At 62.9% G+C, this 51,085-nt stretch carries 73 protein-coding genes and 1 pseudogene (1 of these 74 cut by a window edge); 19 read left to right on the plus strand and 55 right to left on the minus strand.

Features of this window, described 5'->3' with window-relative positions; all coding sequences use genetic code 11:
* Positions 1 to 161 precede the first annotated feature (161 nt).
* On the plus strand, positions 162 to 380 hold the full coding sequence (locus QX071_RS21090) for a hypothetical protein (RefSeq protein ID WP_315704601.1): 219 nt from the start codon (positions 162 to 164) through the stop codon (positions 378 to 380).
* 115 nt (positions 381 to 495) lie between these two features.
* Here the strand turns inward: QX071_RS21090 and QX071_RS21095 are convergent, their stop codons facing one another.
* The 4 genes from QX071_RS21095 to QX071_RS21110 form a co-directional block, all read right to left on the minus strand.
* On the minus strand, positions 496 to 768 hold the full coding sequence (locus QX071_RS21095; RefSeq protein WP_315704602.1) for an NAD(P)H-dependent oxidoreductase: 273 nt from the start codon (positions 766 to 768) through the stop codon (positions 496 to 498).
* Positions 769 to 1,380: 612 nt separating this feature from the next.
* Complete coding sequence (locus tag QX071_RS21100; RefSeq protein WP_315704603.1) at positions 1,381 to 1,569, minus strand: hypothetical protein; 189 nt, start codon at positions 1,567 to 1,569, stop codon at positions 1,381 to 1,383.
* Positions 1,570 to 1,710: 141 nt separating this feature from the next.
* Entirely contained in the window at positions 1,711 to 2,919 is a 1,209-nt protein-coding gene (locus tag QX071_RS21105) for a BtaA family protein (protein WP_315704604.1), read from the minus strand.
* 114 nt (positions 2,920 to 3,033) lie between these two features.
* Entirely contained in the window at positions 3,034 to 3,942 is a 909-nt protein-coding gene (locus QX071_RS21110) for a YbhN family protein (RefSeq protein ID WP_315704959.1), read from the minus strand.
* A 411-nt stretch (positions 3,943 to 4,353) separates the two neighbouring features.
* Here QX071_RS21110 and QX071_RS21115 point away from each other — a divergent pair, with 411 nt between their 5' ends.
* Complete coding sequence (locus tag QX071_RS21115; protein ID WP_315704605.1) at positions 4,354 to 4,575, plus strand: hypothetical protein; 222 nt, start codon at positions 4,354 to 4,356, stop codon at positions 4,573 to 4,575.
* 25 nt (positions 4,576 to 4,600) lie between these two features.
* Here the strand turns inward: QX071_RS21115 and QX071_RS21120 are convergent, their stop codons facing one another.
* From QX071_RS21120 to phnG, 9 genes are read right to left on the minus strand one after another with little or no spacing between them, the layout of a single operon-like run.
* Entirely contained in the window at positions 4,601 to 5,212 is a 612-nt protein-coding gene (locus tag QX071_RS21120) for a pyridoxamine 5'-phosphate oxidase family protein (protein WP_315704606.1), read from the minus strand.
* A gap of 11 nt (positions 5,213 to 5,223) precedes the next feature.
* Entirely contained in the window at positions 5,224 to 5,832 is a 609-nt protein-coding gene (gene phnN / locus QX071_RS21125) for a phosphonate metabolism protein/1,5-bisphosphokinase (PRPP-forming) PhnN (RefSeq protein ID WP_315704607.1), read from the minus strand.
* The gene (locus tag QX071_RS21130; protein WP_315704608.1) at positions 5,829 to 6,986 is read right to left on the minus strand and encodes an alpha-D-ribose 1-methylphosphonate 5-triphosphate diphosphatase; all 1,158 of its coding nucleotides are present in this window, start codon (positions 6,984 to 6,986) and stop codon (positions 5,829 to 5,831) included. Before QX071_RS21130 ends, phnN begins: the two co-directional genes overlap by 4 nt.
* Positions 6,987 to 7,002: 16 nt before the next feature.
* On the minus strand, positions 7,003 to 7,701 hold the full coding sequence (phnL, locus tag QX071_RS21135) for a phosphonate C-P lyase system protein PhnL (RefSeq protein ID WP_315704609.1): 699 nt from the start codon (positions 7,699 to 7,701) through the stop codon (positions 7,003 to 7,005).
* A gap of 10 nt (positions 7,702 to 7,711) precedes the next feature.
* Positions 7,712 to 8,506 (minus strand): phosphonate C-P lyase system protein PhnK, encoded by a 795-nt coding sequence (gene phnK, locus QX071_RS21140; RefSeq protein WP_315704610.1) that lies wholly within the window; start codon positions 8,504 to 8,506, stop codon positions 7,712 to 7,714.
* Positions 8,499 to 9,383 (minus strand): alpha-D-ribose 1-methylphosphonate 5-phosphate C-P-lyase PhnJ, encoded by an 885-nt coding sequence (locus QX071_RS21145; RefSeq protein WP_315704611.1) that lies wholly within the window; start codon positions 9,381 to 9,383, stop codon positions 8,499 to 8,501. The genes phnK and QX071_RS21145 overlap by 8 nt, the downstream gene beginning before the upstream one ends.
* The gene (locus QX071_RS21150) at positions 9,380 to 10,483 is read right to left on the minus strand and encodes a carbon-phosphorus lyase complex subunit PhnI (protein ID WP_315704612.1); all 1,104 of its coding nucleotides are present in this window, start codon (positions 10,481 to 10,483) and stop codon (positions 9,380 to 9,382) included. The genes QX071_RS21145 and QX071_RS21150 overlap by 4 nt, the downstream gene beginning before the upstream one ends.
* 3 nt (positions 10,484 to 10,486) lie before the next feature.
* Complete coding sequence (phnH, locus tag QX071_RS21155) at positions 10,487 to 11,095, minus strand: phosphonate C-P lyase system protein PhnH (RefSeq protein ID WP_315704960.1); 609 nt, start codon at positions 11,093 to 11,095, stop codon at positions 10,487 to 10,489.
* 3 nt (positions 11,096 to 11,098) lie between these two features.
* Entirely contained in the window at positions 11,099 to 11,551 is a 453-nt protein-coding gene (gene phnG / locus QX071_RS21160) for a phosphonate C-P lyase system protein PhnG (RefSeq protein WP_315704613.1), read from the minus strand.
* 133 nt (positions 11,552 to 11,684) lie between these two features.
* Between phnG and phnF the strand changes: the two genes are divergently transcribed.
* A complete protein-coding gene (gene phnF, locus QX071_RS21165; RefSeq protein WP_315704614.1) occupies positions 11,685 to 12,410 on the plus strand; it encodes a phosphonate metabolism transcriptional regulator PhnF in 726 nt (241 codons plus the stop codon).
* A 4-nt stretch (positions 12,411 to 12,414) separates the two neighbouring features.
* Here phnF and phnE (QX071_RS21170) read toward each other — a convergent pair whose 3' ends face one another.
* The 4 genes and pseudogenes from phnE (QX071_RS21170) to QX071_RS21185 form a co-directional block, all read right to left on the minus strand.
* On the minus strand, positions 12,415 to 13,263 hold the full coding sequence (gene phnE, locus QX071_RS21170) for a phosphonate ABC transporter, permease protein PhnE (RefSeq protein WP_315704615.1): 849 nt from the start codon (positions 13,261 to 13,263) through the stop codon (positions 12,415 to 12,417).
* The gene (gene phnE / locus QX071_RS21175) at positions 13,260 to 14,144 is read right to left on the minus strand and encodes a phosphonate ABC transporter, permease protein PhnE (protein ID WP_315704616.1); all 885 of its coding nucleotides are present in this window, start codon (positions 14,142 to 14,144) and stop codon (positions 13,260 to 13,262) included. The genes phnE (QX071_RS21170) and phnE (QX071_RS21175) overlap by 4 nt, the downstream gene beginning before the upstream one ends.
* Positions 14,145 to 14,221: 77 nt before the next feature.
* Positions 14,222 to 15,154, minus strand: coding sequence for a phosphonate ABC transporter substrate-binding protein (gene phnD, locus QX071_RS21180; protein ID WP_315704617.1), 933 nt, complete (start codon positions 15,152 to 15,154; stop codon positions 14,222 to 14,224).
* Between the two features lie 83 nt (positions 15,155 to 15,237).
* Positions 15,238 to 15,747 (minus strand): annotated as a pseudogene (locus QX071_RS21185) (phosphonate ABC transporter ATP-binding protein); the annotation flags it as partial.
* Positions 15,748 to 15,992: 245 nt separating this feature from the next.
* Here QX071_RS21185 and QX071_RS21190 point away from each other — a divergent pair.
* Genes QX071_RS21190 through QX071_RS21200 form a run of 3 tightly spaced genes read left to right on the plus strand, consistent with a single transcriptional unit; the run spans position 15,993 to position 18,559 of the window.
* Positions 15,993 to 16,658 carry a chloramphenicol acetyltransferase gene (locus QX071_RS21190; RefSeq protein ID WP_315704618.1) on the plus strand — a complete coding sequence of 222 codons (666 nt, stop codon included), beginning with the start codon at positions 15,993 to 15,995 and terminating at the stop codon, positions 16,656 to 16,658.
* A complete protein-coding gene (locus QX071_RS21195) occupies positions 16,651 to 17,835 on the plus strand; it encodes an alpha-D-ribose 1-methylphosphonate 5-triphosphate diphosphatase (protein WP_315704619.1) in 1,185 nt (394 codons plus the stop codon). Before QX071_RS21190 ends, QX071_RS21195 begins: the two co-directional genes overlap by 8 nt.
* A 10-nt stretch (positions 17,836 to 17,845) precedes the next feature.
* Entirely contained in the window at positions 17,846 to 18,559 is a 714-nt protein-coding gene (locus tag QX071_RS21200; RefSeq protein ID WP_315704620.1) for a DUF1045 domain-containing protein, read from the plus strand.
* 5 nt (positions 18,560 to 18,564) lie between these two features.
* Here the strand turns inward: QX071_RS21200 and QX071_RS21205 are convergent, their stop codons facing one another.
* Positions 18,565 to 19,677, minus strand: coding sequence for a mechanosensitive ion channel family protein (locus tag QX071_RS21205; protein ID WP_315704621.1), 1,113 nt, complete (start codon positions 19,675 to 19,677; stop codon positions 18,565 to 18,567).
* 280 nt (positions 19,678 to 19,957) lie between these two features.
* Here QX071_RS21205 and QX071_RS21210 point away from each other — a divergent pair, with 280 nt between their 5' ends.
* Together QX071_RS21210 and QX071_RS21215 are read left to right on the plus strand one after the other, a co-directional pair.
* Positions 19,958 to 20,512 (plus strand): peroxiredoxin, encoded by a 555-nt coding sequence (locus tag QX071_RS21210; RefSeq protein WP_315704622.1) that lies wholly within the window; start codon positions 19,958 to 19,960, stop codon positions 20,510 to 20,512.
* 2 nt (positions 20,513 to 20,514) lie between these two features.
* Positions 20,515 to 21,060 carry a carboxymuconolactone decarboxylase family protein gene (locus QX071_RS21215; protein ID WP_315704623.1) on the plus strand — a complete coding sequence of 182 codons (546 nt, stop codon included), beginning with the start codon at positions 20,515 to 20,517 and terminating at the stop codon, positions 21,058 to 21,060.
* A 107-nt stretch (positions 21,061 to 21,167) separates the two neighbouring features.
* Here the strand turns inward: QX071_RS21215 and modD are convergent, their stop codons facing one another.
* On the minus strand, positions 21,168 to 22,061 hold the full coding sequence (gene modD, locus QX071_RS21220) for a ModD protein (protein WP_315704624.1): 894 nt from the start codon (positions 22,059 to 22,061) through the stop codon (positions 21,168 to 21,170).
* 244 nt (positions 22,062 to 22,305) lie between these two features.
* Here modD and QX071_RS21225 point away from each other — a divergent pair, with 244 nt between their 5' ends.
* Complete coding sequence (locus QX071_RS21225; protein ID WP_315704625.1) at positions 22,306 to 22,848, plus strand: DUF2478 domain-containing protein; 543 nt, start codon at positions 22,306 to 22,308, stop codon at positions 22,846 to 22,848.
* Here QX071_RS21225 and QX071_RS21230 read toward each other — a convergent pair.
* The 11 genes from QX071_RS21230 to nifH form a co-directional block, all read right to left on the minus strand.
* Positions 22,839 to 23,078: a transporter gene (locus QX071_RS21230; protein ID WP_315704626.1), complete on the minus strand. Its 240-nt coding sequence runs from the start codon at positions 23,076 to 23,078 to the stop codon at positions 22,839 to 22,841. The genes QX071_RS21225 and QX071_RS21230 overlap by 10 nt on opposite strands.
* Before the next feature lie 147 nt (positions 23,079 to 23,225).
* Positions 23,226 to 23,522: a ferredoxin family protein gene (locus QX071_RS21235; RefSeq protein ID WP_315704627.1), complete on the minus strand. Its 297-nt coding sequence runs from the start codon at positions 23,520 to 23,522 to the stop codon at positions 23,226 to 23,228.
* 37 nt (positions 23,523 to 23,559) lie between these two features.
* Positions 23,560 to 24,867, minus strand: a complete 1,308-nt coding sequence (locus QX071_RS21240) for an FAD-dependent oxidoreductase (protein ID WP_315704628.1) — start codon at positions 24,865 to 24,867, stop codon at positions 23,560 to 23,562.
* A 13-nt stretch (positions 24,868 to 24,880) separates the two neighbouring features.
* On the minus strand, positions 24,881 to 25,984 hold the full coding sequence (locus QX071_RS21245; RefSeq protein WP_315704629.1) for an electron transfer flavoprotein subunit alpha/FixB family protein: 1,104 nt from the start codon (positions 25,982 to 25,984) through the stop codon (positions 24,881 to 24,883).
* A 21-nt stretch (positions 25,985 to 26,005) separates the two neighbouring features.
* Positions 26,006 to 26,851, minus strand: coding sequence for an electron transfer flavoprotein subunit beta/FixA family protein (locus QX071_RS21250; RefSeq protein ID WP_315704630.1), 846 nt, complete (start codon positions 26,849 to 26,851; stop codon positions 26,006 to 26,008).
* Positions 26,852 to 27,101: 250 nt separating this feature from the next.
* Entirely contained in the window at positions 27,102 to 27,437 is a 336-nt protein-coding gene (nifW, locus tag QX071_RS21255) for a nitrogenase stabilizing/protective protein NifW (protein WP_315704631.1), read from the minus strand.
* Entirely contained in the window at positions 27,434 to 28,225 is a 792-nt protein-coding gene (cysE, locus tag QX071_RS21260) for a serine O-acetyltransferase (RefSeq protein ID WP_315704632.1), read from the minus strand. Before cysE ends, nifW begins: the two co-directional genes overlap by 4 nt.
* Positions 28,226 to 28,227: 2 nt before the next feature.
* A complete protein-coding gene (gene nifV / locus QX071_RS21265) occupies positions 28,228 to 29,436 on the minus strand; it encodes a homocitrate synthase (protein WP_315704633.1) in 1,209 nt (402 codons plus the stop codon).
* A gap of 250 nt (positions 29,437 to 29,686) precedes the next feature.
* Positions 29,687 to 30,181 (minus strand): iron response transcriptional regulator IrrA, encoded by a 495-nt coding sequence (gene irrA, locus QX071_RS21270; protein WP_315704634.1) that lies wholly within the window; start codon positions 30,179 to 30,181, stop codon positions 29,687 to 29,689.
* An 11-nt stretch (positions 30,182 to 30,192) separates the two neighbouring features.
* A complete protein-coding gene (locus tag QX071_RS21275; RefSeq protein ID WP_409977574.1) occupies positions 30,193 to 30,933 on the minus strand; it encodes a nitrogen fixation protein NifQ in 741 nt (246 codons plus the stop codon).
* Positions 30,934 to 31,027: 94 nt separating this feature from the next.
* A complete protein-coding gene (nifH, locus tag QX071_RS21280; RefSeq protein WP_315704635.1) occupies positions 31,028 to 31,924 on the minus strand; it encodes a nitrogenase iron protein in 897 nt (298 codons plus the stop codon).
* A 407-nt stretch (positions 31,925 to 32,331) separates the two neighbouring features.
* Here nifH and QX071_RS21285 point away from each other — a divergent pair, with 407 nt between their 5' ends.
* Both QX071_RS21285 and QX071_RS21290 read left to right on the plus strand, forming a co-directional pair.
* The gene (locus QX071_RS21285; RefSeq protein ID WP_315704636.1) at positions 32,332 to 32,763 is read left to right on the plus strand and encodes a response regulator; all 432 of its coding nucleotides are present in this window, start codon (positions 32,332 to 32,334) and stop codon (positions 32,761 to 32,763) included.
* A 1-nt stretch (position 32,764) separates the two neighbouring features.
* Positions 32,765 to 33,184 (plus strand): ArsC/Spx/MgsR family protein, encoded by a 420-nt coding sequence (locus QX071_RS21290; protein ID WP_315704637.1) that lies wholly within the window; start codon positions 32,765 to 32,767, stop codon positions 33,182 to 33,184.
* 17 nt (positions 33,185 to 33,201) lie between these two features.
* Here the strand turns inward: QX071_RS21290 and QX071_RS21295 are convergent, their stop codons facing one another.
* The 3 genes from QX071_RS21295 to QX071_RS21305 are packed head-to-tail and all read right to left on the minus strand — an operon-like array spanning position 33,202 to position 34,170.
* Positions 33,202 to 33,561 (minus strand): (2Fe-2S) ferredoxin domain-containing protein, encoded by a 360-nt coding sequence (locus QX071_RS21295; RefSeq protein ID WP_315704638.1) that lies wholly within the window; start codon positions 33,559 to 33,561, stop codon positions 33,202 to 33,204.
* Entirely contained in the window at positions 33,558 to 33,887 is a 330-nt protein-coding gene (grxD, locus tag QX071_RS21300; protein ID WP_315704639.1) for a Grx4 family monothiol glutaredoxin, read from the minus strand. Before grxD ends, QX071_RS21295 begins: the two co-directional genes overlap by 4 nt.
* Before the next feature lie 49 nt (positions 33,888 to 33,936).
* Positions 33,937 to 34,170, minus strand: coding sequence for a BolA family transcriptional regulator (locus QX071_RS21305; protein ID WP_315704640.1), 234 nt, complete (start codon positions 34,168 to 34,170; stop codon positions 33,937 to 33,939).
* 269 nt (positions 34,171 to 34,439) lie between these two features.
* Here QX071_RS21305 and QX071_RS21310 point away from each other — a divergent pair, with 269 nt between their 5' ends.
* The 4 genes from QX071_RS21310 (at position 34,440) to QX071_RS21325 (ending at position 36,481) form a co-directional block, all read left to right on the plus strand.
* Positions 34,440 to 34,919, plus strand: coding sequence for a hypothetical protein (locus QX071_RS21310; RefSeq protein ID WP_315704641.1), 480 nt, complete (start codon positions 34,440 to 34,442; stop codon positions 34,917 to 34,919).
* Positions 34,920 to 35,036: 117 nt separating this feature from the next.
* Positions 35,037 to 35,402 carry an iron-sulfur cluster assembly protein gene (locus QX071_RS21315; protein ID WP_315704642.1) on the plus strand — a complete coding sequence of 122 codons (366 nt, stop codon included), beginning with the start codon at positions 35,037 to 35,039 and terminating at the stop codon, positions 35,400 to 35,402.
* A 46-nt stretch (positions 35,403 to 35,448) separates the two neighbouring features.
* The gene (locus QX071_RS21320; RefSeq protein WP_315704643.1) at positions 35,449 to 36,207 is read left to right on the plus strand and encodes a dienelactone hydrolase family protein; all 759 of its coding nucleotides are present in this window, start codon (positions 35,449 to 35,451) and stop codon (positions 36,205 to 36,207) included.
* A 13-nt stretch (positions 36,208 to 36,220) separates the two neighbouring features.
* Entirely contained in the window at positions 36,221 to 36,481 is a 261-nt protein-coding gene (locus QX071_RS21325) for a hypothetical protein (protein ID WP_315704644.1), read from the plus strand.
* A gap of 154 nt (positions 36,482 to 36,635) precedes the next feature.
* On the opposite strand, the gene QX071_RS21330 is transcribed toward QX071_RS21325, so the two are convergent.
* The 20 genes from QX071_RS21330 to QX071_RS21425 all read right to left on the minus strand — a co-directional run bounded on the left by QX071_RS21330 (position 36,636) and on the right by QX071_RS21425 (position 47,352).
* On the minus strand, positions 36,636 to 37,064 hold the full coding sequence (locus tag QX071_RS21330; protein WP_315704645.1) for a group II truncated hemoglobin: 429 nt from the start codon (positions 37,062 to 37,064) through the stop codon (positions 36,636 to 36,638).
* 20 nt (positions 37,065 to 37,084) lie between these two features.
* Positions 37,085 to 37,252 (minus strand): hypothetical protein, encoded by a 168-nt coding sequence (locus tag QX071_RS21335; protein ID WP_315704646.1) that lies wholly within the window; start codon positions 37,250 to 37,252, stop codon positions 37,085 to 37,087.
* Between the two features lie 20 nt (positions 37,253 to 37,272).
* Positions 37,273 to 37,590 carry a DUF6156 family protein gene (locus tag QX071_RS21340; RefSeq protein ID WP_315704647.1) on the minus strand — a complete coding sequence of 106 codons (318 nt, stop codon included), beginning with the start codon at positions 37,588 to 37,590 and terminating at the stop codon, positions 37,273 to 37,275.
* Positions 37,591 to 37,629: 39 nt separating this feature from the next.
* The gene (locus QX071_RS21345; RefSeq protein WP_315704648.1) at positions 37,630 to 37,848 is read right to left on the minus strand and encodes a hypothetical protein; all 219 of its coding nucleotides are present in this window, start codon (positions 37,846 to 37,848) and stop codon (positions 37,630 to 37,632) included.
* A 17-nt stretch (positions 37,849 to 37,865) separates the two neighbouring features.
* Positions 37,866 to 38,174 carry a 2Fe-2S iron-sulfur cluster-binding protein gene (locus QX071_RS21350; protein ID WP_315704649.1) on the minus strand — a complete coding sequence of 103 codons (309 nt, stop codon included), beginning with the start codon at positions 38,172 to 38,174 and terminating at the stop codon, positions 37,866 to 37,868.
* Positions 38,175 to 38,203: 29 nt separating this feature from the next.
* Positions 38,204 to 39,418: a DegT/DnrJ/EryC1/StrS family aminotransferase gene (locus QX071_RS21355; protein ID WP_315704650.1), complete on the minus strand. Its 1,215-nt coding sequence runs from the start codon at positions 39,416 to 39,418 to the stop codon at positions 38,204 to 38,206.
* Entirely contained in the window at positions 39,415 to 39,684 is a 270-nt protein-coding gene (locus QX071_RS21360; protein ID WP_315704651.1) for a hypothetical protein, read from the minus strand. Before QX071_RS21360 ends, QX071_RS21355 begins: the two co-directional genes overlap by 4 nt.
* A 16-nt stretch (positions 39,685 to 39,700) precedes the next feature.
* The gene (locus QX071_RS21365) at positions 39,701 to 40,057 is read right to left on the minus strand and encodes a DUF3024 domain-containing protein (RefSeq protein WP_315704652.1); all 357 of its coding nucleotides are present in this window, start codon (positions 40,055 to 40,057) and stop codon (positions 39,701 to 39,703) included.
* Between the two features lie 15 nt (positions 40,058 to 40,072).
* A complete protein-coding gene (locus QX071_RS21370) occupies positions 40,073 to 40,312 on the minus strand; it encodes a nitrogen fixation protein NifZ (RefSeq protein WP_315704653.1) in 240 nt (79 codons plus the stop codon).
* On the minus strand, positions 40,309 to 40,632 hold the full coding sequence (locus QX071_RS21375; RefSeq protein ID WP_315704654.1) for a nitrogen fixation protein NifZ: 324 nt from the start codon (positions 40,630 to 40,632) through the stop codon (positions 40,309 to 40,311). The genes QX071_RS21370 and QX071_RS21375 overlap by 4 nt, the downstream gene beginning before the upstream one ends.
* Positions 40,629 to 41,402, minus strand: a complete 774-nt coding sequence (locus tag QX071_RS21380) for a 4Fe4S-binding leucine-rich repeat protein (RefSeq protein WP_315704655.1) — start codon at positions 41,400 to 41,402, stop codon at positions 40,629 to 40,631. The genes QX071_RS21375 and QX071_RS21380 overlap by 4 nt, the downstream gene beginning before the upstream one ends.
* Positions 41,395 to 41,928, minus strand: coding sequence for a hypothetical protein (locus QX071_RS21385; RefSeq protein WP_315704656.1), 534 nt, complete (start codon positions 41,926 to 41,928; stop codon positions 41,395 to 41,397). Before QX071_RS21385 ends, QX071_RS21380 begins: the two co-directional genes overlap by 8 nt.
* 15 nt (positions 41,929 to 41,943) lie before the next feature.
* On the minus strand, positions 41,944 to 42,270 hold the full coding sequence (locus QX071_RS21390; protein WP_315704657.1) for an iron-sulfur cluster assembly accessory protein: 327 nt from the start codon (positions 42,268 to 42,270) through the stop codon (positions 41,944 to 41,946).
* 14 nt (positions 42,271 to 42,284) lie between these two features.
* Positions 42,285 to 42,509, minus strand: coding sequence for a 4Fe-4S binding protein (locus QX071_RS21395; RefSeq protein WP_315704658.1), 225 nt, complete (start codon positions 42,507 to 42,509; stop codon positions 42,285 to 42,287).
* 55 nt (positions 42,510 to 42,564) lie between these two features.
* Positions 42,565 to 44,127, minus strand: a complete 1,563-nt coding sequence (nifB, locus tag QX071_RS21400; protein ID WP_315704659.1) for a nitrogenase cofactor biosynthesis protein NifB — start codon at positions 44,125 to 44,127, stop codon at positions 42,565 to 42,567.
* Positions 44,128 to 44,388: 261 nt separating this feature from the next.
* Positions 44,389 to 45,255, minus strand: coding sequence for an SIR2 family protein (locus QX071_RS21405; RefSeq protein ID WP_315704660.1), 867 nt, complete (start codon positions 45,253 to 45,255; stop codon positions 44,389 to 44,391).
* Positions 45,255 to 45,476 (minus strand): putative nitrogen fixation protein NifT, encoded by a 222-nt coding sequence (nifT, locus tag QX071_RS21410; RefSeq protein ID WP_315704661.1) that lies wholly within the window; start codon positions 45,474 to 45,476, stop codon positions 45,255 to 45,257. Before nifT ends, QX071_RS21405 begins: the two co-directional genes overlap by 1 nt.
* Positions 45,473 to 46,687 carry a cysteine desulfurase NifS gene (nifS, locus tag QX071_RS21415; protein WP_315704662.1) on the minus strand — a complete coding sequence of 405 codons (1,215 nt, stop codon included), beginning with the start codon at positions 46,685 to 46,687 and terminating at the stop codon, positions 45,473 to 45,475. Before nifS ends, nifT begins: the two co-directional genes overlap by 4 nt.
* 9 nt (positions 46,688 to 46,696) lie before the next feature.
* Positions 46,697 to 46,987, minus strand: a complete 291-nt coding sequence (locus QX071_RS21420; RefSeq protein ID WP_315704663.1) for a NifU family protein — start codon at positions 46,985 to 46,987, stop codon at positions 46,697 to 46,699.
* 44 nt (positions 46,988 to 47,031) lie between these two features.
* A complete protein-coding gene (locus tag QX071_RS21425; RefSeq protein WP_315704962.1) occupies positions 47,032 to 47,352 on the minus strand; it encodes an iron-sulfur cluster assembly accessory protein in 321 nt (106 codons plus the stop codon).
* Between the two features lie 328 nt (positions 47,353 to 47,680).
* Here QX071_RS21425 and QX071_RS21430 point away from each other — a divergent pair, with 328 nt between their 5' ends.
* Positions 47,681 to 48,289 (plus strand): hypothetical protein, encoded by a 609-nt coding sequence (locus QX071_RS21430; RefSeq protein WP_315704664.1) that lies wholly within the window; start codon positions 47,681 to 47,683, stop codon positions 48,287 to 48,289.
* Between the two features lie 15 nt (positions 48,290 to 48,304).
* Here QX071_RS21430 and QX071_RS21435 read toward each other — a convergent pair whose 3' ends face one another.
* A complete protein-coding gene (locus tag QX071_RS21435; RefSeq protein WP_315704665.1) occupies positions 48,305 to 48,718 on the minus strand; it encodes a Rieske (2Fe-2S) protein in 414 nt (137 codons plus the stop codon).
* Between the two features lie 199 nt (positions 48,719 to 48,917).
* Between QX071_RS21435 and QX071_RS21440 the strand changes: the two genes are divergently transcribed.
* From QX071_RS21440 to QX071_RS21450, 3 genes are all read left to right on the plus strand, one after another.
* Complete coding sequence (locus QX071_RS21440; protein ID WP_315704666.1) at positions 48,918 to 49,376, plus strand: hypothetical protein; 459 nt, start codon at positions 48,918 to 48,920, stop codon at positions 49,374 to 49,376.
* A 63-nt stretch (positions 49,377 to 49,439) separates the two neighbouring features.
* On the plus strand, positions 49,440 to 50,294 hold the full coding sequence (locus QX071_RS21445; RefSeq protein WP_315704667.1) for a sulfurtransferase: 855 nt from the start codon (positions 49,440 to 49,442) through the stop codon (positions 50,292 to 50,294).
* 26 nt (positions 50,295 to 50,320) lie between these two features.
* Positions 50,321 to 50,638, plus strand: a complete 318-nt coding sequence (locus QX071_RS21450; protein ID WP_315704668.1) for a hypothetical protein — start codon at positions 50,321 to 50,323, stop codon at positions 50,636 to 50,638.
* A 159-nt stretch (positions 50,639 to 50,797) separates the two neighbouring features.
* On the opposite strand, the gene hspQ is transcribed toward QX071_RS21450, so the two are convergent.
* On the minus strand, positions 50,798 to 51,085 hold the 3' portion of the coding sequence (gene hspQ, locus QX071_RS21455; RefSeq protein ID WP_315704669.1) for a heat shock protein HspQ. 39 nt of this gene lie beyond the right edge of the window; only the last 288 of its 327 coding nucleotides appear in the window; its start codon lies beyond the right edge, outside the window; the stop codon is at positions 50,798 to 50,800.

Raw genomic sequence — 51,085 nt, forward strand, 5'->3', positions numbered from 1 at the left:
GCCAGTCGTGCGGATCGGTCCCGATCCGCACGTTTGAGCTTGGCTGTCGATCCGCGGCTTACCTGGAGGAACCGGCCAGAGGGCAGCGCGTTTTCCGCCCGATATTGAGAGGCGAAGCCATGCTTCCGAGGAAACGCCGAACATTGCCGAGGCCGGCCATTTTGCTCGAACTTGTCTGTCATGCCCTGATGGGAACGGCGCTCGGATTGAGCGTCGGGCTTCTGCTGACATTCGCGGACAACTTCGGCATTGCCCGCCTGATCGCGCATAGCTCTACGCCTCATCAGACCTTCGCAATCCTGATCGGCATGGTCACCCTCCCCTTTTCCGTCGGCGCAACTCTGACCGGCTTCGTGTTCACCATGATGGAGGAGCGCTGAGCTTTGCAAGACGTCTTGTGTCTCAGTAGATGCCGATCTCGATCGGCTGCTCCGACGCGATTCGCTTAAGCGCGGTCGGCGTAAGACTTCAGCAGTTCAACTCTCTCACTTTGCTCTAGCCGGACCGGAGCGTATACGATCTGCGGCGCGAGCAGGCGAAGCCATGGTTCTCGGACGCGTATAGTTCTTCCGTCTGTTGCTTGTAGTAAGCCGGATCTTTGACGGTAAGAAAGTTATGCCGGCCCGATGCGGCGTCAAACCGCATCGCATAGAGATCCGATGTTCTGACCTCATGCCCTTGGGCGCTCAGCGCCTCCATCGCCGCCCGATACATCGCACCATTGAAGCTCTGATGCTCGGGATGAGCGAGTACGATGAAAGTCTTCATTGTCTCTCCCGCACCAATGTCTGCTCCAACCGCGGCGCGCTCCCGGCGCTGATTGGAACCGGCCAACGACCCGGATGTTACCTGAAGGTCACAGCCGCGCACAATCCGCCGCCGTTCCTTATCCGTTCGGAACAGTTGATCAGGAATTTTGCACCCGCTCAGTAGAATGGGCGGGAGTTGGGGCGCGCCACTTTCGAAGGAAGCGAAAATGCCAGCCTATATCAGACATGGCGACGAGCAAGGATTGGCTCCGATTGTCTGCCCCGGTTGTCTCGGAATTTTGCCGATGCTCGTCCGTGAGATCGAGCCGCATTGGAATTCGGCCAGGATCGACCTGGTCTACGAATGCGCCGATTGCGGAGCCGAGGTCAGGCACAGCGTGCACCGGCCCGCTTTACGTCACTAACATAAAACTCAAGTCAGGAAGCGCTGCCTTCGCTGGCAGTGCGCGTGCGACAAGCGTTAGTCTTCGTCACGATGAAGTCGCGGATCTTTTTTGAGGCACGCCGTTCGACGCCCCAGTGCTCCTATTCCGAAGTCGGGGTCATGCCGCGGCGATCTCGCTTGCGGGCTTCGGAATCGACGAGCGCCAGTAAGTCAGTTGGATCTCATCTAATGCGTCAGCTCGTGCACGTCGCTCCAGTTCAGATTGCACTCACGGAAGTGAAGCGCGATCTCCTCTAACGCCCTCCTCTCCCACTCCTCCGCTTGCGCCAGCCAAAACATACGCCGCTGAACGTCCAATGCCGCACGCTCGCGGCAGAAATGCTCCTGATTGCGGATTTCCACGAGTCTGTTCATGCCTCACTCCCGAGAGGTACGAAACCAGCGCCATGCATCTTTTAGCAGACCACGCCGCTTTGGTCACGGCATCGTGCTGAGACGGAATCTTCCGGTTCCAAAGCCCATCGCAACGCACCAGAATGCATGATGGATATCCGCCTATACGCGCCTGACGTAGCAATGAAAGCCGCCATAGATCCCGGAGCGGTCCAGTTCAGCGCCAAGCGTGCTTCGCTCTTCGTCGCGATGCCATCGGTTCCTGAGTGCCGCGGCCCCAATGGCATCCAGAGGGGACACGCTGCCCGCGGTGCGAAATACGATGCGCACGCGCTCGCTCCCCGCCCGATCTATAGAGGTCCACAAGGCCTGGATCTCGTCAGCGTCCATCGAGTCCTGCGCATCCAACAGTAAGACAGCGTCGACCTCACGCGCCGGCAAGCTGTCCAGAAGCTGCGCGATATTGCCTTGAACAGGGATGATCACGCCGACACCGTTGCGCATCCGAGCGAAATGGCAACGCTGCAAATATGGCGGCAGGCAGCGGTCGTCGGCGCCAGTGTAGGCGCGGCGTAGCGCCTGCCAGGCAAAGTAGTTAGCCGTCTCTGAGCTACCCTCGAGCAAGCGCCGCAACCGCTGGTAAAGCACGCTATCGAGCGGCGCTTCCGCTTTCAGGAGCGCCCGCTGTCGCGGCGAAATACCGAGACCGAACAGAAAAATCCGGACGTCCATCATGAGCCGCAGCGGCATCGAATGAAACAGGCGATCAAGGCGCGCCATCGCTTCAAGCCGCTCCGGAGAATCCACCGCCCCCCTCAGCAGGGCATCGAGATCAATCCCAAGAACACGTGCAATCAGATGAGCCAAACCGATCGCGCGACCCAACAGTCCGTGGCGGTAGAGACCGTCGGTGAAATAGGTGTATCGCTGCCGCCCGAGAACATTGCGACCGTCCCAATAGCTCCGCGCATGCCCATCGAGGAGCGGACGTAGTTTCCGGATGTAGCGGGCTGCATTCGCGGGCGAGGCTGCGTCACCAAAGAATTCCCAGAACTCGTTGTAGCCGGCGAACGCACGCACGCCCGCAAGCCTCAATTTGAGCAGCGCGAGCTGGGCCTCATTGCGATCGACAGCATAAATCTGCGCCGGCTGCGCGGTGAGATAGGAGAGCACGTTGCAACCGCCAGAGGACATTGCCACGATCGTGGACCCCAGCGGCAATTGCAACGCCGCGAGGTCCGCTTGCGGATCGTCCCAGCTTTGGGTGTGCATCAAACGTTGTAGTGAGAACGCGAGCGCCCTGTTCCAGAGCGTCATCGCATTCTCATGCCTGCTGCCGCGTGCCGTCCCGGCGATCAGTTGCGTCGTCATCCATGCCTCGGCTCACCGATTCGGCAATGGTAGCGCGGACGCAATGCAGTTATGCGACAGACGGACTACATCCTTTCGTACGCACGTCTTGAAAAAGTCGCGCAGAAAACGCGATCAATCGTCCGATCTCAGGACAGTGCGACGACCGCGGCGCAAGGTTCGCCACCCCTCCACACTGCCGAACAATGCCAGTGCGATCACAAACGGCAATAAATGGTAAAGAATCCGGAAGATCAGCAGCACCGCAAGCACGGGATCCTTATCGTCACTTCCGAGGCCGAGCAGAATTGTCGCATCGAACATCCCGATGCCGGCCGGCGCATGACTGGCGAAGCCCAGTAACGTGGCCGCGATGAACACGGCCATCAACCGCGAGACCTCGATATCGAGCTCCGCCGGGATCAAGACGTACATGGCGAGCGCGGCGGTGCTCAAATCAAACAGGCCTATCAGGATCTGCAGCAGGACCAGGGGCCCGGACGGAAGCCTTACCGGCCAGCGCTTGCTGCGCCGTCCAGGCCAGCTCCAAACCACGAAGCCAAACACTCCGGCGAGCAATGCTGCTGCGACCAACCGATTCAACGCCGGCGGCCAATACTCAACCCAGCCGAAGGCATCGGGATCGATCATCAGGCTGAGTCCCAGGGCCGTCAGATTGCCGAGCCAGAAAGTGAGGCCGGTCAGAAAGCTGATATTCGCGATGTCGATCGCACCAAGCTTGTAGCGGGAATAGATTCGATAGCGGATGACGGGAGCGATCAAAGCGACGGCCCCAATACCATGGGCGATCGGATAGCTCGTAAAGCTTGCAAGTGCCGCCATGCGGAACGGAATATCACCTCGGCCGATCGTGCGAAGCGCGAGCAGGTCGTAAAGCGTCAGGCTCGCGTAGGACAAGATGATGAGCGCCAGGGCCAGTGCGATCAGCCGGATGTCCGTATTCTCAGCGATCGTCAGCGCGTGGGCTATATCCAGCTTCTTGACGGCGCGGGTGAGCGCATAGATCGCAGCGACGGCAACGATCACACTGACCGCGAGGCCACCAAGACCTCGGAGCCAGGCCTTGCGGCTCAACGCCGCCTCGGGTTGATCGTCGGGCAGGACGGCGAGCCTATGAGGTCCTGGCGGCGCGGATGCACCAGCCGATTCGGGTCGATTCATGGCGCCCTTTGACACGCTGATGTGACAGTTAATTTACCGTTGCAGACGTTTGTCCGCATACCCTCTTCCGTACGCGACCATCGACGCTCCGTGGCGGGACATCGTTCCTCATCCAATGCGACATTGCGGCGCGGTTGATCATTTGAATTTGAACTAAGCACTGCAGCATCAACCCATATTGAACAGACCAGTGCAAATCCCTGTGCATGATGGTCGCATCTTCGTCATGCGGGCTCGGTAAGAGGCCGCACGACAATCGCCATTCGAGGCAACATGAACGCGGAATTCGACCACGACCTGACGCAGGACCAATGGGAGACGCTCAAGACGCTGCGTCTTCCCGCGCGCGAACGCCGCAAGGTCAACAGCTTCATCGTCCATCAGCTCGAAGCTGCGGGGCTCGTCGCGAGCGTCGATGGTACGCCCTTGCTCACGCACGCCGGCCGAAAGGTGCTGATCCGAGGCTCATCGCGGCTCCTCGACGTTGCGGCCTGAGAAGGCTTCGACAACGACCAGGCCGTTACCACAAGCTATGCCGGGCGCGTTCCGGCCACTCCTGGTCATACTGCTCGGCATCGACCTCATTCGCGCTCATGGCAGCCAGAATCTGGCCGGGGGTCGGGAGCTCTCTTGGGTCGACGCGCTTGTTCGGGTTCCACAAATCGGAACGAACGATCGCACGTGCGCACTGAAAATAGACCTCCTCGACAGCCATGACGAGAACGCTGCGCGGCGTTTTGCCATCCATCTCGAAGGAGGCGAGCAGCGCCGTATCTGCCGACAATTGTGCGCGGCCGTTGACACGCAAGGTATTGCCGGATCCCGGGATCAGGAACAGCAAGGCGATCCGCGGATCACGGACGATATTGCGTAGGGAATCGATGCGATTGTTGCCGCGGCGGTCCGGCAGCATCAAAGTCTTTTCATCATGGATACGAACGAATCCCGGCAGGTCACCACGCGGTGAGCAGTCGATCCCTTCCGGACCGCAGGTCGCGAGCGCAACGAAAGGCGACCTCTCGATCAGGATGCGATAATGTGGCGTCACCCGATCGGCAACCTTCACGGTCGATGTCAGGCCGGTCTTGCCGTAGATCGCTTCCAGCTGCTCAATCGTGGTGATGATCGACATACACTTTCTCGCTAGTTTGCTTCAGATCCGCCGCCAAGCTCGCCCTGGATGATCCTCACCAGCGCTCCGGCGTGCTGTTTCGGATCTCCGACATTGATAATCGTGACATCCGCTACGAGCGCGCCTTCGGGAACGGTCCGATGCAGGCGCTCCCCAAGATCGCCGTCGCTTGCGCGATGTCGATGTGCCAATCGTTCGGCCAACACCTCCTCCGGAGCGGTCACGGCAACGACCAGCACATGCTGATAGACACGGCGAACCGCCGAAATCACCCGGCGTGAAACATTGATGACGACCGTTCGGCCGGCGCGGATATCGTCGTCGATAGCACGCCGCACACCGTACGCGTGCCCGTGCGCTTCCCAATGAATGGCGAACTGGTTCTGCACCAAGGCCCGCTGAAATGCGGCGGCGTCCAGTTCGTCATTGTCTTCGAACGCCGACGCCCGCCGCGTCACCACACGACGCGGAAACACGACCCGATCATTACCGGCACATTTCGCACGCGCCAGATTGATCAGCGTATCCTTGCCCGCGCCGCTCGGTCCGACCACCAGCACCAGTCGGCCGGGGCCCAGCCTGGCCGGAACATCGGACGAGAGGACAGGCGTCTCGCTCATGCGACGCGCGTTCCCTCTCGCCAGACGCTACGGACGACCGGAACCGCACCCCGAACATGCACGCGGATCAGATCGGCGCGCTTGCCGGGTGCGATCTCGCCGCGGTCCGCAAGGCCGACGGCCTCTGCCGGCGTTTTGGTGACCGTGCGGACTGCCGCAGCCAAGTCGATCGACGGCACACGCTCTGGCAATTGCAGCGCTCCCAACAACAGGCTCGACGGCACATAGTCGGAGGACAGAATGTCGAGCAGGCCTTCGCGGGCGAGGTCCACGGCGGCAATATTACCGGAATGCGAGCCGCCGCGCACGACGTTCGGCGCGCCCATCAGGATGCAGATGCCGGCCCGGTGCAGGCCCCGCGCAGCCTCGATCGTGGTGGGAAACTCCGCCACCGAAATGCGGTCCTTGATCGCGTCGGCGACGTTCTCTTCCGTCGTATCGTCATGGCTGGCGAGCGGAACATCATGTTTCTGCGCCAGCGCGACGATCTCCCGCAGATTGTCGGCGGCATAGGCCTTCTGATAGGCGAAGCGCCGCTCGAACAGCACATCGAGCTCTGCATCCGTCCTGCCGCCGCCTTTGCCGCGATAATAATCGCGCAGCTTGCCCTCGTCGCGAAACTGGCGCTGCCCCGGCGTGTGGTCCATCAGCGACATCAGCCGTACGTCGGCGCGTCCGGCCAATTGTTTGGCCTCTTCGACGACGGTCGGCATCGGAATTTCGCAGCGCAAGTGCAGGAAGTGATCCGCACGCAGCAGGCCATCCTCGCGGGCCGCCGCGATCGCCTCCGCGAGCACCTCCGATTTTCCATCGACTCCTCCGGCGCCCTCTTCGCTCCAGACGCGAAGGGAATCCAAGACGGTCGTGATGCCCGCGGTGGCCAGCTGGGCATCATAGGAGATCACTGCGGCGATCGGATCCCAATACACCTTCGGCCGCGGCACGAAATGCATTTCGAGATGGTCCGTATGGAGCTCGACCAGCCCGGGCATGATCAAATCGCCGCCGGCGTCCTCACTGCCGGCAGGAGCTGTGCCCTCCCCGACGGCGACAATCCGGCCTTGAGCCGCCGCCACCCAGCCTTGCTCGATGACGCGATCTGCCAGGATCACCCTGGCATTACCGATCACGATCTCGGAATTGGTTGAGGCCATGCTGTGTCTGTCCTGTTCACGCCGCGGCCGCAAATGCGGTCACGTCCACGGTGCCGTCTGCGATTTTCTCACGGATCTCGTCGTCATGAACGATCGCAAGCATCGCGACGCCGTCTTTCTTCTTGGCCGCGATCAGTTCGACCACGACAGCGCGATTTGCCGCATCGAGCGAGGCCGTCGGCTCATCGAGCAGGAGAATCGGCAGATCAGAAATGAAGCCGCGTGCGATATTGACGCGCTGCTGCTCGCCTCCTGAAAAGGTCGACGGCGGCAGGCTCCAGAGACGTTCGGGGATGTTGAGCCGCCGCAGCAACCGGCCAGCCTGTTCGCGGGCGTCGTCACGCGATGCTCCGCTCGCGATCAAGGGCTCGGCCACCACGTCGAGCGCCGGCACGCGTGGCACGGCGCGCAGGAACTGACTGACATAACCGATGGTCCGCCGGCGCGCCGTCAGGATCGCGCGCGGCTCTGCTGTCGCGAGGTCGAGCATCGCGCCCTCGTGCCGCACGGCGATACGGCCGCCATCGCAGCGGTAGTTGCAGAAGATCATCTTCAGGATCGACGACTTGCCGGCGCCGGACGGCCCGGACAGCACGACACACTCGCCCGCCTCGACCTGGAACGAGACACCGCGCACCACCGGCAGCCGCACGCCGCCCTGCAGGTGCATGGTGAAAGTCTTCTCTGCCTTCTCGATAGCAATCATCACGGTCATGGAAGCAGCCTTATGGAGGCAGGATCGAAGAGACGAGCAATTGGGTGTAAGGCTCGCGCGGATCGTCGAGCACCTGATCGGTCAACCCGGTTTCGATCACCCGCCCCTCCTTCATCACCATCACCCGATGCGACAGCAGACGCGCCACCGCGAGATCGTGGGTCACCACGATTGCCGCAAGGCCCAGCTCATTGACCAGGCTGCGCATCAGGTCAAGCAGGCGCGCCTGCACGGAGACATCGAGCCCGCCGGTCGGCTCGTCCATGAACACGAGCCGTGGCTCGGTGACGAGATTACGCGCGATCTGCAGCCGCTGGCGCATGCCACCCGAATAGGTACGCGGCGCATCGTCGATACGCGCGATATCGATCTCGACGCGCTGCAGCCAGGACGACGCTGTCTGGCGTATGCGGCCGTAATTGTTCCAGCCGACCGCCATCAGCCGTTCGCCGACATTGGCGCCGGCGGACACGGCCATGCGCAGGCCTTGCGCCGGATCCTGGTGGACATAACCCCAGTCGGTCCGGAATAGGAAACGACGTTCAGCTTCGCTCAAGGCTGCAAGGTCGCGCAGCACGCCATCGCGCATCCGGTATGAAACGCGGCCAGCACTCGGCCCAAGCTGCGCTGACAGCATCTGCAGCAGCGTCGACTTGCCGGAGCCTGATTCGCCGACGATCGCCAGCACCTCGCCCGGATACAGCGTGAAGGAGATATCGCGACAAGCGGCGAGCCGCCCATAAGTCTTGGCGAGCCCCTCCGCAACGAGGAGCGGCTGGTCCGAACTGCCGAACGCTTCAACCATGAGCGGTCTCCTTGTGGGGAGCAGCAGTCTGACTGCCGCGATGGCCCGCCGCCTGGCGATGCTCGCAATAGTCCGTATCGGAGCAGACGAACATGCGGCTGCCCTGGTCGTCGGTCACGATCTCGTCGAGATAGGAGTCCTCGGCGCCGCAGAGCGCACAAGGTGCGTCGAACTTGTAGCGCGTGAACGGATGGTCCTCGAAATCGAGCGACACGACAGACGTGTAAGGCGGGATTGCATAGATGCGCTTCTCGCGGCCGGCCCCGAACAGCTGCAGCGCCGGACAATTGTCCATCTTCGGATTGTCGAATTTCGGAGTTGGCGATGGATCCATGACGTAGCGCGCATTGACCTTGACCGGATAGGCGTAAGCCGTCGCGATATGGCCGAAGCGAGCGATATCCTCATAGAGCTTCACATGCATGAGGCCGTATTCCGCGAGCGCATGCATGCGCCTAGTCTCGGTCTCCCGCGGCTCCAGGAAGCGCAAGGGCTCGGGAATCGGCACCTGATAGACCAGCACCTGTCCGGCCCGCAGCGGCGCTTCGGGAATCCGATGCCGGGTCTGGATCACCGTCGCGGCCTCGGTCGAGGTCGTGGTGCCGACACCCGCGGTCTTGGCAAAGAATTTTCGGATCGAGATCGCATTGGTGGTGTCGTCCGATCCCTGGTCGATCACCTTGAGCACGTCATCGGGGCCGAGAATGGAGGCCGTGACCTGCACGCCGCCGGTGCCCCAACCATAGGGCATCGGCATTTCGCGGCTCGCGAACGGCACCTGATAGCCGGGAATGGCGATCGCCTTCAGGATCGCACGACGGATCATCCGCTTGGTCTGTTCGTCCAGATAGGCGAAATTATAAGTCGGCGCGTTCATTCAGCGGCCTCCTTCAAAGACGACGCGGCGTTCGCCTCCTCGAACTCCTTGCGCAGCTTGCGCAAGAGTCCGAGCTCGGACTGGAAGTCGACGTAATGCGGCAGCTTCAGATGTTCGACGAAACCGGTCGCCTGCACATTGTCAGAATGCGACATCACGAACTCCTCGTCCTGCGCCGGCGCAACGACGTCCTCACCGAGTTCGCGCGCCCTCAGAGCACGATCGACCAGTGCCATCGACATCGTCTTCCGCTCGCTCTGCCCGAAAGCAAGCCCATAGCCGCGGGTGAAGCACGGCGCCTCGGTCGCCGACCCCTTGAACTGGTTGACCATCTGACATTCGGTGAGTTCGAGCGAACCGAGCGGCACCGCGAAGCCGACCTCTTCGGCAAAGAGCTCCACCTCGACCTCGCCGAAGCGAATCTCCCCGGCGAACGGATGGTTGCGGCCATAGCCGCGCTGTGTCGAATAACCCAGTGCCAGCAAGAACCCCTCATCGCCGCGCGCGAGATTCTGCAAGCGGAGATCGCGCTCGGCCGGGAAACTGAGCGGCTCACGCGTGAGGTCACCGACCGCTGCATCGGCTTGCCCCCGGGGTGACGCCTCGATCAGTCCGTCGCGCCCGAGAATATCGGTCACGCGCGGAGTGGGCACATCGGGCGCTTCCGCCAGCGCCGGCGGATCCGGCTCGAAACCTTGCGCCAGCTGCGGATCGAGCAAACGATGCGTGTAATCGAAGGTCGGTCCAAGCACCTGCCCCCCTGGAATATCTTTGAAGGTCGAGGATACGCGCCGCTGCACCCGCATCGCGGCGGTGTCGACCGGCTCGGTCGCGCCGAATCGAGGCAAGGTTGCACGAAAGGCCCGCACCAGGAAGATCGCCTCGATCAGGTCGCCGCGCGCCTGCTTGATGGCGAGCGCTGCAAGCTCCCGGTCGTAAAGCGAGCCCTCGCCCATGACCCGGTCGACCGCCAGCCCCAGCTGTTCGGCGATCTGCGCCAACGAGATCTCCGGAACGTCGCGATCGCCACGCCGCTCATGCGCGAGCAGCCGGTGCGCGTTCTCGATGGCGCGTTCGCCGCCTTTGACCGCCACATACATGCATTAACCTCCCGCCGCGACCAGCCGCGTCGTACGTGGGATCGCCACCATGCTATCATCATGGACCAGCACGACATCGATACCGCGCGGAAACAGTGTTTCGTTGATCGCAAGCCGATCGAACAAATCCTCCGGCTCGATCTTGGCACGCAGCCTTGCCGTGCCGTCGATGCCGGGACCGCGCAACGTGTAATGACGCCCCTCGCCCAAATTCTCGGCCTGCAGGACCAGCGTCGTCGAGCGATCCGGATATTCCCCGCTACCGAGTGCAAACGACTCAAAGCCGGGTAGCGATGCGCCGTCCGTGACCAGCGCAAAAGCGGCATTCGCGACTGCGGCAACAACCGGCGCTCCGGCGTGGAATTTGAGCCAAGCCGCAATATCAGGCGCCGCCGCCAATTTCGGATCGAGCCAGACCGGCGTGTCATGATCGAACAAGGTCAGGGCGATCGCAGCAGCGGCGCGCGTCAGGCCGGTCGGCACGCCGACGTCGACGGTGACGCGCTGAATGCTGCCCGGCCGGGCCATCGCCTCCATAACGGCACGGAAGGTCGACTGCGCCGCGATGACCGGATCGGCAAAGCCCGCCGGAAGATCTGAGACCATGCCCATCATTCAACCCTCGCCGCGCACCATCGTGTAGAACTCGACCTTCGTCGCCGCCGCTTCGCGTGCGCTCTGCTGCCGCTCTGCGCGCACGCGTTCGCGCAACGGTGCGACCACCTGGGTTTCGACAGCGTCGGCATAGGCGTCCGCTTGGATCAGCGCATCGCACAGTGCGACCAGGCGCGCCTTCTTACCGTCGCGCCCGAGCACGTAGCCGAACCCGACTTCGCCGCTGGCAAGGCGTACCGCCGCGCGCGACACCGTAGCTTCGCCGAGATTGAAGGGCGCACCATCGCCGCCGGCACGGCCACGCACCATCACCAGCCCGCTCTCAGGCGTGCGCAGCTCCGCATGCGGCGGCAGTGCGATCGGCTGCAGGCGCTCGGCAATCTCAGCTGCCGGCACGTGCGCCAGTACCCGCATCGCGGCTTTGCGTCTGTCCTTCATCGCCTCTGCGCTCATCGTCTTATCAGTCTTGGTCTTCTCGGACTTGCCGGATCTAAGTTGTCTATGATATTAGACAACTTGATAGCGGCCGGCAATGACCGTTTCATGACATGCCTGTGATTTTCACGACCTCTGGCGGAACCCAGCGATGAGCATGCAGGATGCAGTTTCCGGGGTGGCCCTGTGGCGCCAGGTGGCGGACGGGATCGAACGCGATATCGCCGAAGGGCGCTTTGCCGCCGGCACGCGGCTGCCCGGCGAAACCGAGATCGCGGAGATCTATCGGGTGAACCGCCACACCGTGCGGCGAGCGCTCGCAGCCTTGGCCGAACGCGGCCTGGTGCGGGCGGCGCGTGGCAGCGGCACCTATGTCGAGGCCCCGCGCCTCGCCTACCCGCTCAGCTCGCGCACGCGCTTCTCGGAGAACGTCGGCGCCGGAGGCCGCGAGCCGCGCGGCCAGTTGATTGCAGCCTCGCAGGAGCCAGCCTCACGCGAACTCGCGCGCGAGCTCAAGCTCAGGACCGGCGCGCCCTTGGTGCGAATCGAGGCGCTGCGTTTGGCTGACAAGATCCCGATCTGCCTCAGCACCTCCTGGCTGTCGGCGGAACGCTTTCCCGATGCAGCCCGGATATTCGCCTCGACCCGCTCGATGACTGCCCTGCTCGCCCATTACGATATCCGCGACTATCGCCGCGGTTCGACGCGGATCACCGCCGCCATCGCTGAGGCCAGCGACGCGGCACGGCTTGACCTCGCGTTGGGGCGTCCTGTGTTGGTCGTCGATAGCACCGATATTGACGCGGACGGCACGCCGCTGATCACCAAGCGCTCGAGGTTTGCCGCCGAACGCGTCACCTTCGAGATCGCGAGCTGACCATCTACGCGATCGCGCGCCGTCCGATGATGGCGAAGCGCAGCTTACCTGAGATCCAGTCGATTGCGGCGACCGCCACCAGGATCATCAAGATCAGGAACGAAACCTTCTGCCATTCCAGCACGCGGATCTGCTCCGCAAGCTGCAAACCGATGCCGCCGGCGCCGACGATGCCGATGATCGTTGCCGAGCGGGTGTTGGATTCGATGAAATAGAGCACCTGCCCCGCAATCACGGGCAGCACTTGCGGTATCAGACCGAAGCGAACCTCGTGCAACGCGCTACCGCCGGCCGCGCGAATGCCCTCCACCTGTTTCCGGTCCGCCGCCTCGATCGCCTCCGAGAACAGCTTGCCGAGCGCGCCGAAGTCGGAGACTGCGATGGCAAGCACGCCGGCAAACGGCCCGAGCCCGACGACATTGATCCAGACCAGCGCCCAGATCAGTTGGTCGACGCCGCGGATCGTGTCGAACAGCCGACGGACCGGAAAGCGGAGGATCGCGGAAGGTATGACATTGCGCGCCGCGAGCAGGCTGATCGGCAACGCCACCAGCGCCGCCAGCGTCGTGCCCAACACTGCTATCGAGAGCGTCTCGCCGAGGGCCTTGAGGTAGAGAGGCAGAGACGCGCCCGGATCGGGCGGGAGCATCATCCTTGCGATCCAGCCGAGCTGGCCGAGCCCGGCCAGCATCCGGCTGGGTGAAAACTCCAGATCGACTAGGCCGAACACGAAGATGGCAAGCGTGAGCACCAACACCAGCGGTGTGGCGAGCCGCGCCGCCGCGGGCCGGTCGAAAACGTGCGGATAACGCCTGCGCAGATCTTGCGGATCCGGCCGTTCCAGAGCTGTCATGTGCGCGCCTCCGCGCCGAACAGCCTGGCACGCAGCCAGCCGGTGCCGATGTCGATCAGAAAGACGGTGAGGATGATCGTCAGCAGGATCGCGCTGACATCGGAATAGTAGAACTTGCGGATCGCGACCACGAGCTCCTGACCGATGCCGCCAGCACCGACGAAACCCATGACAGAGGCCTCGCGGACATTCATCTCGAAACGCAACAGCGTGTAGCTGACGAAGCCGGCGATGACCTGCGGCAGGACCGCGAAGCGCATGCAGGACAGCCAGCTCGCACCGGTCGAGCGAATACCTTCGACCGGCTTCATATCGGCGTTCTCCACCACTTCCGAAAACAGCTTGCCGAGCGCGCCGCTGGAATGAACGGCAATGGCGAGCACGCCGGGAATCGGCCCGAGACCAAAGGCGATGACGAAAATCAGTGCAAACACGATGGCCGGTACGGTGCGGGCGAATTCGAGCAGGCGACGCACGACAAAACGGAGCCAGGGAGCCGGCGACGTGTTTTCAGCGGCCAAGAAGTTGAGGCCGAACGCGAACACCATGCCCACCAAGGTGCCGACATAGCTGATCAACAGCGTCTCGCCGAGCAGCTTGAGCCATTTCTTCCAGCCCCAAAACCACTCTGGGAAATTGGTCCACACACGCTGCCCATCGTCCAGCGTGAAGATGCGATCGAAATAGCTGACGAAATTGCCGAAGTATGTGAAGAGCGTACGCAGATTGACCTCGGCACCGACACCTGCGGCGCCGAGCACGGCAGCAAACACCACAGCAGCCAGCGCAACACGGAGGCGCTTGCGTGCGACGGCCTTGCGGTAGGCCTCGTTGAGCGCGGCCAATTGCTGGCTGGGAAGTGTGGAAACCGCGACCGCCATCGAAGCTCGGACCTTCGCGCTCATGCGCTACGGAAAAAAGCCGGGTCGCATAGACCCGGCTTTTGACGGAGAACAGATCAGGACGCCTTCTTGCGCAGGCTGTCGACGAACTTGATCAGTTCGATGGTGGCATCCCAATCCTTGGTCGTGGCCGGATGGAAGCCCTGCTTCTGGCCGTCCGACAGCCGATCGAAGGCTGCCTTGTCCTTGGTCGGCGCATCGAAGAAGGCTTTGGCGATCGCGGCCTTGGCCTCTTCCGGAAGCTCCGAGTTGTAGGCGTACGGCCCGTTGATGATCAGGGCCGACTTATGGATGATGCGGAAATCGTCCTTCTTCATCGGCGAGCCATCGACATTCTTCAGCATGCCCTTGGTGAGCATCTGCGCCAGCGTCGAATCATTGTCGCTGGTCCACTGGTTGGCCGCGACGTCGACCGTGCCCTGAGCCAGCGCCAGCACTGCGTTTTCGTGGCTGCCGGTGAAGACGACCTTGCTGAAATAGCCCTCGGCGCTGCCGATACCCATCTTGTTGAGCTCGAAGCGCGGCACGTTGTTGCCGGAGGTCGAGTTCGGATCGACCAGGCCCAGGTTCTTGCCCTTGAGATCCTCGACCTTCTGATACGGGCTGCCCGCCTTGACGAAGAACACCGAGTAGTAACCGGTGCTGCCGTCCGCATTGATGTCGTTGGCGAAGGCATCGGTCTTGACGCCGGTCAGCCGCGCACGCGCGAACGAGGCGGAGCCGTAGCTGGCAATATGGATGTTGCCGGCGCGCTGTCCTTCGATGACCGCGGCATAGTCATTGGCGATGCGCAGCGTGACTTTCACGCCGAGTTCCTTGGACAGATAGCTGACGAACGGCGCCCAGCGCTCGGTGACGCCGGAGGCGTTCTCGGCCGGAACGACTGCGAAGGTCAGTTCCGGATACTTCGCCTTCCAATCCTCGGCGGAGGCGGAAGCCGTGAACGCCAGCGCGGCAACGCCCGCCAGAACGATACGACGATTGATCATGACGTGTCCTTTTTCTTGCAGTACTTGCAGTGAGACGTCTTGAACGCCGCACAATGCGGCAGCCAAGTTCGCAAAACTCTCGGTCAGGCCACGGCGGCTTGGCCGAGGGCTGGAGCGGTCGCGGCCGCCGCAGGACGCACCGCGTCCATCACTTCGTCGGCCTCGAGATCATACAATTCGCGCGCGATCTGAGGCGTGAGTGCCGCCGGCAGATCATCGAACACGACACGGCCGGTCGCCATGCCGATCAGGCGATCGCAATAGCCGCGCGCGAGATCGAGCGAGTGCAGATTGCAGATCACCGTGATGCCGAAATGCTTGTTGATGCGCAGAAGCGCATCCATCACGATCTTTGTGTTGCGCGGATCGAGCGAGGCGATCGGCTCGTCGGCGAGAATGAGTTCGGGCTCCTGCACCATGGCGCGCGCGATGGCGACGCGTTGCTGCTGGCCACCGGAGAGTTGGTCCGCGCGCTGGGCCGCGAGGCTGGCCATGTCGAACTGTTCGAGCGCCGAGAGCGCCACGGCAACATCTTGTGCCGGCCACTGCTGCGCCAGCGAGCGCCAGAATGGGATGTGCGCCAGCCGCCCCATGAAGCGTTATCGACTGCGGTTTTCGCGCCAAAACGACACGTCAAACCATCTACCACCAGCATTGGGTTCTCCGGACAGCTAGGACCGCACTCTCCGCTAGCGCCCGGATTCTACAGTTATGTGACAGCTCTGCTGCTGCACCGAACCGTCCACACGCCGGCAGCACACGTCACGCGCATGTCACCGCGATGTCATCACACTGATAGAAGACGACGCCCGCCGACGGTAAACGGAGAGTGATCGAGATGGCCGGAAAGATACTCGGGGTGGCTCCCACCATCGATTCCAGCGCCAAGGTTCAGGGCTCGACCTTGGGCGCCTATTGCGAAGTCGGCGCACGCACGATCCTGCTCGACGTCGCGATGGGCGACTACTCCTACGTAGTCAACGACTCCCAGATTACCTACACGAGCATCGGCAAGTTCTGCTCGATCGCAGCGATGACGCGGATCAATCCCGGCAATCATCCGATGCACCGCGCCACCCAGGCGCATTTCACTTATCGCGCCAGCGCTTATTTCTCCGGCGAAAACGACGAGGCCGAGTTCTTCGCCTGGCGGAAGGAGCACCACGTCAATATCGGTCACGATGTCTGGATCGGTCACGGCGCGATCGTGCTGCCCGGCCGCAACATCGGGACCGGCGCGGTGGTCGCGGCAGGGGCCATCGTCACCAAGGACGTTCCGGCCTACACTATCGTGGCCGGCAATCCGGCGCGCCCGGTCAAGCGCCGGTTTCCCGAAGATGTCGCCGAGCGGCTGATCCGGCTGGCATGGTGGGATTGGCACCACGAGGCGCTACGCGCAGCGCTGCCGGACTTCAGAAGGCTGGCGATTGACGAATTCCTGGACACATACGAGTCCGCGCTCGACGCGACCGGCCGGGTGCGGCAAAGTGTCTCTCATGACTGATCTCATCATCTCAGGTGGCCGAACGCTGCTCGGCAGCGACTTCGTCGACACCTTCCTCTCCGTTACCGAAGGTGAAATTGCCGATATCGGTGTGTCTCGTAGCGGCTCTGCGGTCGAACTCGACGCGCGGGAGCTTCTCGTCCTGCCCGGCATTGTCGATGTGCACGGCGATGCGTTCGAGCGTCAGATGGAGCCGCGCGCCGGTGTCGGCTTCCCGGTCGACGTCGCGCTGATCGACAGCGACCGCCAGGCGATTGCGAACGGCATCACCACGGTCTTCCACGCGACCACCTGGTCCTGGGAGCCGGGCCTGCGCAGCGCCGACAATGCGCGCCGCCTGCTCGAATCCATCGAGGACTTGCGACCGCGGCTTTCGGCCGACACGCGCTTCCATCTGCGTCACGAGACCTACAATCTCGGTGCCGAGGAGGAGATCGCGCAGTGGCTGGCGACGGGTCGTGTCGACCTGTTCGCCTTCAACGATCACATGAATTCGACGCTCGCCTCGCTGGAAAAGCCGCAGAAGCGCCAGCGCATGGTCGATCGGACCGGGCTTTCGGGTGAGGCATTCGATCGCCTCGTGGCGGATGTCGTCTCGCGCGCCGATGAAGTGCCGGCGTCGATTGCGCGCCTTGCCAGCATCGCGCGCGACGCCGGGGTGCGGATGCTCTCGCATGACGACGATACGCCGGCGATGCGCAAGGCATTCCGCGCACAGGGCGTGACGATCGCAGAGTTTCCGATCAACGAGGAAACGGCGCGCGAAGCGGCGGAAGGCGGTGACGCCATCGTCTACGGCGCGCCCAACGTCGTTCGCGGCGGCAGCCATACCGGCTGGACCAAAGCGAGCGACATGATCGCGAATGGCCTCTGCTCGGTACTGGCGTCCGATTATTACTATCCGGCGCCACTCCTGGCCCCCTTCCGCCTCGCCGCCGACGGCGTGCTCTCCCTGGCTCGTGCGTGGGATCTCGTCTCGGGCGGACCTGCGCGCGCTGCGGGGCTCACTGATCGCGGCAGCATTGCACCGGGTCAGCGCGCCGACATCATCATGGTCGATGATCAGGTGCCGATGCGGCCGCGGGTGGTCGCGGTCATCGCCAATGGGCAGTTGTTTTATCTGACCGAGCCAGGCCGGCTCACCGCGCCGCTCGCCCGTGCTGCAGCTGCCGAGTAAGCCGATCGAGATGGCCAAATTTCCACGTTACGCGATCTACTACGCACCGCCCGAGGCGAGCCTGCTGGATCGTTTCGGCAACTCTCTGCTCGGCTATGATGCGCGACGCGGAGTGGATACCGCGTTCGCGGACGGGATCACGGAAGCGATTGCCGACTGGCGCGAGCTGACCGAGGACGCCCGCAAATACGGCTTTCACGCCACCTTGAAGGCGCCGTTCGGGCTGGCCGATGGACGAAGCGAAGCGGACCTGGTGACGGCCTGTCGCGATTTCGTGAGCGTGCCGCGCGCGATCCCGCTCATCCGCCCCGTGGTGGATGCGATCAGCGGATTCATCGCGGTGATCCCGGGCGAGCGCTCGGACGCGCTGCAGGGGCTTGCGGCGGACTGCGTCCGCGCCTTCGATCCCTTCCGCGCGCCGACCACGCCGGAGGATCGCGCGCGCAGAAAGCCCGAGGCGCTGACGCCGCGTCAGGTCGAATATCTGGACGTTTGGGGCTATCCCTACGTCATGGAGGAATTCCGCTTCCACATGACGTTGACATGCCGGCTGGAGGCCGCGCGTCGCGAGCCGATCCTTGCGATGCTGCAGGCCCGTTTCGCCGAGATGAAGCTCGCGCAGCTCGCGATCGACCAGATCGTGTTATTTCGCCAATCCGATCCAAGAGCCCGCTTCCGCATTATCGGGTCCTGGCCGCTCACGGGATGCGCGTCGCCCGCTTAGCAGGCTCAGTGTGCTGCGCCGGCGTAGCTCGGCCGCAGCTGATCCGCATGCACGGCGAGCGGCGGCAAGATGTCGGCGCGGTCGCGTGGCAAAGCTTCCCTCATCTCCTTCTGCAGGAAGGCGATGAGCTTCTCCCTCACCTCACAGCGCAAGTCCCAGGCTTGCGGTGCATTGCGGGCGCTGACCAGGGCTCGCAGCTCCATCGTATGGGAGTTGGCATCGACGACCTGCAGATTGACGACCGCGCCGTCCCACAATTTCGATTGCTTGACGACCTCCTCGAGCCGTTTGCGGATCCGCGGCACGTCCGCCGCGTAGTCGACATACAGCATCACCGAGCCGATCAGGGACGCCGCATCACGGGTCCAATTCTGGAACGGACGTTCGATGAAATAAGACAGCGGCACGACCATGCGGCGCCAATCCCACAGACGGATGACCACGTAGGTCGATGCGATATCCTCGACCCAGCCCCATTCGTTTTCGATGATGACCGCATCCTCGATCCGGATCGGCTGTGTCACGGCGATCTGCACACCAGCGATCAGGTTGCTCAGCAGCGGCCGGGCTGCGAGACCGACGATCAGGCCGGCGGCGCCGGCCGACGCAAACAGGCTGACGCCGTATTGCCTGACCGAATCGAACGTCATCAAGGCGGTCGAGATCACGACGATGATGATCAAGGTATCGATCACCCGCTTGAACACGCGGACCTGGGTGACGTGCTTGCGCGCCATGAAATTTTCCGCGATGTCATTGCGGAAGCGCTGGAGATAGCGCGTGGCGGCAAGATCGACGGCGCGGATCGTGATCCAGCCGACCAGCGCGATGGTCGCCACCGCGAACAGATGCGCAAGCGCCCGTCTCCAGGCGTCATCAAGCGGGGCGAGCGGCAGAACGAGAGCGACGGCAATCAGGCAAAGGGCGAGACGGGCAGGTCCGGCAGTCCGCTGCAGGGTCGGCAGCAAGATCGAGCTTCGCGCGCCGATCGTCCGCTTCACCACGGCGCGGATCACCTTGTAGATCAGCAGCGCCCCGACGATCGCGGCGGCGATCAGACCAGGTCCGATCAGCCATTCCGGCGCCAAGCCCGACATCCGCTCGACGAGTTCCTGCATGCCCGATCTCTCCCGCCAGCTGTTGGAAGCGAGACCAACTCATCAGCGCTTCTTCGGATCACGCGTCAGCTGCACCGCAGCATGCGTTCGGCGCATGGCCGGCTTGCCCGGAACCGCTCGCCGGACTAAAGCCCCGATATGCCAACGATACGCACGTGCAGCATCAAGCTACGCGATGTTGCTTTTCCGACAATCCACTGATGTTGCAAACGAATGGCATATCGCTTGCAATGCACAATCCGCATCGCTATTGCAACGCAGTGATTTCTTGGAGTGCACCATGCTCGGAATTGGAAGTAAGCTGCCATCGTTCGAAATCGTCGGCGTGAAGCCCGGTTTTCACTTCCAGGAGGAGAAGGGCGAAAGCGCCTTCGAGACCCTGACGGAAAACAGCTTCCCAGGTAAGTGGAAGATCATCTTCTTCTATCCCAAGGACTTCACCTTCGTCTGCCCGACCGAGATCGCTGAGTTCGCCCGGCTGTCGAAGGATTTCGCTGATCGCGATGCCGTCGTGCTCGGCGGCTCCACGGACAACGAGTTCTGCAAGCTCGCCTGGCGGCGCGATCACAAGGACCTGCACCAGCTACCGATCTGGCAGTTTGCCGACACCAAGGGCGCGCTGGTCGACGGCCTGGGCGTTCGCTCCCCGGATGGTGTCGCGTACCGCTACACCTTCATCGTCGATCCCGACAACACGATCCAGCACGTCTACGCGACCAATCTGAACGTCGGCCGCGCCCCGAAGGATACGCTGCGTGTGCTCGACGCGCTGCAGACCGACGAGCTCTGCCCGTGCAACCGTGAAGTCGGCGGCGAGACGCTGAAGGTCGCCTGATCATGCCGATCGACCAACTGAAGGACCGGATCCCGGACTTCGCCAAGGACGTCAGGTTGAACCTGTCGTCCATGGCGTCGGACGAGACGTTGTCGCCGCAGGCCAAATACGGCCTATTTGTCGCTTGCGCGATTGCGACGCGAAATCCGACGGTGGTTGCGGCATTGGAGGCCGTGGCGGCCCAGCATCTGTCGCCGGCAGCGCTGGCGGCGGCGAAGTCCGCCGCCTCGATCATGGCCATGAACAACGTGTATTACCGCTTCGTGCACCTTGCCTCGAACAAGGACTACGCCACGATGCCGGCACGGCTGCGCATGAACGTGATCGCCAATCCCGGGGTCGACAAGGTCGATTTCGAGCTGTGGTCGCTCGCGGTCTCCGCGATCAACGGCTGCGGTACGTGTATCGACGCGCATGAGAAGACGCTGAACGAGGCCGGCGTCAATGCCGCCACGATCCAGACCGCGGTCCGGTTCGCCGCGATCATCCAGTCGGTCGCGGTTGCGATCGAAGCTGCCGGGGTCAGCCTCGCGCAGGCGGCGGAATAGCCGTAGGCTTCCGGAGCTCGCGTCCCCGACAAAGAGAGGGGCGCGAGCTTCTTAGATCAGATCCAACATCCTAAGCCGACGACTGCAGCGAAAGCGAAGACGCGGGATCAGGCTGCACTGAACGCCCCGCCATGGCTGCGACCTTCGGTCGCGGGCGAAATCACCACCTGAACATCGCGTGGACGCGCGAGATACGGCGCTGATGTCACCAGCACATCGGCGCCGGCTGCGGCATAAGCGGCGGCATTTTGCGCATTGACGCCACCAGCCGCGGCGATGACCGGACGCGCGCGCGTCGTGGGCGCCGTCTGCGTGCGTGCGACCAACGTCGCAATGTCCTCCGGCGCGAACTTCTCGGCCTGGATCACGTCGAATCCCGCCGCGGCGGCCGCCACCGCCTGCTCCACATTGGTCACTTCCACGACCAGCCGCTTTTCGGGAGCGGCGCGCCGCAATCGTTCGACAATGTCCGCAAGCGAGGCCTCGCCGAGAAACGCGCGGTGTTCAGGAAACAGCAGCACAGTTTCCGAGAGCCCGAGCCGGTGCATGACCGCTCCCCCCGCTCGGACCGCCGCCACCGCAAAGCGCTTCACGCCCGGAACATTCTTTCGGGTGCAGGCCACGCTGATACCGGGAGCCACAGATCTAGCGGCCTTTACGGTCGCTTGCGCTTCGGTCGCAACACCGGACCAGATCTCGATCAAGGTCTGCGCGACCTTCCAGCCGCGCAACAGCGCCGAGGCCGGACCGGACGCGCTCAGGATCGGCGCTCCCTTCTCAAGAACAGCACCGCTGGCAGCGAACAACTCGACCCGAGCTCCCGCGAGCTCGACCAAGGCGGCGGCGTCTTCCGCCAGCGCCAGCGTCATCCGATCGCGGGCGGTAAACCGCATGACGCCGGCCGCCGTTCCGATCCCAAGCGCTTCTGTCGTGAGATCGCCATACGGCACGTCGTCCTGGAGCAAAGCTTCCAATTCTGCCCGCGATGCAGCTGTCGTCATTCAATACCTCTTATTCCCCGCGCTCCCGAGACGTTCGCTTGCCGACGCAGGATGTCGCGTTTCGGACGATCCCATTCCGATCCCTGCACCACCGTCCCACCCGCGTCGACCCAATGCACACTCCGTTCTAGGCGGAGCGGCGGTTGCATGCACGCGATGGGACGCGTAGCGTCTGTAACTCGTCTTGCCGTTCGCGACGATCTGAACCGGCAACCCGTCCGAGGCCAAACGACTCAAGCTCGCCATGAACCAGGATTCTGTCGACCCGGACCTCAATCGCCTCGCAGCCGTGCTCTACGGACCGGCCGACGACGCCGACAGCCTGCTGTCCGATTTTGCGCAAGCTCTGCTGCGCGACGGCGTCCGGGTCGGCGGCGTGGTCCAGCACAACGTCCGCGACGCCGCCGGCAAGAAGACAGGCATGGAAGTGATCGATCTCGCCGACGGTCACGCGATCTCCATCTGCCAGCCGCTTGGCAGCGGCGCCATGGCGTGCAAGCTGGACGCTGGCGGCCTCGCCGAAGCGGCGATGGCAGTCCAGCGGGCGATCAATGCCCAGGTCGACCTGATCGTGGTGAACAAATTCTCCAAGCAGGAAGCCTCCGGCGGTGGGCTGCGGGACGAGCTTGCCCTGGCGATCATGTCGGGGATTCCAGTCCTGACGGCAGTTCCCGAAAAATGTGTCGCGGAGTGGCAGACGTTCACCGGCGACTGCGGGACGACGTTGCAGCCCTCCCGCCCAGCCATCACCGCGTGGTGGCGCGAGGTGTCCTCTCGTCAGCACTGAGCAGCGGGCGCACACAGACAGCTTACTTGCCGACTATCACGTCCGACGACTTCGATACCTGCCGAGACGACGTCATCGTCCTTCAGCTCGAGCTCATCGACCGCCTCATTGGTGCTGGCCGAAAACACCGTCAGGCCCGGGACTTTTTCGACCTTCACATGAGCGGTCGTCACGCCTTCCGCGACCGCTGCAATCGTTCTTGGCAGAACATTTCGTGCGCTCAGTTCCACGTGCAACTTCCTCTTTGATGCTGCACGCAGATGAAAGCAGAAAGTCCGCCGGTCCTCAATCAGGTATATTGCCATGAATACAAGAAATGACCCACGTCATTGTCGCGTCTTCGACAAATCGCCGTCATGACAGCGAAGACGTTCGGCTCAGCCGAACTTGAACAGCACGCCATAACCGCCGCGAGGATAGCTCCACTCGATGTCGCCGCTGGCCTCCCCGATCACCCGACAGGTGCCACATTCGACGCAGCCGTCGGCAGTGATCTCGACCTGTCCCTTGTCGTTGAGTTCATAGCAGCGCGCGGGGCAGGCCTTCAGTAGTGAGAGCAGCTGCGGCGTGGGCGTGGTATGCGGACGCACTTTGATGTGAGCCCGCCCGGAGTCGACCAGATAACGATTGTAGAACAGCTTGTCCTCGACCCGCACAGCGACTTCCGTGGTCATGTCTGATCTCCCTCTCGTTCAGAATCTCGATTGCTGCTCAACGCCACGCCCGCGCGAAGCGGAACGCATCGCCGAACAGGCCGGTCCACGACCGCGCATTCACGAATGAGCGCAGCATGCTGCTCTCTTTTTCCTTCTTCGGCGTGCCGTCAACCCGCACGAAGTTCTGCATCGCCTTGGAGACCAGCTGCGGATAGGTCAGGAAGAAGTTCTGCGACTGGTTGTGCAGAAGCGCCGGCATGTCCTTGTATTTCTTCAGATCCTTGATGACGAAGGAGTCCTCAAGCATCTTCTTGTAGAGCGAGAGGTTCGCTTTGGTCATGGGATCGCGCCGCGACTTCACCTGGAAGATCGCTTCTGCCGCGATCCGACCCGAGGTCATCGCAAGGTTGGAGCCTTCGCGATGGATCGCATTATTGAGCTGGGCAGCGTCGCCGACGACGACCCAGCCATCGCCGCAGAGCTGCGGGATCGCGTTGTAGCCGCCTTCCGGAATCAGATGCGCGGCATATTCCTTGACCTCCGAGCCCTCGATCAGCGGCGCGACCGACGGATGCCGCTTGAAGCGTTCCAACAAGCCATAGGGCGTTTCTCCGGTCTTCTGGAAGTCGGAGACCAGACAGCCGATGCCGAGCGAGATGCACTCCTTGTTGGAGTAGATGAAGCCCATCCCGGTCATTCCTTTGGAGATGGTGCCGGCGGCCTCGATGACGGCACCTTCATCCCCTTTGAGGTTGAAGCGAGCCTCGATCGTCTCGCGCGGCAGGAAGTGCATCTCCTTGACCGCAAGCGCGACGTTCTCCGGCTTCGGCCGCTCACGCAGGCCCGCGCGTGTCCCCAGCAGGCCATTGACGCCCTCCGCGAGCACCACGACATCGGCATGGATCTCGCCGTCGCGCCGGTCCGTCTTGACCCCGATGACCTTGCCATAAGCGTCCTGCGCGAGCTCCGTCACTGTGGTTTCGCACAGCACGGTAGCTCCGGCTTCTTTCACCTTGGATGAGAACCATTTATCGAACTGCGCGCGGATGATGGTGTAGCGGTTCGGCCTCTCCTCGTTGAAGTCATCCGAGCGGTAATGCAGGCCGACATGCGATTTGTCGTCGAGCATCCAGAAGCGCTGCTCGACCAGATGCCGCTCGAGCGGCGCCTCCTCGCGGAAATCCGGAATCAGCTTCTCCAGCATGTCCGCGTAGAGGATTGCGCCCTGCACATTCTTCGAGCCCGAATATTCGCCGCGCTCGAGCTGCAGCACCTTCATGCCGCGCTTGGCCATGGTCAGCGCAGCGGCATTGCCGGCCATGCCGGCGCCCACGACGATCGCGTCGAACCGTTCCTCGATCATTGCCCTGCTCCTTCTAGCTTGCGATGCGATCGCGCGAGTGCGGCGACAGCCGTGCCCTGAACGCTTCCGTCAGCGCCGGCAACAGCCGGATCGCGTCGGTGACGATGCCGATATGGGCGAAGTCGAAGATCGGGGCGTTCTTGTCGGTATTGATGGCCACGATCAGGTCCGCACCCTCGACGCCGACGCGATGCTGGATCGCTCCGGAAATTCCGGCCGCAATGTATAGCTTGGGCCGGATGGTCTTCCCGGTCTGACCGATCTGGCGATCCGATGTCACCCAGCCCTTCTGCACCAGCGGACGCGAGCAGCCATATTCGGCACCGAGCACGGATGCGAGGCCGCGCACCAGTTGGAAGTTTTCCGGCGAGGCCAAGCCGAGGCCGCCGGCCACCACGATGTCCGCATAAGCGAGGTTCGACTTCGCGGAGTCGCGGTCGGGAATAAACGAGAGAATCTTGGTGACGATGTCATCCTCCACAAGACCGAGCTTGTGCTCGATGATGCGGCCGGCCGGCTTCTCGACCCGCTCCGGCATCGGCATCACGCGCGGACGTACGGTCGCCATCTGCGGGCGATAGTTCAGCGTGTAGATGGTACATAGCAGCGAGCCGCCGAAGGTCGGACGCGTGGCAGCGAGTGAGCCGTCCGCGTCGACATCGAGTTCGGTGCAATCGGCGGTGAGGCCAGTCAGCAAGGTGGTGGCGACTGAGCCCGCAAGGTCACGTCCCAAGGTGGTGGCGCCGAGCAGCAGGATTTCCGGCTTGAAGGTGTTGACGGTATCGGTCAGCGCCTTGGTGTAGGCCTCGTTACGGTAGTCGGTCAGCACTTGGTCGGCGACGATATAAGCGAGGTCCGCGCCGTAGCAGAACGCTTCGGCGGCCGCGTGCTGAACAGCCTCGCCGGGCGGCCCGATCACGACCGCCGCGAGGTCGACTTTAAGCTTGTCAGCAAGCTTGCGCCCGGCGCCCATCAGCTCCCAGGAGACGGGGTGCACTTGACCGCGCTCCTGTTCGATGAACACCCAGACGTGCTTATACGCCTTGAAATGCTCGGGCAGCTCTTTCTTGGTCGCGGCGCGGCCTGCAGGAGCCGGTGTTTTGGTCGGTTCGCTCATGGTCGTGTTCCCGTCTGTCCGTCAGAAGCCATGTGCCGACGTCACCAACTCGGCTTCGAGCTTCGGCTGTCGCTTGAAGAGCTCTTCGATCAGCGCGTCTGCCGGCGCCCGATTGGAAAAATCGACGAAGGTGGCCTTCTCTGCGCGCGCCGACGGCGCAAAGACGCGTTTGACGATGGTCGGCGATCCCTTCAGGCCGCATTTCGAAATATCTTCCACCCCCGCGTCCTTGGCGCTCCACGTCACGATCTGAGCCCGCGCCGCGCGCAGGGCATCGATCATCGCGCCTCGGCGGATCTCGTTGGTGGCTTCCAACATCGTGACCAGACAGGGCAGCTTGGTCTTCAGCACCTGGACGCCGCCCTCGGAACGGCGCTCTGCCTCGATGGTGCGCGCGACAGGGTCAACCTCGCAGATCTTGGCGACGTAAGTGAGCTGCAACAGGCCAAGGCGCTTGGCGATACCGGGCCCGACCTGAGCGGTGTCGCCGTCGATGGTCTGCTTGCCTGTGAAGACGATATCCGGAGCGCCAAAGGTCTCGCTGATCTTGCGGATGGCGGTGGCGAGCGCATAGGTCGTGGCCAGCGTATCGGCACCGGCGAAAAAGCGATCGGTCAGCAGCACGGCCCGATCGGCGCCGAAGGTCAGCGCCTTGCGCAGCGAATCTTCCGCGGACGGCGGCCCCATGGTCAGCACTGTCACTTCGCCGCCGAACTTGTCGCGCAGCTGCAGCGCGGCCTCGAGCGCGAACAGGTCGTAAGGATTGACGATGGTCGGCACGCCCTGGCGCATGATCGTGTTGGTGACGGGGTGGACCCGGATCTGCGCGGAGTCCGGAACCTGTTTGATGCAAACCACGATATGCATGTGATCACTCCCGAGCGTGGGGCCTGCACGAGAGGACAGCAATTGTCGTACCAGTTTTCGTCATGCCGAATATCGACGCTGATTCAATTACTTCGAGAGCGCCCCTGATCTGTTGCTCAGCTTTTTTGCAGAGGTCCGACAGGTCGGATGCAGCACGCGTCGGGAATGCGACAGAGGTGAGAAAGAACAAAGCCGCCAGCATGAACGACATGCTGGCGGCTCTTTGGAATCGTTCGCGATTGTTGAAGAACTACTTCAGCGTAGTGAGCGGCACGAAAGGCTTGGGCGCCGGCTTCGGCGGCGCCACCGCTTCCTTCAGGACCTTGAACACGCGTTGATCCAACGGCGTCGAGGTGATGAAGTCCTGATAGGCCTGTTCGAGGAATGATTTGCAGCGCGCTGCGGCTTCATCATTGGACGCGCCGGTAAAATCTTCGCTAACGAGATATTGTCCCATGCGGCGCAGAATATGCAGCCGGCAGACGTTCAGGACCTTGGGATCGTAGTCGACGTCCAGGAGCTTGAAGAAGTCCTCGGCAGCCGAGGTCTTGTTCAGCTGCTCCAGCACATCAGGCATTGCGGTCATGAGTTGGCTCCTTGCATCAAAACGGGATCCGCCTCACAGGCGCTTGTGGGCGCCGGCGCAGGCGGGCCATGGCGCAGCCGCTGTTTAACGTGTGCGAGCTGCGCCTCGAGAAATTCGATCCTGTCCAGCATCACCGAAAGCGCCTCCCCTACGGGGTCCGGCATCAGATGATGGTCGAGGTCGATGCGGCCGACGGTGCGGCGATGAGTGAACTCCGGACGCACGACCTTGGCCGGGATGCCGACCACCGTAACATCCGGCGGGGTGCCCTGGATTACGACGGAATTGGCACCGACACGCGTGCGCCGGCCGACCGTGATCGGCCCAAGGATCTTGGCGCCAGCCCCGACGATCACCCCGTCTTCCAAGGTCGGATGCCGCTTGCCCGGTGACCAGGAGGTGCCGCCGAGCGTTACCCCGTGATAGAGCGTCACATCGTCGCCGATCTCGGCGGTCTCGCCGATCACGACGCAGGCGCCATGATCGATGAAGAAGCGGCGCCCGATCTGCGCCCCTGGATGAATGTCGACATTCGACAGGAAACGCCCGAGCCAGGACAACAGCCGCGCCGGGAAACGCCAGCCGCGGCTCCAGAGCCGGTGCGCCAGGCGATGCCAGATCAGGGCATGGATGCCGGGATAGGTCAGCAAGGTCTCGAATTCGCTGCGCGCCGCCGGATCGCGCGAACGGACGCAGCCGATGTCCTCGCGGATCAGTCCGAGCAGCGAGGGCGTCTTGACGACGATCGCGAGGGGTTTGGTGACGTCGGTCTGGCTGAGATCACTCATGACTAGGCAAGGCTCGCAACGGGATGATCACAGACCTCGCGCCAGATCGCCGCGACAGCTTCCTTCGGTACCGGCCCCTTGATGGTGACCGCATGCTTGCGCACATGCGCGAGAATCCGCTGCGCCTCGTCCGCGCTGGCCGGCAGCCGCAGGTCCGACAGCAGCGCGGTGATCGCCGACAGGCCGGAATGCTTGCCGATGACGATCCGGTTGGAGCGACCGAACAGGGTCGGATCGAGCGCCTGATAAGTCCGCTGATCCTTCAGCAGCCCATCGACATGAATGCCGGATTCATGGGTAAAGACATGTTCGCCGACGATGGCCTTGTTCAGCGGGATGGCACGGGCGGCCGCGGCGGCGACCACCTTGGCCACGTTGTCGAGCTCGGCCAGATCGACGCCGGTCTCGCGGCGATAGAGCTGCCGCAGGGCAACCGCAACCTCTTCCAGCGGAGCGTTGCCGGCCCGCTCGCCAAGCCCGATCACGGTGACCGAGGCATGAGTCGCTCCGGCCTTGATGGCTGCGAGCGTGTTGGCGGTCGCCAGGCCCAGATCATCGTGACCATGGAATTCGAGTTCGAGATCGGTGGTCGCACGCAATGCGGCGACCAGAGCATAGGTCGCATCGGGATCGAGCACGCTGAGCGTATCGGCAATGCGAAACCTTCGTGCACCGAGCGAGCGTGCGGTGGCGATGACTTCGGCGAGGAATCCAACCTCGGCACGCGATGAGTCCTCGCCGCCGACCGCCACATCCAGCCCGCGCTCACGGGCATAGCCGACCACCCGCTTCAAGAGCTCCAGCGCGTCCCGGCGTCCACCACCGAGCTTGGCTCCGATCTGCACGTCCGATGTCGGAATGGACACGTTCACCATCGAGACACCTGCGGCGATGGCAGCATCGACATCGGCCTCACGCATCCGGCACCAGCTGATGATGGTGGCCGGCAGGTCGGCCTCGACGATCGCCCTGATCGCTGCGATCTCGTCAGCGCCCATTGCGGGGGTGCCTGCCTCGATCTCCGGAACGCCGGCATGTGCCAGCGCGCGCGCGATCGCAAGCTTCTCGCCGAGCGCAAAGGCGACCCCCGGGGCCTGCTCACCGTCGCGCAAGGTGGTGTCGTTCAAGATCACCGGCGGCGCCGGATGATTGACCGCAGAACCGGCCTCTCGGACGATTTGGTGCCCACGCTGTCCGGGAACATCAGGCATTCACTTGGCTCCTCGCAACCTGCATCCGGGGTATCGGAGCGAGCGCCCGCCAGCCGGCTGCGGGTTTAAGGGAGCAACGGCCATGCCAGCCGCCTAAAATTCACCTAAGAATTTGAAATATAATAAGATTTCTATCTTCTGCTATTTGTCGGTTTCGCGACAGGGTCATGAATGCAACGCGAAGCAAAGCGGCCATCCCGTCGGCCGGAGACTTGCGAGAAACGCGCCTCCCGGCCAGCCCGGCAGCAGCTCAGGCGTGCCGCCTGCGACGCAGATGGATGACGACATCCACCCGCTCCATGCCGTAGCCCGGTAGCGGCTCCGGCAGATGATCGAAGCCGACATCCTCCGGCACATCGACCAGCACGCCCTCATCCTCATAGAAGAAATGCGGATGGACCGTAGTGTTGGTGTCGAAGAACGACCGCGATCCATCGACGCCGATCTGCCGTAGCAGGCCGAGCTGAGTGAACTGATTGAGCGTGTTGTAGACGGTAGCCTGGGAGATCTTCATGCCACTGGCGACGGCGGCCGCGTAGAGCGCGTCCGCGGTCACATGGCAATCGCCGTTCCCGAACAGGAGCCGGCTGAGCTGACGGCGCTGCTGGGTCGGCCGCAGTCCCGCCTGGCGTAGCGCCTCCTCACAGCGGCGCAACAGCATCTCGCCCGTGGCGCAGAGATCCGGCTCCGCGCACCCGGCCGCATCAACCGCGCAGGAAAAGCCGAATTGCGTCTCCGTGAACATCCCCACATACCTTAAGCCGTCATCGCGGCACCTGCGGCCGCCTCCTGCAGGGCGACCTGACGGCGGCGTTCCGCCATGCGACTTTCGCCGCTTTCTTCCCCGAAGCATTGATCGAAATCATTGCACTGGGTGCAGACCGGCGTCGTACACATGACGAAACCGTCGTCTTCGCAGAGCATCCGGTAGAAGAAGCGCTTCCAGCGCATATTCCTGGTGTTCCGGCTGGCGAGCGGGGCAAAATGCCGCATCAGGAGCCGGGTGAGTTCCGAGCGCTCGCGCAGCCCCAGGTCTTCCCAAAGATGATTCGGTTCCATCGCGCGCCGCGCAACCATCGCGGCGAGCCAGCGGCTGACATCACCTTCGGTCGAACGCTGCGACAGCAACAGATCCCGCACCATTGCGATCTCGTCATCGTCCGGCGCAGCGACGGCTCCGGTGATCGGCAGCCAGGACGAATCGACGGCGGCGGAAGGAAAGCACTGCGCCAACAGCGTGATCAGTTCGACGGTGGACAGGCCGACACGTTCCGCGAGCGAGCCATGCTCCATGGCCGACACCGCAATGATCGAGGCGACGACATGATGATCGAAGCTACGGTCGCCGTCGATCTCGGCATCAGCCGGATCCGATCCTGTAAGCAAGCGGTAGATCTCACGCCCGTAGCGTCGTGCGTCGTCTTGCGTGGCGTGCTCGCCGTGTCCGTCGGGCACAGACGGAGCGAGCGGAGCGGCAGCTTGCATCGATGTTGCCATGGCAGACTCCAGGTGTCCCTCGCGCCCCTTCGTCCAACGCTCTAGCAATGAGGTGCCGGCCTTCCGACGGGTGGAAGGCCGGCACCAAGACTGCTTAAGCCGTTGCGGCGAGGTCGGCGGCAGTCTTTCCGATCTGGGACTCGTCGACCGCTTTCATGATGCCGTGCTCCATCAGCATGTCTTCGAGCTCGTCCATCGTGATCGGGGTCGGGATGATGCCCTTGCCGGCATTGTTGTGAATCCGGGTCGCGAGTTCCCGGTAGTGGCCGGCCTGAACCGAATCCGGCGCATATTCCAGCACGGTCATGCGGCGCAGCTCGGCGTGCTGCACGATGTTGTCGCGCGGCACGAAGTAGATCAGCTTGGTGCCGAGCTTCTTGGCCAGGGCTTCCGCCAGCTCCAGCTCCTTGTCGGTCTGGCGCTCGTTGCAGACCAGGCCGCCGAGGCGCACGCCGCCCGAATTGGCGTACTTCAGAATCCCCTTGGAGATGTTGTTGGCGGCATACATCGCCATCATCTCGCCGGACATCACGATGTAGATTTCCTGCGCCTTGTTCTCGCGGATCGGCATCGCAAAGCCGCCGCAGACCACGTCGCCGAGCACGTCGTAGGACACGTAGTCGATGTCCTCATAGGCGCCGTTCTCTTCCAGGAAGTTGATCGAGGTGATCACGCCGCGGCCGGCGCAGCCGACCCCCGGCTCCGGACCGCCGGACTCGACGCAGCGGATGTTCTGATAGCCGACCTTCATCACCTCTTCGATCTCGAGGTCCTCGACGCTGCCCGCCGCAGCCGCCAGGCTCAGGATCGTGTCCTGCGCCTTGGCGTGCAGGATCAGGCGGGTCGAATCCGCCTTCGGGTCGCAGCCGACGATCAGGATCCGGTGGCCCATCTGGGCCAGCGCCGCCAGCGTGTTTTGCGACGTCGTCGACTTGCCGATGCCGCCCTTGCCGTAAAATGCGATTTGTCGCAGTGACATTCTGCTCTCCATCAACCGATTGCCAATGTCCCGCATGCATCAGGCGATGCGAGACCTCGTCCCTATCTCTTCAGAACCGGCAGACGGGTTATTGGGAAGGAGAGCATCGCTCGTCCGAAGCGTCGGCGTGCACCCAGCCCTCAACCATTGCCTGGCAACCCGTTTTGCAACCGACGTGCCAGAGGGGCTGCTGCGTCAAAACCGACGCGTTTCTAATGAGATGCATAAATTACCGCGGCCTGCGGCTGCTTGTTGCAAACCTGACATCGGAACGCCTTGCAAGAGCGATCGACTGCCTCGGCTGTTGGAAAGAACACAACAGACGCGCCATTCTCGCGCTCCAGCACGCGGAACAGAACTTGCTAGAAAATGGCTGCACGCTTTGCGGACGTGCGCGCGGCCATCTTCAGGAGAATGCGATGCAGATCGGCGTAGAAACAGCGAAAGCAGTCGACCAGCGGCGGGTATTCGTGATCGACGAGGACGAAATCACACGCGCTGCCCTGCAGTTCATGCTTCATGACGAGATCGAAACTCACGAACTCGCAACCCCTGAGGAAGCCTATGAGAAGGGCGTCGAATGGTTGACGCCTCATGTCGTGATGCTCGGCGTCTCATTCCTCCAGCAACGCGGCCCGGAGCTGGTCCGCGAGATCCTCGCGAAATTCCCGGGCGTACGCGTCCTGATCGTCACCACCAAAGCCGAAGAAGCCGTCGCGATCGAGGGCCTGAAGGCCGGCGCGCACGGCGCGGTGATCAAGCCATTGACGATCGAAGCGGTGCGCAAGAAGGTCGACACCATTCTCGGCCGCGCCGGCGGCGCCACGTTGGTCCAGCTCGGCGGCTTCTGACATGACGTTGGTCGTGTTCTACGAGAAGCCGGGCTGCGGAACCAATGCGCGGCAGAAACTGATGCTGGAGCGCGCCGGCCATACAGTGATCGCTAAAAATCTACTGTCGGAGCCGTGGACAGGAGAGCGACTGCGCATCTTCTTCGCGGACACCCCGGTATCAGCCTGGTTCAATCCGGCCGCTCCGCGGATCAAATCCGGAGAGATCAAACCGGAGGCGATCGGCGCCGTTGCCGCCATCGACCTGATGCTCGAAGATCCGCTGCTGATACGCAGACCCTTGATCGAGGCCGACGGCCAATGCTGCGCCGGCTTCGAGCGCGAGCCGGTGCCGTCATTGTTGGGTCATCGCGATCTCGACGATGTTCAGGGCTGCACGCGCCAGGACGCTTCCACGACTCCCTGCCCGGAGCCGCGCTAAGCGGCTCCGGATTGGCTTTATCGCTTCAACACCATCACGAGCCGATCGACACGCTTGCCCTGCTTGAAATGGGACTCGACAATCTCGTCGATGTCCTCAGGGCTGGTCGGCCGATACCAGATGCCGTCAGGATAGACCACCATCATCGGACCGGCGCTGCAGAACCCGAAGCAGCCGGCGGCAGTCACGCCGATATCGGTCAGCCGCTGCGCTTCGATGGTCTTGGTGAGGCGATCCCACAGCGGCTGCACGCCGAGCGCACCGCAGCTGCCGCGCGGATGTTGCGGCGGCCGCTGCGTCAGACAAACAAAGGCGTGATACTTGTAGAGCTGCGGAATCTCGAAATCGTCGTCAGCCTCGATGGTAACCTCGCTCATGACGCCGCTGCCTTGATGCCCTTCTCGGCCAGCAGCGTCCCGAGCTCGCCAGCCTGGAACATCTCGCGTACGATGTCGCAGCCACCGACGAACTCGCCCTTGACATAGAGCTGCGGGATAGTCGGCCAGTTCGAGAATTCCTTGATCCCTTCACGGATGAACGGATCGGCGAGGACGTTGACGCTCTCATACGGCACCTCGAGCTTGGCCAGGATCTGTGCCACGGCAGCGGAGAAGCCGCATTGCGGCGCCGCCGGCACGCCCTTCATGAAGAGAACGATATCATTGCCGTCGATCAGCTTTTGAATGCGTTCGGATGTCGACATTTGTCCGATCCTTTCACCTCTGGATGCAACCGTTCACTTCGGCGGCATTTCACTTCGGCAGCGCCGTCTCGAGCGCCAGCGCGTGCAGAATACCGCCCATCTGTCCCTTCAGCGCCGCATAAACCATCTGATGTTGCTGCACGCGACTCTTGCCGGTGAAGGCGGCTGACGTGATCCGGGCGGAATAGTGGTCGCCGTCGCCCGCCAGATCCTCGATCACGACCACGGCATCCGGAAACGCATCCTTTATCATGCGCTCGATATCAGTTGCGGCCATCGCCATCGCAACACACTCCTGCTGGAACGATGGCGCTCATGCAAGGTCCGAACCAATCGCGAAAACGCTGTTGAAAGCAGCTTCGTAGTCGCACCGAATGGACTCCGCCCTGCGGCTTGCGTCGCATTTGCGACAGGCGCGCGTTTGGGAGCGCAATGCAGCGTACCAAATGCAACATGCGAAAGCGGCTCAGCCGGTTCTCGTCTGCGCAACGCGCGCACCAGGCGGCGCAAGAACGGTCCGCGTCTTGCAACGCATTGATCGAGGTCAATACAATGCTCGAATTGGTGTCCGAACCCGACACGATCAACTTCGGCGACCTGCCGGACGAGATCGACGCGCTGTTGCAGCAGGGTGTCGCTGCCTATCGGCGCGATCATGCGCGAGCCGACCGCCTGTTCCGGCAGGCGCTCGCGGCGGCGCCGGCAGAGCTTCCGACCTATTTCTGCCTCTACAAGATCCACACCTATCAAGGCAATCTCGACGAGGCCAAAGCGGTTGCCGAGCTCGGGCTGCAAGAGGCGGCGCGTCAAGCCGGCTGGTCTCACGATTGGCGGCAATGGACGCCACAAACGCCAATTCCCGACGGCGCCGGCCGCTTCGCGCTCTACACCCTGAAAGCCCTCGCCTTCATTCACCTGCGCAAGGATGAACGCGACCACGCGCGGCAGATGCTCAACGCGCTACGACAGCTCGATCCCGCCGGCGCCGTCGGGTGGCCGGTCGTCGCGGCGCTCGCCGATGGCATCGGTTAAGGGAGGGGGCGGCATGGCACTTCGTTTGCACAATCAGGACGAGGACCTTCCTAACACCATTGTGCCTGTCGGGAGCTTCAATCCCGACCAGGGCCCGGATCCGAGAGGAGAACTCGCATGAACGACATGCAAGCCGTCACCGCTCCAGCCAATATGTCGACGACCATGGCCACGGGATCACGGGACGCAGCTGAAAGCGTCATCGCAGCGCTCCGCACGGTTTATGATCCCGAGATCCCCGTCAACATCTATGACCTCGGCCTGGTCTACCGCATCTCCCACCAGGGCGGCGGTGCCGTCGAGATCGACATGACGCTGACCGCGCCCGGCTGCCCGGTGGCCAGCGAAATCGTGCGCATGGTCGAAGAAGCCGTTTCAAGCGTCGATGGCGTTCAATCGGTCAAGGTGACCTTGGTGTTCGAGCCGCCGTGGGACAAGTCGCGGATGTCCGAAGACGTCGCGTTGGAGCTTGGATTGTTATAGCACGCCGCGCGCGCTGCTTGGGCCGTATCGGATAAGGGAGCTTCGCATGGCTACAGAAAGCACGATCAAGCTGACCGCCAATGATGGACACACGTTCTCGGCCTATCGCGCCGATCCGGCAGACACGCCCAAAGGGGCGATTATCGTACTGCCCGATGCCGCGAACGACGAGGGCAAGATCCGCAAGGTGGCCGAAGGCTTCGCCGCGAGCGGCTATCTTGTGATCGCCCCTGCTCTCTCGGAGCCTGCCACGCCGGCTCAGGCAGATGGTGACGGTGAGGCGACTGCTCCTTCCGATCCCGCAGCGCCCCTCTTCGCCGAGCTTCAATCCACGGTCGACAGTATCAGCGACTGCGGCAAGATCGCAGTGATCGGCTATGGCGTCGGCGGAGGTCTAGCCTACACCGCGGCAAATCGCGTTACGGGACTCGCCTGCGCCGTCTCCTATTACGGCACCGGGATCATCGAGAACGCCGGCGCGAAGCGGAAAATTCCAACTCTTCTCCACTTCGGTGAAGCCGATGCCGTCGTTCCCTTCGCCGAAGTCGGCCAGTTCAGGGCCTACCATCCCGAGGTAAGCGCATTTTCCTATCCCGGGGTAGCGCATGATTTCGATGACGACGGCACGAGCTATGATGAGACCGCAAGCAAGCTTGCGCACGACCGGACCATGACCTGGATCTCCCAATATGTCGTCGGCCAGCCGCCGGTCGCCTTGAAAAACGCGGGCGCCTACGCCCTCGCCAAGACCGACAAGAAAAAGAAGAAGAAGGCAGACGACGACATGGGTCCGCCGATGGACTGAGGGAGGAGCCGCGATGCTGCCGACCACGATCCTGATCGACGAGCGGCCGCGCTGCGTGGTGCGGCCCAACGACACCAAGGATCTCAACCGGTTCATCCGGAACGGCAAGCCGTATCTGCTCGCCGACAAGCCGGACGGCAAAATCACCCATCGCAATGCCAGCAACGCCGAACTGTCGCAATGGCAGAACGCGCTGGCGCTGCATCGCGCCTGGGGCGGCGACGATGAGAGCTTTTTCGGTGTGCCGTTGTGTGCACCGGTCATAGATCCATAGGGGGAAGGCGGCACCGGCCGCATTTGGTCGCGTCGATCGAAGTGCGCCGTGCCCGCCAGTCCATCGATGTCATCGGCGACACAGTCGGTGGGTAAGCTTCGCCTTGCCGGCCCTAACAGCCGTTGCTCATCCTGCCGTCTCGTGAAATCTCAACTCAAGGCCGTGCTGCGCGCGCATCGTGCGGATTGCCGGCCTGGTTGCGCATCCAGTCCGCGAGCTTGGTCATGGCGGCATCGACATCCTGCCGCGCTTGCGCGTCGGCCACGGTCTCCTCGAGCGCGCCACGCATGCAGAGCAACCAGGCGTCGCGCTCGGAAGCTCCGATGCTGAAGCCCATATGGCGCTGGCGGAGCCGCGGATGACCCTTCTCCGGCGAGTAGAGTTTTGGGCCGCCCAGCCATTCCGAAAGATACCGCTTCAAGGTCCGCTTGGTCGGTCCGAGATCGTTCGGGTGCATGTCGCGGATCACCTTGGCTTCCGGCAGGCTGTCCATGCGCCGATAGAAGGCTTCGACCAGCCGGTCGACGATGATGGCACCGCCGATCCGCTGATAGGGTGTTACGACCGTTTCCGTCTCGGACATCAGTGCTTTCCGCTCTCTTGCTACTCGTCCATGCTGGGCTGCAGGATCACCTCGGCCGGCGCGCCCGGCCCCTGCTCGTCGATGAGCTGAAGCGCGTCAACCCGGGAGAGTCCTGCGCCGCTGTCCATCAGGACGATAGCGTCCCTCGGCATGCTCGCAAGGGCCTCGATCAACTTGGCAACCGTCACGGATCCGGCTCCTCCACACGTTACGCACTGGCGACCCCGGCAATCTGAGCTCCAGTGTCGTCGAAACGCAACGTCACCGGGTCCTCATCCAGCATCACGATCTCTGCGCGGCTCAACGTACCGTTGGCGTGATAATGATACCGATGGATGAGCTCGATCTCGCCATAGACCACCTTCTCGAAGCCCATCAAGGCGCCGGCGCGATCGAAGTAGCCCCGGATGAAGGTGTTGCGGTTCGACAGCTGGTCCGGCGCGATCGCGTTGACGAGCCGTAGCGGCAGCCTGACGCCGGTATAGGACACAAAGAAACGCGTGTCCTGCTCCACACCGCTTGTCATGCTGGCCGCCCAGACTTCATAGCTTCGCCGGTCGCCCTATCAGGACGCCACAGCGGTCTTCAGGGCGTCGACCTGCTCGCGTGCAACCTTGAACACGCCACGCCCCCCCGCGAAGGTCTGATACGCTTTCATGCCGATAGCATCGCTCAGCCGGTCGAACCATTGCTGTGGCGTAAGTCCGGACGGACGCTCGCCGATCTCAGCGACGGTGCCGTCCGAGGCGAACCTGACATGAACCACGACGTTCTGCTGTTCCATCTGATCCTCCTTACGCGTCACAGACCCGAGGCAAAGCCCAGAAGTTCGATCTTGACGTTCTCGGTGCCGAGGATCGTCGCCTGGCAAGCCAAGCGGGACTTCGAGCCGACGCCGACGATGGTGTCGAGCTTCTCGTTCTCGAGCTTTGCGACCTTGGAGACGCCCTTGCGGCCTTCATGCACGAAGATGTGGCAGGAGCCGCATTTCGCCTGTCCCTCGCATTTATGCTGGATTTCGATATTGGCCCCGAGCAGCGCAGCGAGGATGGTCGTTCCCTCGCCGACTTCGATGGTCTGGCCCGCGGGCATCACCGTCAAGGTTGTCATTGGATTCTCCTTCTCCAGTTTGACTTGCTCTAATAGATTGCCGATCCTGCACCGACATTGACCGATGCGTCCTTCATCGTCGCAACGATAAAGGCGATCTGGTCGGCGGTGAGGTGGACGTGGAACGGCAACGCCACGACGCGATCTGCGACCTTTTCCGTCACCAGATAATCGCCGCGGCGATAGCCGAGATCGAAATAATGCCGCTGCAGATGCAGCGGATTCGAATAAGCAACCGCTTCGACCCGCTCCACCCGCAGATCCTCGACGATCGAATCACGGCTCGACCGCGAAAAGCGCGTGCCGAGGTGCACCTGATAAAGAAACCAGTTCACATCCGTGACATCGGGTCCGACATAGGGGTCCTTGATGCCTTCAAACGATTGCACCTGGCTGTAATAAATCTGCTCGATCAGCTTGCGGCGCTCGAGGATCTCCTCGATCCGCTTCAGCTGCGCCAGACCGAGCGCTGCCGTCACGTCGCTCATGACCGCATGGTGAGATGCCGCGCTGCTGACAACGACCGAGGCACGCTCGTCCAGACGATGCGATCGATGCCGCCGCATCGCGACCGCGAGATCAACGTCATCCGTGACGACCATGCCGCCCTCGCCGCAGGTCATTGCGAAGGGCTGGCCGAAGTCGAAAATGGCGACCTCGCCGAAGCTCCCGACCAGCGCTCCCTTATATTTCGAGCCGATCGCCTCGGTGGAATCTTCGAGCAGCGGCAGCCGGTGCTTCTTCGCCATTTCGCGCAAGTCAGTCCACTGCGCCGGATGGCCATTGGTGTTTCCGACCACGATCGCCTTGGTCTTCTCGGTGATCCGTGTCTCGACCTTGGCCGGCGCGAGCGTGCCGGAATAATAGTCGATGTCGGCAAACACGGGGCGTGCGCCCACGATGCTGATCGCATGCGCGATCTCGCGAAAGGAATAGGACGAAGCAATCACCTCGTCGCCGGGACCGATATCGTAGGCCTTCAACGCGATCAGGAGCCCAAGCGTGCCGCTCGGAACCGCGATCGCATATTTGCGGCCGAGATAGGCGGCAAACGCGGCCTCGAACTCTTCGACCAACGGACCGTTCGACAGCCGCGGCGAACGCAAGCTCGCCTCGACCGCTTCGATTTCGGCCACCGTGATGTCGGGATCCGACAGCGGAATGAACCCGGAACTCACGGGGGTGAGGACCGTCTCCTCGTCGTCGATCCTGTCGGCATCGTGAACCAAGACCGGCTTGCTCATGATCGCTCGCTCCGTTTGGCCAGGATCAGCCCCGTCGCTCGCGCCGGATCGGCGGTCACCTGGGCGCAGTGGTCGCTGGCATCGAGCAGATGCAGATCAAAGGCGGGATAGCTGCGGAACGGCGCTTCCGTCACGTCGGAGGCATCGCATCTGGTCAACGCGAGATGCGGAAACCGCTTCCGGAGTTCACCAAAGGCAAGGCCGCTCGCGTCGGGCCCGGTGAGGACCTGCTCGATCTCGCTCAATTCCTGCTCGGCAAGTGCCATCGCCCGTCCCTTCGCTCTACTGCCAGAATATCCGTTCCGGATCGAGGTTCAGCTCGTGCAGAGCCGCGGTCAGCCGCTGATGCACGCTGTGCAAGTCCCACGCGCCTTTGCCGTGGTCTTTCCAGAGCAGCCGCCACATCCCGTTCACCCGATCGTGGCAGAGCAGTGCGACATCGACGATGCCGCCGGCCTTGTCGATATTGCGCGAGCAGCACGGGCTTTTGATATGATAGCCGTCGGTCGCCGGCTCGACGAAAGGTTCGACATAGCGATACCGCTTGCGCGATTTCAACGCGCGCTCGATCCGCTTGCGATCCAGTTCGTTCGGATGCGCTGGAATGATCGGCAAGGATTTGATCGCGATGGCAGCCATGGCGCATTGATCTCCCTAGAGCGGGACGATCTCCTCTTCCAGGCAGCCGACAACCAGCCGTTCGCCGAACTCCACCAGATAGATCGGCATGTTGGCCTCGGTGTGCGTCCCGACCTGCACGATCTCGCCCGTATCGCCGATGCCGACCAGAAGACCTTCCGGCGGCGCATCGGGGAACGATCCATCGTTGCGCAGATCGATCAGCGCCTTCACGCGCTGCCCCCACTGATATTTCGGCTGGCGTGGTTCGATCATGACTTGGTTGCTCCCGGCAGCGGCAGTTCGTCATCGAGCTCCTCGCGTGGAACCGCGAGTTCGAGCTCCTTGCGCTTCATTCCGACGCGGTTGCCGCTTTCAAGGAACTCGACGCCGTAGATATAAAATTGCTGCAGGAATGTGCCGATGCTGACGACGTAGCCAATCTCACCCTTCTTCGCGAGGATCTCGCCAATTTCCTTGCCGGCGTAGGTACCGTCGTTGCGGATCGTGCGTTTCGCCTTCACCTTCTCGCCGAAGCCGAAGAAGGGCGGCGCGGACAACTCGACGACATCGCTGTCTCTGACGATATTGCTCATGCCGGTTTCTCCATCGGCAATCCCGATCGATTCTGCAGCCTGTTGCGGACCATCTCCTGCACCAGCGGATCCTCGTCGTCCGCCAGTCCCGACACTTCGCGCAATGGAATGCGGCTCGCGACCTCGTAGCGAACCCGCCAGTCGGGATCGTTGCGCATGACAGTCAAAAGATCGGACGACAGGCGCTCCGCCACCTCCAGCCTGACCCGTGGATCCGGATCACTCGCCGCACCGAGCAGCCAGTCGGAAGGAATACGCCGCGCCACGACGCGGCGCACCTCGGCTTCCGGATCCCCCATCATGCGTCCGAGCACGGACGGAACGATCCGGCGGGCGACGACGAGCCGGACGTAATAGTCCTCGTCCATCATCATCGGCATCAGATCTTCGGGGTCGATGACGGTGGCAATGCGGATTCGCACTTCACGATGCGGATCGTTGCGCAGCCGCAGGACCAGGCGCTTCGGCAGCCGTCGCGCCGCGTTCCAGCGGACCGTCTCCTCGGGGTCGTCGAGCAGCGGCGGCAGATGAAACAGGCTGGCATGCTTGGCCGCGATCGCGCGCACCTCGAAATGCGGGTGCTTGACGTAATCGTTGGCCAGTGCCGAATTCCAGTTGAAGAAGCGATCGATCCGGCGGGCGTAGCGGTCGTGGACACACGCATGCTTGAGCTTGCAGCCGCCGGAGGCGCGCATCGCGTCATGAGTGCAGCCGGCACAACTGATCTCGTTGCCCTGCCAGTCGATGGCTTCGTCGATGTCGTCAGTCATCGTCAAGCCCCACACGGTCGACGACGTCGAGCAACACGCGCGCACCGACCTTGTCGCTTGGATCAAGCTCGAGCAGCTTCTGCACGGCCAGCCGGCCTTCCACCAGATTGCCGAGCCGCATCTGCAGATAGGCATAGCCCTTCAGAGTGAAGAGAAAGAAGCGGGGCAGGATGTTCCCATAATCGCCGAAGTCCGCATGGGTGGCGCGAACGTCACGCCAATGCGGCGGGAGCCGGTTTTCCACAGCGGCCTTGGCGAGGCACTGCTTCGCGATCTGCAGTGCCTCGGCCAGCCGTCCCTTGTAGAAGTAGAACCGGTAAAAGCCGATCAGGACGGCGGCATGATCCGGCGCCAGCGACCTGGCCTGCTTCAGATGGTCCTCCGCCACATCGTCGAGATGGTAGCTCAGGCCCGCCTGCCACAGATGATACTCGGCCTCCTCCGGCAGGCCGCCACCGAGCAAGGCGTCGGCAAGCAACGCATCCTCGATGGCAGACTGCGAATTGGCCCGGGCATCCGTGGTCATTTGAGCCTTCCCCTGCTACTGCAGCGCCTTTTCGGCGTGGCTTGAACACGACACCTGCTTGGGATCGTGGAACACGAGGCCGGTCTGGGCCGCGGTATCCACGAAATCGATCGTTACGCCGTCTAGCAGCAGCCGGCTCTCCGCGGGCAGGAACAGGCGCACGCCGTCGCGTTCGACCACGGCATCGCCAGTGAGCGGCGTGCCGACCACACTGATGTCGGCCGCGAGCCCGGAGCAACCACCGGGCGACACCGCCAGCCTGAAGCCGCTTCCCGCCGCTCCGTCGATGCGCAGCATCATCCGCATGAATTTCTGCGCCGCGGGCGTGATCGTAAAGTTCATCGATCTCTCCCTCTTTAGGCCAGCGGCTGATAGCGCGGAAAGGACGTGTCGATCACACAGGTGTTGTCGACCGGGCAGACCGCGGCGCATTGCGGCTCATCGAAATGACCGATGCATTCGGTGCACTTCTTGGGGTCGATCACGAACGTGCCGTTCTTCTCCGAGATCGCCACGTTCGGACATTCGGGCTCGCAGGCCGAGCAGCTCGTGCACTGCGAGGCAATGATCTTCAAAGTCATCGATTGCTCCTGTCGAAAGGCTCGGCGGCGCCCCTGGCGCCGCCGAGATCCAGATTTACGCCGCCGAGATGAGTGCGCCCTGGCGGATTTCGGCGTCACCGCGCACGACGTGCGCCATCTCTCCACTATTGACCTTTTCGAGGTATCCCTTGAACCAGGCGATCGCGGACTTCTCGATGAACTCATGCGCATACTCGTCGACCGGCTCGATGCCTGCCGCGATCAGATCGCTCTTCGGGCAACCGCCGATCTTGGCCACGAATACCGCGTGACAGTCGTTGATGGCGCGGATCACGGTCTCGAGACTGTCCTCGTCGCCATAGCCGCCCTGGCAGTACAGATCGACGCGGCGATGACCGACGAACTTGGCGCCAGCGGTGGAGAGCTCGTAGACCTGGAACTCCTTGGCGTGACCGAAATGCTCGTTGATCAAGCCAGAGCCCTTGGTCGCGACCGCAACCAGCAGCTTGATGTCGCTGGACTGACCTGCGAGCGAGGCCAGCTCCTCCTGCTTTGCGACGACCTTGGCGACGCGCTCCTCCTCGACCGCAGCCTGGTAGGCTTTGCGCGAATCGATGTCGTAGTTCACCTCCATCGCCATGATCTTGTCGGTGGTGAACTCGGCCGAGCGGTCTTCGCCAAGCAGGCCGACGGCGTCGGCACGGCACTGGCGGCAGTGCCGCATCATGTTCATCTCGCCTTCGCACTCGTCCTGCAGCGCCTTCAACTCTTGCGCCGTCGGACCACGTTGGCCGGTGAGGCCGAATACGGTGCCATGCTCGGGCGAGGAGATCAGCGGCATGATGTTGTGCAGGAAGGCGCCGCGCGACTTCACCGCCTTGTTCACCTCGACCAGATGCTTGTCGTTGACCCCCGGGATCATCACCGAGTTGACCTTGCAGAGAATGCCGCGCTCGGTCAGCATCTCCAGCCCCTGCAGCTGGCGATCAGTGAGCAGCTTGGCCGCCTCGACGCCGGTGTAGCGCTTGTGCTTCCAGAACACCCAGGGATAGATCCTCGCGCCGATCTCGGGATCGACCATGTTGATGGTGATGGTGACGTGGTCGACGTTGAAGCCCGCGATGGTATCGACATGGTCGGGCAGCGCGAGGCCGTTGGTCGACAGACACAGCTTGATGTCGGGCGCAGTCTTCGCGATCAGCTCGAAGGTCTTGAAGGTCTTCTCGGGATTGGCGAGCGGATCGCCCGGGCCGGCGATGCCGAGCACCGTCATCTGCGGGATGGTCGAGGCGACGGCGAGCACCTTCTTGGCGGCCTGCTCAGGTGACAGCTTCTCGCTGACGACGCCCGGACGCGACTCATTGGCGCAGTCATATTTGCGGTTGCAGTAATTGCACTGGATGTTGCAGGCAGGCGCCACGGCCACATGCATACGGGCGTAGTGGTGGTGCGCTTCCTCGCTGTAGCAGGGATGGTTCTTGACCTTCTCCCAGATTTCCGGCGGCAGGTCGCCCTCTCCCGCCCCCGATCCGCAGCTCGCTTTGCCGCTACCGCCCGAGGTGCCGCAGCCCTTGTGTTCTGCGATGGTCTGCATGACGGCGCTAAGCTTCTCGCCGTCCGGTATCGTCGCCTGTTCGTGCTGAACTGATGCGTCCATGTCCGCTCCTTACGTTGCTGGCGAGCCGCAAACCGCCTTACGGGATGTTGAGCAACTCGCGTGCCACGCCGCGGACATCATCATTTTGTCGGACTATCAACGTGTTAGCAAAACCACGGCGCCTGTCGCCTTGCCAACATGCGAAGGCCTCGCGCTCGCGTCCATGTTAGAAACGTTACAGACTGCCCAGCGCGACCTTGGCCGACAGCAAAACAGCGCGGCTTGCGGCCGCGCTGTTCGAGGTTCCAATAACAGCAGCGCTCAGGCGCCGATGATGATCTCGGTGGCACGCGCCAGCGGAATGGCAATCGGTGTCAACCGCTCGGCGATGAAGAATTTCAGCTCGTTCTTCGAGAGCGTGTCCGGCTCGACCAGGACATAGTGCTCGGAGCCCGAGCGCTTGATGACTTGGCGGCCGTAGGTCCGCAGCAGCTGGTCGTTGAAGCGGCAGCCGATGAACAGAAAGCTGCGATCGGCCCGCCGATCCTTCACCGCGTCCGGAATCGGCGTCTGGATGTCGATGTCGGTCAGCACTTCGACATAATCGGCATCGGTGATCAGAAAGTTTTTCGCGGGCGTGATGCCGCCATGCGGCTTGTAAAGCAGCGTGGTCCAGCTCGGCGCCTTGTCGCGGTCCGCTTCGGTCCCCGATGCATCATAGAAACGATACCAGCGGTCCTCGCCGATGCCGGCCCGGGTGATGCCCTGCACCTCGCCCCAATTGGCGCGAGCAGCGAGCGCCTCGCGCATGGCACCGTCATACCAGCTGTCGACGATCATCGGCAGCGGCAGCGATGCCAGATGCTGATGCAACGGCGTCGGCGGCACCGGCGTCGCAAACGCCTCCGCCATCAGCGAGGTGACGGTCGAACGATGACGCGTGCTCTCGATATGCTGCGCGGAGGCCCAGGCATTGCCCTTGGCCCGCCGCGGCAGCGCGACCTTGGTGCCGAAGAAGGCGGCCAGCGCCTCCGGGCTCATCGGCACCGGGGCACCCGACTGCTCGGACACCGCCGGCCCCAGATACGGCACGACGTGGCCGACCCTGAGCCGCTGGACCACGTCCTTGAGCAGCGCTTCAGCGTCGGCCTGCTTGACGATGTCGATATGAGGAAGCGGCGCGTTCATCACTCGTCCCCCTCGTCACCGCGCTTGCGCGCATTGATCGTGATCGGAAGCCTCGTGTCCTTCGCCATCTCCGGCAGGTCGAGCACCCAGCCGTTGGCGATGCGGATCCAGCCGCCCCACAGGGTCTCGTGCTCGACCTCGACGATCGGCTCCTCCAGATCCTTTTTCGGCACGTAGATCGAGAGGCCCGTTTCCGGCGAGCGGCGGATCATGACTTTCATTGCGTGAACTCCGTGGGTCGTAATGCGTCCGCCGATTGCGAGGACCGATGCTGCTGCCAGGATGGCGAGGTCTCGCGCAGCCTGCCGATGATCTCGGGCAGGACGTGCAGGACACGCTCGACATCGTCGATCGTATTGTCGCGCGACAGCGAGAAGCGAACGGCGCCGCGCAACAGGTCGGGCGGCACGTTCATGGCGCGCAGCACATGCGACGGTTCCATCGAGCCGGATGCGCAGGCCGAGCCGAGCGAGGCCGCGATGCCAGCCTGGTTCAGGCGCATCACGATCGGCTCGCCCTCCAGATGCTGGAACGCGATGTTGGACGTGTTCGGCAGGCGATGATCGAGATCGCCGAGCACCGCGCAATGCCCGATCGTCTCGATGACCCCCTGCTCCAGATGGTCGCGCAGCGCGCGGACTCGGGTCTGCTCATCGGCAAGATGGGTGGCGGCGAGCTCGGCTGCCTTGCCGAGCCCGACGATCGCGGGAACGTTCTCGGTGCCGCCGCGCCGCCGGCGCTCTTGTGGGCCGCCTCGCACCAGTGGCGCGAACGGCGTTCCTTTCCTCACATACAGCGCACCGATGCCCTTGGGCCCGTGCAGCTTGTGTCCGGACAGCGACAGCATGTCGACCCCTGCAGCCTTCAGATCGATCGGCTGCTTGCCGACCGCCTGCACCGCATCGGTGTGGAACAGCGCGCCGCACGCGTGCGCCAGCTGCGCCAGCTCCGAAATCGGAAACAGCGTGCCGGTCTCGTTGTTGGCCCACATCACGGATGCGATCGCGGTGCGTGGGCTCAGCGCATGTTTGTAGGCTTCCAGATCGAGGCTGCCAGCAGTATCGACCCCGATCAGATGAACTGTGATGCCGCGACGATCTCGCAGATATTCGACCAGCGACAGGATTGCGGGATGTTCCACCGCGGTGGTGACGATCTCGTCACGCCCGCTCTGGGTCTCCAGCGCGGACAGGATCGCCGCATTATCGGATTCGGTACCTCCGGAGGTAAAGACGATCTCGTGATCGAAGGCGGCTCCGAGCAGGGCCTGGAGGTGCTTTCGCGCCTGCCGGAGCGCGCCCGCGACCTCGCTCCCGAAGGCATGCGAGGACGAGGCATTGCCGAACTGGTCCGAGAAAAACGGCAACATCGCCGCCACGACCGCAGGATCGGCGCGGGTCGTGGCATTGTTGTCGAGATAGACCGGACGCACGAGCGCTCCTTAATGCCGCGCCTTCGGTGCGCCGGCCACTGGAACCAGCCGGACGAATTCGCCGAGCTTCTCGATCATTCGCGCCTGGATCCCCTCCAGCGTCGCGCTGGCAAGCTTGCAGAAGATGCAGGCGCCGGCGAGCTTCACGAGGATCTTGTTGCCGTCGATCTCGACGAGCTCACAGTCGCCGCCGTCGCGCTTCAGATTCGGGCGGACCTCCTCGATGACCGCCCGGATGATACGCTCGCGCTCGCTCATCGCCGCCGGCGCTTCGGTAATGCCCTGGGATTCGACCAGCATGATTTACTTCTTTCGATGTCTGTCAGGATCAGGCGAAGGCCACTTCAAGCGAAAGACTTGCCGCAGCCGCAGCTCGATTTCGCGTTGGGATTTTCGAAGGTGAAGCCGGAGCCTTCCAGCGCCACGACGAAATCGATCGTGGTGCCTTCGAGATATTCGAGGCTCTTGTGATCGACGAGGACACGCACGCCTTCGCGCTCGATCACGGTGTCTTCCGGCTCGGTGCCGCTGACCAGGCCCATATTGTATTTCAGCCCGGCGCAGCCGCCCGCTTCCACCATGATCCGCAAGCCGTCGACCGGCTTGTCCGAGGTCGTGATCGCGTTACGCACCGCATTGATTGCGCTGTCGGTCAGATTGATCATCATCGCATAGCCCTTGTTGCTTTCGGCCGTTGGCTAAGCGGTTGGCAAGTCTCGTGCCACGCAGCAATTAATTGATCTACCTCAATTTTCCGGTTCGGCGCTGTGACGTTTCCGACGCGTGTCGGGTTTCCGACAGGACAGGTTCATGCCCGCCGGGCCCTGCTGTCGGCGGTCGTTCGGCACAAATCCGACAACGCCGCACGACGAGGGCCAAAACCATAGTCAAAACAGGGCTCAACCGGCTGCGGCAGACAATTTGCATCGCGCCCCTTCGACCGCGCCGTGCGGCGAGACGGCTCATGACACAGGGACATGCGAGGGATTGTTGATGACGACGATGGAGAAGACGGTCGCAATCGAAACCACGGCGCTGGCGCGCCTCGACCAGGAAGGTCGCTTGCTCAACGCGGTGCTGAAGGGGCCGACGACGAAGCCCGGGCGATTTGGCTTCCGCGGTGACATCGCGCTCAAATTCCAGGCTCAGGTCGCCGACGAGAAGCGGCCACCGGACTTCTCGGTCGAGCAGGTCCTGACGGTGGTCCAGGACGGCGAGAGCACCATTCCGGTGCTGGCCGGCTACATCCATTCCCTCGCCTATCTCGAAGCTGCGGCTGAGGTTTTGAACGACCTGCTGCGCCCCGACGGCAGCTACTTCATGTTCTGCAACAACATCGACCTCTTGGTGAAATACCGCATCAAGATAGGCGACATCACCTTCTATGTGCTGCCCTGTGACGAATCCACAGTGTGGAAGGAGATGCTCGATCTGCTCTCGATCGACAAGAACGACATCAAGAAGCTCGATACCGCGGGCAAGCTCGATTACGTTCTGGACGCGGCCAAAGGCTACAGCGAGCCGTTCGAACTCGTCGCCTATGCCGACGCCCTGGCCAAGATGGAGCCGGTCAAGAACCGCAACGAGAACCGCCCGGTGTAGGCCGGGCTGATCCGTTCAATTCTCCTCGTGCTCCTCGTCGGGGAGGACCTCGTCGTCCTCGACGAGCGTCACGCCGGTGACGCAGATATCGTCATCCAGCAAGGCCAGTGCCACCGGCGTCAGGCTCTCGCCCTTGCAAGGCCCGTCCACACAGGTGCCGGTGCCGATCTCGAACAGCGATCCATGCTTGCCGCACAAGATGCGCAGCCCGTTCGGATCGAGGAACTGATTGCGCTCCCAGTCGAGATTGACCTTGTCATGCGGGCATTGGTTGACGTAGCCGAACACCTGCTTGCCCCAGCGCACGACGACGATCGGCCACGGCCGCTTGGTGCCGTCCTCCTCGACGATCATCAAATTGAAACCCATGGCGCGGCGGCTCGGGATGTCATTAATGCTGCAGATCGCGTAAGCGACGTTGGTGGTCATGTCGGTCCTCGTCCTTCAATGGTATTCCCGAGATCGGCCGGCACGAACCATCGCACCGCCCCGATCGGCTCCACTCGCGATCGGCGCTGCAAGATTCGCGCAACTCCGCAGCCGAGCCACAGTCTGCCAGTGCGGCCATGACGAACTGGCACAAAACTTGAAAATTTCGATCCCAACACCTTTGTGTAAGGAGATCGACATGAACGTTGCGCTGGATTTCGTCGAAAGCTCGCTGGATGACATCAAGACCGCCCTGGATGGCGGGACACTGACGGTCTATTCGGTGGCGCGCCCCATCACGGCCGACAAGGCGGTCGATCGCAGCGGCGTACTCGCGACGTTCACCTTCGGCTCGCCGGCGTTCGGTCCGTCCAAGGATGGGCTGGAAGAACCTAATTTCGTTGCGGCCTCGGTGCCCGCCTCGACGGTCGGCACGCCCGGCTTCGCTCGCGCCCGCAAGGCGGACGGCAGCACCGTGGCGGATTTCTCCGCCGGCCCGGGCGAGCGCGAGATCAAATTTGCCGAAGTGTCGTGCTCTCCGGGCGCGCCGGTCAAGATTGCGAGCTTCAAGATCATCGCCGAGGGTGGCTGGCCGGAGCGGCCGGAATACTACGATGCACATCCGCGCCCCGGCTATGCGATGCCGAAAACGCTCTGAGCACGGTCCAAGACCTGTGCCGCCTGTCCCCTTTCATGTTCGCGACATCACGAGCCAACACCCATGAGCACGGAAGCCTGTGACGCCCTGGTCAGCACGGAATGGCTGGCGGCGCATCTGACGGATCCCGAGGTCAAGGTCCTCGATTGCACCTGGCATCATCCGAGCACCAATCTGGATGGCCGCACCCAATATCGCGGCCGGCATCTGCCGGGCTCCGTGCATTTCGACATCGATCAGGTCGCCGACAAATCGACCGCGTTGCCGCACATGCTACCGAGCGCAGAGGATTTTGCGCACAAGGTCGGGCTGCTCGGCATCGGCAATGCGGATCGCGTGATCGTCTATGATCGCCTTTATGGCGGCGCGGCCGCCGCGCGGGTATGGTGGATGTTCCGCGTATTCGGGCACGACAACGTTGCGATGCTCGACGGAGGCTTCGGAAAGTGGACCAAGGAAAAGCTGCCGGCGGAGATGACACCGGTGCGTCCCGCGCCGAACAGCTTCAAGGCAAGCTTCAATGGCAACCTGGTCGCCACCCTCGCCGACGTCACGGCCAACCTGCAGACCGGCGCAGCGCAACTGATCGACGCGCGAGGTCCCGGTAAGTTCGACGGCAGTCAGGCCGATGTGTTCGCCTTCCGGCGGCAGGGACATATTCCAGGGGCGACCAATGTGCCCTGGGCCGATCTGGTCGATGCGGATACCGGCGTGCTGCTCGGGCCGGACGCGCTTGCGGCGCGCTTTGCCGCGGCCGGCATCGATTTGAACAAGCCGATCCTGACGAGCTGCGCCTCCGGCATCACGTCGTGCATGGTCGCACTGGCGCTGTATCGGCTCTGGATTCCGAGCGCGGCCGTCTACGACGGTTCGTGGGCGGAATGGAGCCTGACCGACGACACGCCGGCGGCGGCGTGACAATCATACCAGACGGGAGCTGAAGCATGGCAAGGACTCTGGTCAAGACCACTGAAGACGGCCGCAAGCTCGAGGTGGTCGGGCTCGCGATCTGTCTCGATGGCGAGCTCGAAGCCTTCGAGCTGGTCGAAGTGAAGATGCATCCGAACCGGCGGAAGATCTGGCAGGCGGCGCCCGATGCTGCCTACATGGCCGGACGCGTCACCCTGACCAAGGAACAGGCCGAGATCGTCGAGAAGGCGTTCGCGGCCGCCCAGGCGGAGATCCTGGCTAATCCCACCGCCATCAACGAACGGTTCCGGATCGCGGCGATGTGGAAAGCCCGCGAACAGGGGATCGAGTGACGGGCCTTTACGCGCGTTGAATTCGTCATTGCGAGCGAAGCAATCCAGGCTGCTTCAGCGGACCGAGTCCTGAATTGCTTCGGCGCTTACGCGCCTCGCAATGACGGCATGGCGAACTCACGCCTTACGCGGCCAATGCCGTCTGCCCTCGCGGCGGATTCACTGAAAAATCCGGCCGCGATAGCGATAGGCACCGTCATCATCCATATCGAACAGCGCCCCGATGTCGGGATGCTGCACCGGCTCACCCGAGACATCCGCGACCAGGTTCTGCTCCGGCACGTAGGCGATATAGCTGCTGTCACCGCACTCGGCGAGCAGATAGTAGAACGGTTGCTCCCTGGTGAGACGCGCATCCATCGTGATGGCGCGCCATCCCTCGTCGTCGGAGAACGCCGGATCGATGTCGAACACCACTCCACGCAGGTCATAGACGCGGTGCCGGGT

The organism is Bradyrhizobium sp. SZCCHNS1022, from assembly GCF_032484835.1.
Lineage (GTDB): Bacteria > Pseudomonadota > Alphaproteobacteria > Rhizobiales > Xanthobacteraceae > Bradyrhizobium.

Coding starts and splice junctions, on each gene's coding strand:
- QX071_RS21340 (WP_315704647.1), bottom strand. CDS start 37,590: ATGACAAGCGGTGTGGAGCAGGACACGCGTTTCTTTGTGTCCTATACC.
- QX071_RS21190 (WP_315704618.1), top strand. CDS start 15,993: ATGGCCGGAAAGATACTCGGGGTGGCTCCCACCATCGATTCCAGCGCC.
- phnE (WP_315704615.1), bottom strand. CDS start 13,263: ATGACAGCTCTGGAACGGCCGGATCCGCAAGATCTGCGCAGGCGTTAT.
- cysE (WP_315704632.1), bottom strand. CDS start 28,225: ATGAGTGATCTCAGCCAGACCGACGTCACCAAACCCCTCGCGATCGTC.
- QX071_RS21150 (WP_315704612.1), bottom strand. CDS start 10,483: ATGTATGTGGCGGTCAAAGGCGGCGAACGCGCCATCGAGAACGCGCAC.
- QX071_RS21225 (WP_315704625.1), top strand. CDS start 22,306: ATGAACCAGGATTCTGTCGACCCGGACCTCAATCGCCTCGCAGCCGTG.
- phnK (WP_315704610.1), bottom strand. CDS start 8,506: ATGGTTGAAGCGTTCGGCAGTTCGGACCAGCCGCTCCTCGTTGCGGAG.
- QX071_RS21235 (WP_315704627.1), bottom strand. CDS start 23,522: ATGACCACGGAAGTCGCTGTGCGGGTCGAGGACAAGCTGTTCTACAAT.
- QX071_RS21390 (WP_315704657.1), bottom strand. CDS start 42,270: ATGAACTTTACGATCACGCCCGCGGCGCAGAAATTCATGCGGATGATG.
- QX071_RS21385 (WP_315704656.1), bottom strand. CDS start 41,928: ATGACCACGGATGCCCGGGCCAATTCGCAGTCTGCCATCGAGGATGCG.
- QX071_RS21245 (WP_315704629.1), bottom strand. CDS start 25,984: ATGAGCGAACCGACCAAAACACCGGCTCCTGCAGGCCGCGCCGCGACC.
- QX071_RS21250 (WP_315704630.1), bottom strand. CDS start 26,851: ATGCATATCGTGGTTTGCATCAAACAGGTTCCGGACTCCGCGCAGATC.
- QX071_RS21100 (WP_315704603.1), bottom strand. CDS start 1,569: ATGAACAGACTCGTGGAAATCCGCAATCAGGAGCATTTCTGCCGCGAG.
- phnL (WP_315704609.1), bottom strand. CDS start 7,701: ATGACCGTGATGATTGCTATCGAGAAGGCAGAGAAGACTTTCACCATG.
- QX071_RS21445 (WP_315704667.1), top strand. CDS start 49,440: ATGAGCACGGAAGCCTGTGACGCCCTGGTCAGCACGGAATGGCTGGCG.
- QX071_RS21240 (WP_315704628.1), bottom strand. CDS start 24,867: ATGATCGAGGAACGGTTCGACGCGATCGTCGTGGGCGCCGGCATGGCC.
- QX071_RS21375 (WP_315704654.1), bottom strand. CDS start 40,632: ATGAGCAATATCGTCAGAGACAGCGATGTCGTCGAGTTGTCCGCGCCG.
- QX071_RS21350 (WP_315704649.1), bottom strand. CDS start 38,174: ATGACAACCTTGACGGTGATGCCCGCGGGCCAGACCATCGAAGTCGGC.
- QX071_RS21285 (WP_315704636.1), top strand. CDS start 32,332: ATGCAGATCGGCGTAGAAACAGCGAAAGCAGTCGACCAGCGGCGGGTA.
- QX071_RS21330 (WP_315704645.1), bottom strand. CDS start 37,064: ATGTCCGAGACGGAAACGGTCGTAACACCCTATCAGCGGATCGGCGGT.
- phnN (WP_315704607.1), bottom strand. CDS start 5,832: ATGAGCGAGACGCCTGTCCTCTCGTCCGATGTTCCGGCCAGGCTGGGC.
- QX071_RS21205 (WP_315704621.1), bottom strand. CDS start 19,677: ATGCAGGAACTCGTCGAGCGGATGTCGGGCTTGGCGCCGGAATGGCTG.
- QX071_RS21310 (WP_315704641.1), top strand. CDS start 34,440: ATGCTCGAATTGGTGTCCGAACCCGACACGATCAACTTCGGCGACCTG.
- irrA (WP_315704634.1), bottom strand. CDS start 30,181: ATGTTCACGGAGACGCAATTCGGCTTTTCCTGCGCGGTTGATGCGGCC.
- phnD (WP_315704617.1), bottom strand. CDS start 15,154: ATGATCAATCGTCGTATCGTTCTGGCGGGCGTTGCCGCGCTGGCGTTC.
- QX071_RS21120 (WP_315704606.1), bottom strand. CDS start 5,212: ATGTCGATCATCACCACGATTGAGCAGCTGGAAGCGATCTACGGCAAG.
- QX071_RS21325 (WP_315704644.1), top strand. CDS start 36,221: ATGCTGCCGACCACGATCCTGATCGACGAGCGGCCGCGCTGCGTGGTG.
- nifW (WP_315704631.1), bottom strand. CDS start 27,437: ATGACCGCAATGCCTGATGTGCTGGAGCAGCTGAACAAGACCTCGGCT.
- QX071_RS21320 (WP_315704643.1), top strand. CDS start 35,449: ATGGCTACAGAAAGCACGATCAAGCTGACCGCCAATGATGGACACACG.
- QX071_RS21095 (WP_315704602.1), bottom strand. CDS start 768: ATGAAGACTTTCATCGTACTCGCTCATCCCGAGCATCAGAGCTTCAAT.
- QX071_RS21295 (WP_315704638.1), bottom strand. CDS start 33,561: ATGAGCGAGGTTACCATCGAGGCTGACGACGATTTCGAGATTCCGCAG.
- QX071_RS21130 (WP_315704608.1), bottom strand. CDS start 6,986: ATGGCCTCAACCAATTCCGAGATCGTGATCGGTAATGCCAGGGTGATC.
- QX071_RS21370 (WP_315704653.1), bottom strand. CDS start 40,312: ATGATCGAACCACGCCAGCCGAAATATCAGTGGGGGCAGCGCGTGAAG.
- QX071_RS21210 (WP_315704622.1), top strand. CDS start 19,958: ATGCTCGGAATTGGAAGTAAGCTGCCATCGTTCGAAATCGTCGGCGTG.
- QX071_RS21215 (WP_315704623.1), top strand. CDS start 20,515: ATGCCGATCGACCAACTGAAGGACCGGATCCCGGACTTCGCCAAGGAC.
- QX071_RS21380 (WP_315704655.1), bottom strand. CDS start 41,402: ATGACTGACGACATCGACGAAGCCATCGACTGGCAGGGCAACGAGATC.
- phnG (WP_315704613.1), bottom strand. CDS start 11,551: ATGAGCGCAGAGGCGATGAAGGACAGACGCAAAGCCGCGATGCGGGTA.
- QX071_RS21115 (WP_315704605.1), top strand. CDS start 4,354: ATGAACGCGGAATTCGACCACGACCTGACGCAGGACCAATGGGAGACG.
- QX071_RS21425 (WP_315704962.1), bottom strand. CDS start 47,352: ATGATCAATCTGACCGACAGCGCAATCAATGCGGTGCGTAACGCGATC.
- QX071_RS21355 (WP_315704650.1), bottom strand. CDS start 39,418: ATGAGCAAGCCGGTCTTGGTTCACGATGCCGACAGGATCGACGACGAG.
- QX071_RS21105 (WP_315704604.1), bottom strand. CDS start 2,919: ATGACGACGCAACTGATCGCCGGGACGGCACGCGGCAGCAGGCATGAG.
- QX071_RS21440 (WP_315704666.1), top strand. CDS start 48,918: ATGAACGTTGCGCTGGATTTCGTCGAAAGCTCGCTGGATGACATCAAG.
- QX071_RS21290 (WP_315704637.1), top strand. CDS start 32,765: ATGACGTTGGTCGTGTTCTACGAGAAGCCGGGCTGCGGAACCAATGCG.
- nifB (WP_315704659.1), bottom strand. CDS start 44,127: ATGGACGCATCAGTTCAGCACGAACAGGCGACGATACCGGACGGCGAG.
- QX071_RS21315 (WP_315704642.1), top strand. CDS start 35,037: ATGAACGACATGCAAGCCGTCACCGCTCCAGCCAATATGTCGACGACC.
- QX071_RS21430 (WP_315704664.1), top strand. CDS start 47,681: ATGACGACGATGGAGAAGACGGTCGCAATCGAAACCACGGCGCTGGCG.
- nifH (WP_315704635.1), bottom strand. CDS start 31,924: ATGGAGAGCAGAATGTCACTGCGACAAATCGCATTTTACGGCAAGGGC.
- phnF (WP_315704614.1), top strand. CDS start 11,685: ATGAGCATGCAGGATGCAGTTTCCGGGGTGGCCCTGTGGCGCCAGGTG.
- QX071_RS21360 (WP_315704651.1), bottom strand. CDS start 39,684: ATGGCACTTGCCGAGCAGGAATTGAGCGAGATCGAGCAGGTCCTCACC.
- QX071_RS21145 (WP_315704611.1), bottom strand. CDS start 9,383: ATGAACGCGCCGACTTATAATTTCGCCTATCTGGACGAACAGACCAAG.
- QX071_RS21420 (WP_315704663.1), bottom strand. CDS start 46,987: ATGCTGGTCGAATCCCAGGGCATTACCGAAGCGCCGGCGGCGATGAGC.
- QX071_RS21435 (WP_315704665.1), bottom strand. CDS start 48,718: ATGACCACCAACGTCGCTTACGCGATCTGCAGCATTAATGACATCCCG.
- QX071_RS21405 (WP_315704660.1), bottom strand. CDS start 45,255: ATGAACGCGCCGCTTCCTCATATCGACATCGTCAAGCAGGCCGACGCT.
- nifT (WP_315704661.1), bottom strand. CDS start 45,476: ATGAAAGTCATGATCCGCCGCTCGCCGGAAACGGGCCTCTCGATCTAC.
- QX071_RS21275 (WP_409977574.1), bottom strand. CDS start 30,933: ATGGCAACATCGATGCAAGCTGCCGCTCCGCTCGCTCCGTCTGTGCCC.
- phnE (WP_315704616.1), bottom strand. CDS start 14,144: ATGGCGGTCGCGGTTTCCACACTTCCCAGCCAGCAATTGGCCGCGCTC.
- QX071_RS21195 (WP_315704619.1), top strand. CDS start 16,651: ATGACTGATCTCATCATCTCAGGTGGCCGAACGCTGCTCGGCAGCGAC.
- grxD (WP_315704639.1), bottom strand. CDS start 33,887: ATGTCGACATCCGAACGCATTCAAAAGCTGATCGACGGCAATGATATC.
- nifV (WP_315704633.1), bottom strand. CDS start 29,436: ATGCCTGATGTTCCCGGACAGCGTGGGCACCAAATCGTCCGAGAGGCC.
- QX071_RS21395 (WP_315704658.1), bottom strand. CDS start 42,509: ATGACTTTGAAGATCATTGCCTCGCAGTGCACGAGCTGCTCGGCCTGC.
- QX071_RS21200 (WP_315704620.1), top strand. CDS start 17,846: ATGGCCAAATTTCCACGTTACGCGATCTACTACGCACCGCCCGAGGCG.
- QX071_RS21450 (WP_315704668.1), top strand. CDS start 50,321: ATGGCAAGGACTCTGGTCAAGACCACTGAAGACGGCCGCAAGCTCGAG.
- QX071_RS21305 (WP_315704640.1), bottom strand. CDS start 34,170: ATGGCGATGGCCGCAACTGATATCGAGCGCATGATAAAGGATGCGTTT.
- QX071_RS21365 (WP_315704652.1), bottom strand. CDS start 40,057: ATGGCTGCCATCGCGATCAAATCCTTGCCGATCATTCCAGCGCATCCG.
- phnH (WP_315704960.1), bottom strand. CDS start 11,095: ATGGGCATGGTCTCAGATCTTCCGGCGGGCTTTGCCGATCCGGTCATC.
- modD (WP_315704624.1), bottom strand. CDS start 22,061: ATGACGACAGCTGCATCGCGGGCAGAATTGGAAGCTTTGCTCCAGGAC.
- QX071_RS21345 (WP_315704648.1), bottom strand. CDS start 37,848: ATGGAACAGCAGAACGTCGTGGTTCATGTCAGGTTCGCCTCGGACGGC.